The organism is Streptacidiphilus rugosus AM-16 (genome assembly GCF_000744655.1).
In the GTDB taxonomy this organism is placed as follows: domain Bacteria; phylum Actinomycetota; class Actinomycetes; order Streptomycetales; family Streptomycetaceae; genus Streptacidiphilus; species Streptacidiphilus rugosus.
The window spans coordinates 2884034-2941704 of sequence record NZ_JQMJ01000004.1; the positions used below are offsets into that span (position 1 = coordinate 2884034).

General features: G+C 71.0%; 40 protein-coding genes, 1 tRNA gene and 3 pseudogenes (2 of these 44 running past the window's edge). 18 read left to right on the forward strand and 26 right to left on the reverse strand.

The genetic code is table 11. The annotated features are described in order from the left end of the window. Positions 1 to 898, reverse strand: partial view of a hypothetical protein gene (locus tag BS83_RS42020; RefSeq protein ID WP_051943581.1) — the 5' portion only. It extends 227 nt beyond the left edge of the window; only the first 898 of its 1125 coding nucleotides appear in the window; it begins with the start codon at positions 896 to 898; its stop codon lies off the left edge, out of view. A 134-nt stretch (positions 899 to 1032) separates the two neighbouring features. Between BS83_RS42020 and BS83_RS22065 the strand changes: the two genes are divergently transcribed. Together BS83_RS22065 and BS83_RS22070 are read left to right on the forward strand one after the other, a co-directional pair. Beyond that, positions 1033 to 2433, forward strand: coding sequence for a VWA domain-containing protein (locus tag BS83_RS22065; protein WP_037605322.1), 1401 nt, complete (start codon positions 1033 to 1035; stop codon positions 2431 to 2433). Next, positions 2430 to 3284, forward strand: coding sequence for a hypothetical protein (locus tag BS83_RS22070; RefSeq protein ID WP_051943583.1), 855 nt, complete (start codon positions 2430 to 2432; stop codon positions 3282 to 3284). Before BS83_RS22065 ends, BS83_RS22070 begins: the two co-directional genes overlap by 4 nt. Before the next feature lie 82 nt (positions 3285 to 3366). Here the strand turns inward: BS83_RS22070 and BS83_RS46585 are convergent, their stop codons facing one another. Beyond that, entirely contained in the window at positions 3367 to 3525 is a 159-nt protein-coding gene (locus BS83_RS46585; RefSeq protein WP_198035280.1) for a hypothetical protein, read from the reverse strand. A 72-nt stretch (positions 3526 to 3597) separates the two neighbouring features. After that, entirely contained in the window at positions 3598 to 4743 is a 1146-nt protein-coding gene (locus BS83_RS22075) for a glycosyltransferase family 2 protein (protein ID WP_408641028.1), read from the reverse strand. 304 nt (positions 4744 to 5047) lie between these two features. On the opposite strand from BS83_RS22075, the gene BS83_RS42025 reads away from it, so the two are divergent. From BS83_RS42025 to BS83_RS22090, 3 genes are all read left to right on the forward strand, one after another. Beyond that, positions 5048 to 6646 carry a GDSL-type esterase/lipase family protein gene (locus BS83_RS42025; protein ID WP_051943585.1) on the forward strand — a complete coding sequence of 533 codons (1599 nt, stop codon included), beginning with the start codon at positions 5048 to 5050 and terminating at the stop codon, positions 6644 to 6646. A gap of 325 nt (positions 6647 to 6971) precedes the next feature. Next, positions 6972 to 10082, forward strand: coding sequence for a putative bifunctional diguanylate cyclase/phosphodiesterase (locus BS83_RS22085; protein ID WP_037605323.1), 3111 nt, complete (start codon positions 6972 to 6974; stop codon positions 10080 to 10082). Positions 10083 to 10103: 21 nt separating this feature from the next. Beyond that, positions 10104 to 14360: an amino acid adenylation domain-containing protein gene (locus tag BS83_RS22090; RefSeq protein WP_051943588.1), complete on the forward strand. Its 4257-nt coding sequence runs from the start codon at positions 10104 to 10106 to the stop codon at positions 14358 to 14360. 56 nt (positions 14361 to 14416) lie between these two features. On the opposite strand, the gene BS83_RS22095 is transcribed toward BS83_RS22090, so the two are convergent. Together BS83_RS22095 and BS83_RS42030 are read right to left on the reverse strand one after the other, a co-directional pair. Further along, on the reverse strand, positions 14417 to 15106 hold the full coding sequence (locus BS83_RS22095) for a response regulator (RefSeq protein ID WP_037605324.1): 690 nt from the start codon (positions 15104 to 15106) through the stop codon (positions 14417 to 14419). Next, positions 15103 to 16212 carry a sensor histidine kinase gene (locus BS83_RS42030; protein ID WP_051943590.1) on the reverse strand — a complete coding sequence of 370 codons (1110 nt, stop codon included), beginning with the start codon at positions 16210 to 16212 and terminating at the stop codon, positions 15103 to 15105. The genes BS83_RS22095 and BS83_RS42030 overlap by 4 nt, the downstream gene beginning before the upstream one ends. 481 nt (positions 16213 to 16693) lie before the next feature. Here BS83_RS42030 and BS83_RS22105 point away from each other — a divergent pair, with 481 nt between their 5' ends. After that, positions 16694 to 17299 (forward strand): DUF2306 domain-containing protein, encoded by a 606-nt coding sequence (locus BS83_RS22105; protein WP_051943592.1) that lies wholly within the window; start codon positions 16694 to 16696, stop codon positions 17297 to 17299. Positions 17300 to 17813: 514 nt separating this feature from the next. Here BS83_RS22105 and BS83_RS22110 read toward each other — a convergent pair. Beyond that, positions 17814 to 19502 (reverse strand): SWIM zinc finger family protein, encoded by a 1689-nt coding sequence (locus tag BS83_RS22110; protein ID WP_037609629.1) that lies wholly within the window; start codon positions 19500 to 19502, stop codon positions 17814 to 17816. Positions 19503 to 19719: 217 nt separating this feature from the next. On the opposite strand from BS83_RS22110, the gene BS83_RS22115 reads away from it, so the two are divergent. Both BS83_RS22115 and BS83_RS22120 read left to right on the forward strand, forming a co-directional pair. Beyond that, positions 19720 to 19959 carry a ribbon-helix-helix protein, CopG family gene (locus tag BS83_RS22115; protein ID WP_037605325.1) on the forward strand — a complete coding sequence of 80 codons (240 nt, stop codon included), beginning with the start codon at positions 19720 to 19722 and terminating at the stop codon, positions 19957 to 19959. Continuing rightward, positions 19956 to 20390 (forward strand): PIN domain-containing protein, encoded by a 435-nt coding sequence (locus BS83_RS22120; protein WP_037605326.1) that lies wholly within the window; start codon positions 19956 to 19958, stop codon positions 20388 to 20390. Before BS83_RS22115 ends, BS83_RS22120 begins: the two co-directional genes overlap by 4 nt. Here the strand turns inward: BS83_RS22120 and BS83_RS47700 are convergent. The 7 genes and pseudogenes from BS83_RS47700 to BS83_RS48965 all read right to left on the reverse strand — a co-directional run. Then, positions 20386 to 20502, reverse strand: a pseudogene (locus BS83_RS47700) (ADP-ribosylglycohydrolase family protein); the annotation flags it as partial. The gene BS83_RS22120 and the pseudogene BS83_RS47700 sit on opposite strands and share 5 nt — an antisense overlap. A gap of 310 nt (positions 20503 to 20812) precedes the next feature. Beyond that, entirely contained in the window at positions 20813 to 22858 is a 2046-nt protein-coding gene (locus tag BS83_RS22125; protein WP_037605327.1) for a hypothetical protein, read from the reverse strand. After that, entirely contained in the window at positions 22855 to 24030 is a 1176-nt protein-coding gene (locus BS83_RS22130; RefSeq protein WP_051943595.1) for a VWA domain-containing protein, read from the reverse strand. The genes BS83_RS22125 and BS83_RS22130 overlap by 4 nt, the downstream gene beginning before the upstream one ends. After that, a complete protein-coding gene (locus BS83_RS22135) occupies positions 24030 to 26459 on the reverse strand; it encodes a DUF5682 family protein (RefSeq protein ID WP_037605328.1) in 2430 nt (809 codons plus the stop codon). The genes BS83_RS22130 and BS83_RS22135 overlap by 1 nt, the downstream gene beginning before the upstream one ends. Continuing rightward, positions 26459 to 27580, reverse strand: coding sequence for an ATP-binding protein (locus BS83_RS22140; RefSeq protein ID WP_232248451.1), 1122 nt, complete (start codon positions 27578 to 27580; stop codon positions 26459 to 26461). Before BS83_RS22140 ends, BS83_RS22135 begins: the two co-directional genes overlap by 1 nt. Further along, the gene (locus BS83_RS22145) at positions 27577 to 30993 is read right to left on the reverse strand and encodes a DUF4132 domain-containing protein (protein WP_051945506.1); all 3417 of its coding nucleotides are present in this window, start codon (positions 30991 to 30993) and stop codon (positions 27577 to 27579) included. Before BS83_RS22145 ends, BS83_RS22140 begins: the two co-directional genes overlap by 4 nt. Positions 30994 to 31047: 54 nt before the next feature. Beyond that, positions 31048 to 31314, reverse strand: a pseudogene (locus BS83_RS48965) (WGR domain-containing protein); the annotation flags it as partial. A gap of 203 nt (positions 31315 to 31517) precedes the next feature. Between BS83_RS48965 and BS83_RS42890 the strand changes: the two are divergent. Continuing rightward, positions 31518 to 32831: an ADP-ribosylglycohydrolase family protein gene (locus BS83_RS42890; protein WP_063774213.1), complete on the forward strand. Its 1314-nt coding sequence runs from the start codon at positions 31518 to 31520 to the stop codon at positions 32829 to 32831. Positions 32832 to 32867: 36 nt separating this feature from the next. Here the strand turns inward: BS83_RS42890 and BS83_RS22155 are convergent, their stop codons facing one another. The 3 genes from BS83_RS22155 to BS83_RS22165 form a co-directional block, all read right to left on the reverse strand. Then, complete coding sequence (locus BS83_RS22155) at positions 32868 to 33503, reverse strand: hypothetical protein (RefSeq protein ID WP_037605330.1); 636 nt, start codon at positions 33501 to 33503, stop codon at positions 32868 to 32870. A 33-nt stretch (positions 33504 to 33536) separates the two neighbouring features. Beyond that, the gene (locus tag BS83_RS46590; protein ID WP_408641099.1) at positions 33537 to 34274 is read right to left on the reverse strand and encodes a DUF6928 family protein; all 738 of its coding nucleotides are present in this window, start codon (positions 34272 to 34274) and stop codon (positions 33537 to 33539) included. Between the two features lie 117 nt (positions 34275 to 34391). Next, positions 34392 to 35423: a hypothetical protein gene (locus BS83_RS22165; RefSeq protein WP_037605332.1), complete on the reverse strand. Its 1032-nt coding sequence runs from the start codon at positions 35421 to 35423 to the stop codon at positions 34392 to 34394. A 166-nt stretch (positions 35424 to 35589) separates the two neighbouring features. On the opposite strand from BS83_RS22165, the gene BS83_RS45635 reads away from it, so the two are divergent. Further along, on the forward strand, positions 35590 to 36531 hold the full coding sequence (locus tag BS83_RS45635; RefSeq protein ID WP_157597274.1) for a hypothetical protein: 942 nt from the start codon (positions 35590 to 35592) through the stop codon (positions 36529 to 36531). Positions 36532 to 36660: 129 nt separating this feature from the next. Here the strand turns inward: BS83_RS45635 and BS83_RS22175 are convergent, their stop codons facing one another. Further along, positions 36661 to 37914, reverse strand: a complete 1254-nt coding sequence (locus BS83_RS22175; protein WP_084713841.1) for an IS256 family transposase — start codon at positions 37912 to 37914, stop codon at positions 36661 to 36663. A 184-nt stretch (positions 37915 to 38098) separates the two neighbouring features. Here BS83_RS22175 and BS83_RS22180 point away from each other — a divergent pair, with 184 nt between their 5' ends. Together BS83_RS22180 and BS83_RS45640 are read left to right on the forward strand one after the other, a co-directional pair. Then, positions 38099 to 39337: a CBS domain-containing protein gene (locus tag BS83_RS22180; protein WP_037605334.1), complete on the forward strand. Its 1239-nt coding sequence runs from the start codon at positions 38099 to 38101 to the stop codon at positions 39335 to 39337. Positions 39338 to 39356: 19 nt separating this feature from the next. After that, positions 39357 to 39578 (forward strand): hypothetical protein, encoded by a 222-nt coding sequence (locus BS83_RS45640; protein ID WP_157597275.1) that lies wholly within the window; start codon positions 39357 to 39359, stop codon positions 39576 to 39578. Here BS83_RS45640 and BS83_RS22185 read toward each other — a convergent pair. From BS83_RS22185 to BS83_RS42040, 4 genes are all read right to left on the reverse strand, one after another. Next, the gene (locus BS83_RS22185; protein ID WP_037605053.1) at positions 39575 to 40813 is read right to left on the reverse strand and encodes an IS256 family transposase; all 1239 of its coding nucleotides are present in this window, start codon (positions 40811 to 40813) and stop codon (positions 39575 to 39577) included. The two genes, BS83_RS45640 and BS83_RS22185, sit on opposite strands and share 4 nt — an antisense overlap. 667 nt (positions 40814 to 41480) lie before the next feature. Next, complete coding sequence (locus BS83_RS44165) at positions 41481 to 44555, reverse strand: AAA domain-containing protein (protein WP_157597276.1); 3075 nt, start codon at positions 44553 to 44555, stop codon at positions 41481 to 41483. 439 nt (positions 44556 to 44994) lie between these two features. Next, positions 44995 to 45071: transfer RNA gene (locus tag BS83_RS22195), tRNA-Lys, on the reverse strand. 94 nt (positions 45072 to 45165) lie between these two features. Further along, positions 45166 to 45828, reverse strand: coding sequence for a GOLPH3/VPS74 family protein (locus BS83_RS42040; protein WP_051943599.1), 663 nt, complete (start codon positions 45826 to 45828; stop codon positions 45166 to 45168). Positions 45829 to 45987: 159 nt separating this feature from the next. Between BS83_RS42040 and BS83_RS22205 the strand changes: the two genes are divergently transcribed. The 3 genes from BS83_RS22205 to BS83_RS22215 all read left to right on the forward strand — a co-directional run bounded on the left by BS83_RS22205 (position 45988) and on the right by BS83_RS22215 (position 49368). Beyond that, complete coding sequence (locus tag BS83_RS22205) at positions 45988 to 47082, forward strand: LLM class flavin-dependent oxidoreductase (RefSeq protein WP_051943601.1); 1095 nt, start codon at positions 45988 to 45990, stop codon at positions 47080 to 47082. Beyond that, on the forward strand, positions 47079 to 47951 hold the full coding sequence (locus BS83_RS22210; protein WP_037605335.1) for a 1-aminocyclopropane-1-carboxylate deaminase/D-cysteine desulfhydrase: 873 nt from the start codon (positions 47079 to 47081) through the stop codon (positions 47949 to 47951). Before BS83_RS22205 ends, BS83_RS22210 begins: the two co-directional genes overlap by 4 nt. A gap of 226 nt (positions 47952 to 48177) precedes the next feature. Next, positions 48178 to 49368 carry a carbohydrate-binding protein gene (locus BS83_RS22215; RefSeq protein WP_051945507.1) on the forward strand — a complete coding sequence of 397 codons (1191 nt, stop codon included), beginning with the start codon at positions 48178 to 48180 and terminating at the stop codon, positions 49366 to 49368. Positions 49369 to 49487: 119 nt separating this feature from the next. Here the strand turns inward: BS83_RS22215 and BS83_RS22220 are convergent, their stop codons facing one another. Continuing rightward, positions 49488 to 50279, reverse strand: a complete 792-nt coding sequence (locus BS83_RS22220; RefSeq protein ID WP_037605336.1) for an SDR family NAD(P)-dependent oxidoreductase — start codon at positions 50277 to 50279, stop codon at positions 49488 to 49490. Positions 50280 to 50419: 140 nt separating this feature from the next. Here BS83_RS22220 and BS83_RS22225 point away from each other — a divergent pair. After that, positions 50420 to 51042: pseudogene (locus BS83_RS22225) on the forward strand (TetR family transcriptional regulator). Positions 51043 to 51358: 316 nt separating this feature from the next. On the opposite strand, the gene BS83_RS22230 reads toward BS83_RS22225, so the two are convergent. Both BS83_RS22230 and BS83_RS22235 read right to left on the reverse strand, forming a co-directional pair. Further along, positions 51359 to 51574 (reverse strand): acyl-CoA carboxylase subunit epsilon, encoded by a 216-nt coding sequence (locus tag BS83_RS22230; RefSeq protein ID WP_037605337.1) that lies wholly within the window; start codon positions 51572 to 51574, stop codon positions 51359 to 51361. A 10-nt stretch (positions 51575 to 51584) separates the two neighbouring features. Then, entirely contained in the window at positions 51585 to 53168 is a 1584-nt protein-coding gene (locus BS83_RS22235) for an acyl-CoA carboxylase subunit beta (protein ID WP_037609638.1), read from the reverse strand. Positions 53169 to 53422: 254 nt separating this feature from the next. Between BS83_RS22235 and BS83_RS22240 the strand changes: the two genes are divergently transcribed. Next, positions 53423 to 54067 (forward strand): hypothetical protein, encoded by a 645-nt coding sequence (locus tag BS83_RS22240; RefSeq protein WP_051943603.1) that lies wholly within the window; start codon positions 53423 to 53425, stop codon positions 54065 to 54067. Between the two features lie 125 nt (positions 54068 to 54192). Here BS83_RS22240 and BS83_RS22245 read toward each other — a convergent pair whose 3' ends face one another. Further along, the gene (locus BS83_RS22245; protein ID WP_037605338.1) at positions 54193 to 55839 is read right to left on the reverse strand and encodes an ABC-F family ATP-binding cassette domain-containing protein; all 1647 of its coding nucleotides are present in this window, start codon (positions 55837 to 55839) and stop codon (positions 54193 to 54195) included. Positions 55840 to 56698: 859 nt separating this feature from the next. Between BS83_RS22245 and BS83_RS22250 the strand changes: the two genes are divergently transcribed. Beyond that, positions 56699 to 57373 (forward strand): thiol:disulfide interchange protein DsbA/DsbL, encoded by a 675-nt coding sequence (locus BS83_RS22250; RefSeq protein ID WP_037605339.1) that lies wholly within the window; start codon positions 56699 to 56701, stop codon positions 57371 to 57373. Positions 57374 to 57394: 21 nt separating this feature from the next. Here BS83_RS22250 and BS83_RS22255 read toward each other — a convergent pair whose 3' ends face one another. Further along, a protein-coding gene (locus BS83_RS22255) for a hypothetical protein (RefSeq protein ID WP_157597277.1) crosses the window boundary here: on the reverse strand, positions 57395 to 57671 show its final stretch. It continues 1127 nt past the right edge of the window; the window shows 277 of its 1404 coding nt (coding positions 1128-1404); the start codon falls outside the window, past its right edge; it ends in the stop codon at positions 57395 to 57397.

The window sequence follows — 57671 nt, forward strand, 5'->3', positions numbered from 1 at the left end:
CGGGGAGGGGGAAGAAGCCCAGATGCGGCAGCCAGCCGCCGAGCTTCCAGCCGGGCACGCCCGCGTGGTCGGAGTAGTCCTGCCGATCGAACTCGGCCCGGGGCTCCCCGTCGGCGGTCCATGCCGCGCAGGCACGCTCCAGCGCGGGCGGGAGGATCCCGAGCATGGCGCTCTCGAAGTCGTCGCCCCCGGGTTCGCTGAGGGTGATCGGCGGATGCTCCTCGACCGACTCGGGGTGCAGGACGCAGGGCCGTGGGGTGAAGTCGACGTCCTCGTCGCGGGTGAAGAGGTTCAGGTCCGGATCGGCGTCCCGCACGGAACCGAGCTCCGCTTCGGTGCGCCAGTACAGGCGCACGCGCGGTTCGTAGGTGTCCTCGTGCGGATTGGGGCACCACACCACCTGCAGCACGTCGGTGCCGCCAGGGAACATCCACTCCGGCAACGGCAGTGGCCCTGCGGGCAGGTCGCGTCGGTACAGCTGCAGCACGGAGGCCATCACCACCGGCTCCGCCGGGATCACCCGCGGCGGGTCGGACGCCGGCGGAGCGACCGGCAGCGTGTCGAGCCCGTGCAGGACACAGGTCAGCCCCGCCGCGACGCCGGGGTCCAGCCTGCCCACATCGGTCCCGCCCTCGAGCGCCTGACCGCGCAGGATCCGACGCATGTCCGCCAGGGCGGCTTCCTGGGACACGGGTTCGCCCCCGTCCAGCTCGTGGTCGTCCGCGCAGGTGGGCCACGGCTCGTCGACGGGCCACAGCAGCGGGCCGCCGACGGAGCTGTCGCCCACGCCGGGCGCGCCGCGCCGCGGGTGCAGGCGCAGGGCCGGGCGCGCGTAGTCGGCCAGCCCGGGATGCCGTGCCGGCAGGTCGGCGCGGCCGCGCGGCGTCGTGTCCACCATGGTTCCCACTCCCTGTCCCCCGCATGACGTCACGTCAGCCTGATCGTTCGCGGTCCGCACGGCCACTCGCGGAACCGGCGGCGCCGCCTCCACTCGTGATCAGGACGCCCCACGAAGATCAGTACGATCACCCGGTGATCATCCTCAGAAGGGCGGCAGCCGGGACCGCAGCCTGGCTCGCCGCACTGGCCCTGCTCGGCGGTCTCCCCACGACCGCCCACGCAGACAGCACCGACACCTCCGCCCAACCGCCCCCCAAGGTCGAGCTGATCCTCGACGCCAGCGGCTCGATGCGCACCGCCGACATCGGCGGCATGAGCCGCATCTCGGCCGCGCAGCACGCCCTCGACGAGGTCGTCGACGCCCTGCCCGACCAGGCCCAGGTGGGCCTGCGCACCATCGGGGCCACGTACCCCGGCAACGACAAGGCCGTCGGCTGCAAGGACTCCCAGCTGGCCGTGCCCATCGGCCCGTTGAACCGGGTCGAGATGAAGACCGACGTCGCGACGCTGCGCCCGGTCGGCTGGACGCCGATCGGCCTGGCGCTCCGCGCGGCCGCCAAGGACCTGGGCGTCGACAGCTCCAGCCGCCACATCGTGCTGGTCACCGACGGCCAGGACGACTGCGCTCCGCCGGACCCCTGCGACGTGGCGCGCGCCCTCGCCGCCGACGGCACGCACCTCACCGTCGACACCCTCGGCCTCACCGAGGACGACAAGGTCCGTCGGCAACTGACCTGCATCGCCCAGGCCACCGGCGGCACCTACACCGAGGTCCAGACCGAGGGCGAACTCAGCACGCGGCTCACCCAGCTCGTCGCCTCCGGCGCGACCCAGACCGCCGCTCCCCCGGCCCCGACGACCGGCGCGTCCTCGTGCGCCACCGCACCGCTGCTGACGCCCGGAGTCTGGACCGACCGGCAGAGCCCGCAGCAGGAGCACTGGTACCGCGTGGCCGTGCCCGCCGGTCAGGAGCTGCGCGCCTCCGCGTCGATAGCCATCGACCGCGCGGTGCAGCCGCACTACGACATCACCATGCGCGCCACCACCGCCGACGGCCGGGAACTGGCCCGCGGCGCGGGCGCGGAGAGCGGGCGCAACGACGTCGTCTCCACCGGTCTGCGTGCCCAGGCTCCCCCCACGGACCCGAACGCGGCGTCCGCGACGGCCGACGGCACGACTTCTGACGCGGCGCCACCGACTCCGGCCGACGCGGGCGCACCCACGCCCTCGGACACCTCCGCGACCACCACGACCACCACGACCGACGGCGCGGCAGCCACCATGACGGACGGCACGATCTGCCTGTCCGTCGCCAACGCCTTCAGCGTGCCGACGGCCGGCACGGGCCACCAGCCCGGCTTCCCCGTCGAGCTCACCATCGACGTCGTCCCCGGCGCGTCCGCGACGGGCGGCGCCCCGTGGCTCGGCTCCGGCTGGGCGCTGGTCGGGCTGCTCGCGCTCATCGGTCTCGTCAGCGGTCTGATCTTCGGCTGGCTCGCCCGCTGGCGTGTGGCCGTGTGGAGGGTACAGTGACCAAGCTCCGAATTCTGCGCACGGCCGGGACGTTGAGCCTGCTCGCGCTCCCGTTCCTCGGGGGCGTCGCGCACGCGGACACCGCCGCGCCGTCGGGGTCGGACTCACCGTCCCCCGCGGCGTCGACGAGCGCCGCTTCCGCGCCGGCCGGAACCTCGTTCCGCACCGCCGGCGCACTGACCCCCGGCCAGACCGCCCAGGCGTCGGGGGCGGTGGGCGACTACTTCTACTGGTCCTTCCAGGCGAAGGCGGGTCAGCGCCCGAACGTGACAGCCACGGTCCAACTGCCGCCCGCCGCCAAGCGCCAGGGCGCGGAGACCTGGCGTCTCGACCTCTACGACGGCCTCCGCCGCGCCCAACCCTGCGTCGACGGCTCTCCGCAGGCGCAGGCCGGCGGCGGCTCCGACTCGGTGCAGCTCAGCTGCACGCTGCCGACCGTCCGCAGCTCGGCCGAGACCTGGTCCGACGACCCGCTGCCGGGCACGTACTACGTCCGGCTGACCGTCGGCGACCTCGCGGAGCAGGATCTGGGACTGCCGGTCGGCGCACAGCTGAGCCTGGCCGCACCGTCGGACTCCGACGCCGCCGCCGGCGGTTCGCTCTCCACGCCGCTGTCCCTGCCGACCGCGGGCCCGAGCGCCACGCCGGCGGCGACGGACGGAAGCCCGGCGCAGAGCGCGTCCGCCTCGGCCGCACCGGCCGCCACCGGCTCGTCGTCGGGCTTCTTCTCCGGTCTGTTCTCCGGTGGGAACGCCCGCTGGTGGTGGACCGGAGGAGGCGCGGTCGCGGCCGCCCTCGCAGGCGTCCTCGGCTTCACGCTCACCCGCCACCCGCGCCGCTGGTTCTCCTGACAGCGGCACCGCCGCCTGCCCGCGCGTCGCGGGCAGGCGGCGGTCACCTCGAAGGAGAGCGGCAGCCAGGGCCGACCGGCCGTCAGCGTCGGCGCGGAGCCAGCTTGTAGAGGGCCAGTCCGGCGGCGATGAGGGTGGTGGCGGCGACGAACATGGCCAGTGAGTGGTAGCCGAAGCCGGTCGCGGCCAGGGTCGCGCCTCCGGCGCCGGCGGTGCCGATGCCAACGGGACGGGTGTACATGGGTTCTCCTCGGATCGAGCTGGCAGGGGGACGGGGACAGCGGGAGAGAAGGTCGTTCACCGGAGCGTGTGGTCAGGTGGCCACCCAGCGCTCCTCCTTGCGGCGGATCAGCCCCCACAGCGAGGAGAAGAACACCGCGTGCTGGAACAGGTCGTAGAACATCTCCGGCACCAGCACCACCGCCACGAGCATCTGCAGCGGACCGCCGCGCCGCACCGAGACGACCTTCTCCAGGACGAAGACGATGCCGATCGCGGTCCAGAACGGGGACAGCCCGGGCAGCCCGTAGACGGTCAACTGCAGGGCGATCAGGACCAGGTAGGCCATGAAGCTCAGGGCGCCGAAGCCCAGCATGAACTGCTGCACGAAGTACGGGGCGGTGACCCGGGTCCAGCCGTAGTCGCGCAGGTTCTCCAGGGCGCCGCGCTGCCAGCGCAGGCGCTGGTGCCAGAGCTTGGAGAGGGACGGCATCACCTCGGTGACCACGGCACAGGCCGCCGGGGACATCGCCCGGTAGCCGAGCGTCTTCACCGCCTTGGTGATCTCGTCGTCCTCGGTCAGCGAGGCCAGGCTGTAGAACTCGGTGCCGCCGCCGATCCTGCCGCTGCGGCGCGCGGCCCTGACCTCGCGCAGCACCCGGGCGCGGAACACCGTGCCGGTCCCGGTGAGCACCTGGGCCCGGTTGCCCCGTCGGGCGACCTCCCAGGAGTACCGCTCGAACTCCATCCGCTGGAGCAGCCCGAGGAACCCGCCGCCCGACTCACCGTAGAAGACGCCGCCCACGGCGCCGACCTTGCGGTTGAACGCGCCGAGCGCGGTCTCCAGGAACTCGGGCGCGAGCACGGTGTCGGCGTCCTGCACCAGCACCAGGTCCCGGTCGTCGAGGGCGGGCAGCGCCCAGGCCAACGCCTGGTTGAGGGCACCGGCCTTCTTGTCGCGGTTACCCATGGTGGCGAAGACCTGCGCGCCGTGGGCCGTCGCCACGGCGGCGGTCTCGTCGGTGCAGTTGTCCGTCACGACGACGATGGCGTCGGGAGCGCGGTGCTGCTGCCACAGGCCGTCGATGGCGGCGGCGATGCGGTCCTGCTCGTTGTGCGCGGGTATCAGCGCGATCAGCCGGGCGGGAGTCTCCTCCTCCCCCGGTGCGGCGTGGGCGGGACGCCGGGCATGCCGCCCACCGGGCACGGACGTGTCGTGCGGTGGCGCGAGGAGAGACAAAGGAACTCCGAGCGAGTGGTGCGTGCCGCTGCCCGGATCCCCCCGGTGCGAGCTTGCCGAACTTCACAAATCCTCCACGAGATCCCGGAGAACGGAGGAGCTCGTGTCACTTTCGTGCACCAGCCGTGATCAATCGACTACAGAACACATAGCCCACTGACAGCTTCGCCCGCCCCGGATGGACTGAACGGGCCAGGGCCGGTTCAGTCCCGTGGATACGCCTTCCACCGGTCCCGGGTCGCGACGAGTCTGGAAACACCGGCCGGCCACGGAATCTCACCTCTCCTCACTCCTGGGACCACCCATGAAGCGACTCGTCACCCTCACCGCCCTGGCCGTCGCCGGCCTGCTGGCACTGCCGCTCGCGCCCGCCGACGCCTCCGCCCCGGTCGCGTCCGCCCCGGTCGCGCCCGCGGCGACGCCGACCTCCGCAACCCCACCGCAGTTGAAGATCCTGCCGCTCGGCGACTCGATCACGGCCGGCTACCAGAGCTCCACCTGGAACGGCTACCGCGGCCCGCTCATGCAGCTGGTCGGGCAACAGACCCGGTACACCGTGAACTTCGTCGGCACCCAGTTCAGCGGCACCATGGCCGACAACGCGAACGAGGGTCACAGCGGCTACGAGATCCAGGGCATCCTCGACAACGTCGACGGCTACCTGGCGGCCAATCACCCCGACGCGGTGCTGCTGCACATCGGCGTCAACGACCTCAACAACAGTGACGACGACCACGCGACCGCGGCCACCCGGGCCGAGACCCTGATCGACCGGATCTTCACCGACCAGCCGGGCGTCACGGTCATCATGCAGGGCCTGATCCCCACGACCGCGGGCGTCCCGGCCAACCCGGCCCTGCCGGGCCTGATCAACACCTACAACGACCAACTCCGCGCCTGGGCCCCCGGCGAGGTGCAGGCGGGCAGGCACTTCACCTTCGTCGACGCCCCCGCCCTGACCCCGTCCCAGTTCGCCGACGGCCTGCACCCGGACGACGCGGGCTACAGCCGGATGGCCCAGGCCTTCTACACCCCGCTCGACCAGGCCTTCACCAAGGGCTGGGTGGTCGGCGGCCCGCCCACCCCGTACGAGACGCCGACGCCCGCCCGGCCCGCCCGGGTGGCGGCCGGTGACTTCAACGGTGACGGCAAGCTGGACGTGGTCGGCATCGACGCGAACAACAACATGCAGTTCTACCCGGGCAACGGCGCCGGTGCCGTCAGCGGTCCCGGCACCGCGATGCTGGGAACCACCGGTCTGTGGGCCAACTTCAAGGCCATCGCCGCCGGTGACTTCAACGGTGACGGCAGGACGGACGTCGCCGGGATCGACGCCAACAACAACATGATGCTCTACACGGGCGACGGCGACGGCCACCTGACCGGCGGCACGAACATGATGCCGGGCACCAACGGGCTCTGGGTCAACTTCAAGGCCGTCACCGCCGGAGACTTCACCGGCACCGGTCACCTCGGCATCGCGGGCATCGACGCCAACAACAACATGATGTTCTATCCCGGTGACGGCACCGGCCACCTCGGCAGCGGCACCGCCATGCTCGGCACCACCGGCCTGTGGACGGGCTTCAAGGCCGTCACCGCCGGAGACTTCACCGGCACCGGCCACCTCGGCATCGCGGGCATCGACGCCGACAACAACCTCAAGTTCTACCCGGGCGACGGCACCGGCCACCTCGGCAGCGGCACCGCCATGCTCGGCACCACCGGCCTGTGGACGGGCTTCCACGCCGTGATGGCGGGCGACTTCACCGCCGCGGGAAAACTCGGAGTCGCCGGAATCGACGCCGACGACAACCTCAAGTTCTACCCCGGCGACGGCACCGGCCACCTCAGTGGCGGCACCCAGATGCTCCCCGGCAACGGCCTCTGGGTCGGCTTCTGACCCGCGGGGGCGGGAACGGCGGGACCGCGCCCGGTGCGGCCGTAGGCAGCGGTGGCGGGGCGGGTGCAGGACGGGCGGGCCGTCCCTGCACCCGTCCCCACGTGCGGAAAGAGAACCCCCGGGTTAACGTGGTGGGACAAGTGGGGCCAAACTGCTCAGGGCGTTGAGGAGGACCGCGAGGGGCCACGGAAGTCGCCCACTCGCGTACGGCCGGCCGACACAGGCGCTTGCCACGACGCGGATGCGTCCGTCATTCCTCAGTCCCGCCGATCAGGCGCGTGAGGTGGCAGTGGTGGAAACTCCGCGACGAACGCGAAATCTTCTGTTGGCCGGTTTCACCGTGTGGGTCGCCATCCTCACGGGTGTGTACTACGCGGTGTCCAGTCAGCGACTGATATTCGTCGCCATCGGGCTCAGCGGCGTGGCCGCGATCGGCATCGGCGTCATGGTCAACCGCCCCGCGGGGCGCATGCCCTGGGTCCTGCTCGCGGCAGCGAACCTCAGCTTCGCCGCCGGCCAGGTCACCCAGATCGTGCTCATCCAGTTCCTGCACGAGGACCCGTTCCCCTCGCTCGCCGACGCGTTCTATCTGGCCACCTACGGGCTGTACGCCGCCGGGCTGTTGGGGTTCATCCGCTGGCGCACCTCCCGTCGGGACCAGGCCGGGCTCATCGACGCGCTGACCCTCACCGCCGGCCTCGCCCTGCTGATCTGGATCTACGTGATCGTCCCCTACGCCCAGACACCGGGCCTGTCCTGGATCCAGAAGGCGATCTCGATCGCCTATCCGCTCGGCGACATCCTCGTGCTGGCCATGCTGCTGCGCCTGCTCGCGCTCCGTGGCGGCCGGAGCGTGTCGCTGCTGCTGCTCACCGGCGGCACCGTGGGCCTGCTCGCGTCCGACGTCGCCTACGCGCTCATCCAACTCAACGGCACCTGGCACACCGGCACCGTCGTCGACCTGGGCTGGGCGGTCTTCTACGGGGCCTGGGGCGCGGCGGCGCTGCACCCCTCGATGACCACGCTCACGGCGCCGGTCGCGCCGTCGCCGCCGGAGACCGCACGCGGACGCCTCGGCCTGCTGACCCTGGCCTCCCTGATCGCGCCGTGCATGCTGCTGTTGGCGGCGGCCCGGGGCGACACCCGCAACGCCGGCGTCATCGGCGCGTTCTCCGCCGTCCTGTTCCTGCTCGTGCTGTACCGCCTCTCCGGCGTGGCGGCCACGCACCGTCAGGCCGTCACCCGGGAGCAGGCGCTCCGTGTCGCCGTCGGCGCCCTCGGCCAGACCACCTCCGGCCACGACGTGGCGGTCGCGGTCGATTCGGCCACGGCCGCGCTGCTCGCCAACCACCCCGGCCAACAGGCCCTGTTCGCCCTCAAGGACGACGGCGGGGTCTGGCTCACCTCCGCCGCGGACGGACGGATCGAAACCGGACAGCCGCTGATCGGCGAGAGCGTGCGCGCCCTCGCGCCCGACGGACGGGCCCACCAACTCCCGCTGGCCAACCTGCCGCCGGAGCTGCGCGAGCGACTGGGCGGCCTGCACAGCGCGTTGATCTGTCCGCTCAACCTCACCGAGCCCGGCCTGCCGGACCTGCTCGTCGGCGGCCTCGTCGTCGCCGGGGACGAGCGGGACCTGGTCATGCTGCACGACAGTCTGGTCACCCTGATGACCCAGGCGGCGCAGGCGCTGCAGCGGATCCTCCTCAGCCGCGAGGTCAGCAAACGCAACAGCGAGGCCTACTTCAGGACCCTGGTGCAGAACGCGTCCGACCTGATCCTCATCCTCGACGGGGACCAGATCCGGTATGCCAGCCCCTCCGCGGGCCAACTGCTCGGCATGCCCGAACTGGTCGGCTGCCGGCTCACCGACCTGGTGCCGGGACAGGAGACCCACACCGTGCTGCGGACCCTGCAGCAGATGCGGAACAACGACTACCGCGGCCGCCGTGAGCACTGGCGGATGCTGCGCGCGGACCAGGCCGTCATCGAGGTGGAGGCGCGCTGCAGCGACCTGCGGGACGACCCCACCGTCGGCGGCCTCGTGCTGACCCTGCGTGACGTCACCGAACAGCGCAAGCTGGAGCGGGAACTGACGCACCGGGCCTTCCACGACCCGCTCACCGGGCTGGCCAACCGGGTCCTGTTCCAGGAGCGGGTCTCCCACGCGCTGACCCAGAGCGGCCGCGAGGGGACCGTCGTGGGCGTGCTCCTGGTCGACGTCGACGACTTCAAGGTCATCAACGACGTGATGGGCCACCCGGTGGGCGACGAGCTCCTGGTCGCCCTGTCGCTGCGGCTGTCGACCGCGATGCGCGCGTCCGACACCGCGGCGCGCATCGGCGGCGACGAGTTCGCCCTGCTGATCGAGAACCCCATGACCCCCGAGGACGTGGAAGCCTTCGCGGACCACGTCCTTGAGGTGTTCGCGGAGCCCTTCCGGCTCAGCGTCGGGCCCGTCAGCGTCTACGCGAGCATCGGGATCGCCACCACCGAGGACAGCTTCGACCCCACGGAACTGCTCGGCCACGCGGACCTCGCGCTCTACGAGGCGAAGACCGCGGGCAAGCGGCAGTGGCACCGCTACCACCCCTCGCTGCAGACGGGCATGGTCGAACGCCATGCGCTGCAGGAGAGCCTCGACCGGGCCGAGGTCGAGTCCTTCCAGGTCTACTACCAGCCCATCGTGGAGCTGAGGTCGGGACGGATGACCGGCTTCGAGGCGCTGCTGCGCTGGCCCCACGCCACCCGCGGCATGGTGATGCCGGAGGAGTTCATCAACCTCGCCGAGGAGAGCGGGCAGATCGTCCCGCTCGGCAGCTGGGTGCTGGTCCAGGCGGCCAAGGAGGCCGTCAACTGGCATGCGCTCGCCGCCGAGGGCGCCCATCCGGGACAGCCGGTCGCACCGCCGTACGTCAGCGTCAACGTCTCCCCGCGCCAGTTCCGCGACCGCAGCTTCCTGGACGTGATGCAGTGGGTCCTGGACCGCTCCGGCGTCGATCCGCGGTTCCTGGTGCTGGAGCTGACCGAGACGCTGCTGATCCGCCGCGACGAACGGATCACCGCCGACATGCACGCCCTGACCGACATGGGCATCCGCATCGCCATCGACGACTTCGGCACCGGCTACTCCTCACTCAGCTACCTGCGGGAGTTCCCGATCTCCATTCTCAAGATCGACAAGTCCTTCACCGACGAACTCGGGCGCTCGCCACAGCAGTTCGCACTCGTCGAAGGCATCACCCACCTCGCGGACACCCTCGGCATGGAGGTCATCGCCGAAGGCGTCGAGAACTCCGTCCAGCAGGAACTGCTCATCTCGATGGGCTGCCCGCTCGGGCAGGGTTACCTGTTCGCACGCCCGATGGACGCCGAATCCGCGCAGTCGCTCGTGCTCGACGAGGCTGCCGGCATCGCCCCCAAGCAGGTCAGCTAGCAACCAGCGCGGAGCCCTCACGTGACGACCGAACACGCCGGCCCAGAGGAGGTCCAGGAGCCGCACCACGTGCTGTGCGACAACGGTCGGCACCGCGCCGTGTGGCCCGCGCACCTCCCTGTCCCCGACGGCTGGCGGGTCGTCGACCCGGTTCCGCGCACCGCCGCCGAATGCGCCGCGGCGCTCGCGGCCGGGGACCACCCGCCCGGGGTGCTTGCGGCGGACGCCGCGCCCGCGGCGGATGCCGAGGGGCCGGCACCGACGCAGGACCGGCCGCAGGCGGCACCCGCCGCGACCGCCGGCACAGCTGTGACCGCTGCGACCAGTGCGACCACTGCGACCACTGCGACCGGGGCGACATCTACGGCCTCCACGACCTCTCCGGCAGTGGGCACCGCCTCCGGCGTCGCCACCGTCTCGGCCCGTGTCCGCGCGCGGGCGTTCGCCGCGCCGCACGCCTCCGCACTGCGCTGGGACGGGGGCGAACTCGACTACCGCACGCTCGACCACGACGCCGACCGGCTGGCCGCCCGGCTGCAGGACGAGGCGGGAATCGGCCGCGGGGACGTCGTCGCGCTGTGCCTCGACCGGACCGCGGGACTGGTCGTCGCGATGCTCGCGGTGCAGCGGGCCGGGGCCGCCTTCCTCCCCCTCGACCCCGGCGCGCCCAGCCGGCGGCTGGTGCAACTGACCGCCGACGCGGGCGCAGCACTCATCCTGACTGATCGTCACCATGCGGCCGGACTGTCCGGGGCACGCTCCGGCCAGGTCCGCACCGTCGAGGATCTCGTCGCGCTGCCCGACCGTCCGGACCGCCCGCCCCCGGAGGACCCGGACCCGGACGACCTCGCCTACGTGATCTACACCTCCGGCTCCAGCGGTCCGCCGAAGGGGGTCGCCGTCACCCACCGGTCCCTGTCCGGCTCGCTGGCCGCCAGCGCCGACTACTACGGCCTCGGGCCGGGAGACCGGGTGCTCCATCTGGCCGCCGTCGGCTTCGACACCTCACTGGAACAGATCTTCGCGCCGCTCACCAGCGGGGCCACGGTCGTGCTCACCGAATCCCGTCCGTGGGCCCCCACCGACCTGCTCCGCGGCGTCCCCGAACACGGCATCACCGTCCTCGACATGACCCCCGCCTACTGGCGGCGCCTGCTCGACATCCTCGGCCCCGGCCAGGAGCACCTCGCGAGCGTGCGGCTGGTCATCCTCGGCGGGGAGATCATCCACACCGGCGACTGCCACGCGTTCCTGCGCCACTTCCCCGGCATCAGGCTGGTCAACGCCTACGGGCTGACCGAGACCACGATCACCTCCACCACCTGCGACCTCACCTACGAGCTGCTCGCCACCCCCACCGGCGCGCCCGCCCCGGTCGGGCGCGCCCTGCCCGGAGGCGACGTGCACGTTCTCGACCACCAGTTCCGGCCCGTCGCGCCCGGCGAACGCGGCGAGGTCTACATCGGCGGCAGCCATCTGGCGGAAGGCGTGTGGCGGCGGCCCGACCTCACCGCCCTGCAGTTCCTGCCCGACCCCTTCGCGCACACCCCCGGCGCCCGCATGTACCGGACCGGCGACACCGGCCGCTGGCGGCCCGACGGCAACCTGGAGATCCTCGGGCGCATCGACGAGCAGGTCAAGATCCGCGGGTACCGGATCGACCCGGGTGAGATCGAGTCCGTGCTGCGCGCCCAGCCGGGCGTGCGCCACGCGGTGGTGACGGTCCGCCAGGATCGCGGCGACCCCGAACTCGCCGCCTACTACACGCTCACCGACACCCCGGGCAGCCACGCCCGGGCCGACGGGGACCGGCTGCGCGGCGCCCTGGCCGAGGCACTGCCCGGCTACATGGTCCCGACCTCGTTCGTCGCGCTGCCGCAGATGCCGCTGACGCCCAACGGCAAGGTCGACCGCAAGGCCCTGCCGCGGAGCGGCCCGCTGCTGCCCACCCCTTCGGCCGGCGCCAGGCCCGTCGACACGCCGACCGCGACGCTCCACCACAGCCTGGCCCACCTGTGGGCCCTGATCCTCGGCCTTCCGCACGTGGACGCCGGCGACGACTTCTTCGAACTCGGCGGCAACTCGCTGCTCGCCATGGAGATGCTCGCCCGGGCCCGGGTCATGTTCGGGATCGACGTCGACCAGATCCGCGAGCTCACCAGCTCACTGCTGCGCCACTCCACCCTCGCCGCCTTCAGCGAACGGCTGCGCCAGGCCCGCGCCGGAACTCTCAACGACGCCGAGCGCACCGAGGTGGACTTCGCCGCCGAATCGCAGCTGTGCCTCGCGCTGCACCCGGGCACGGGCCGCCCGCCGGTGTGGCAGCAGCCGGGCGACGTCCTGCTCACCGGAGCCACCGGTCTGTGCGGCATCCACATGCTGCACGACCTGGTCCGGCACACCGACGCCCGGATCCACTGCCTGGTCCGCGCGGCCGACGCCGACCAGGCCTGGGAGCGGATCCGCGCCTGCCACCAGCGCTACCACCTCGACGACCTGCCCGCCGAGCTGCGCGGCGAGCGGATCCTGCCCGTCGTGGGCGACCTCGGCCGCCCCCGGTTCGGGCTCCCGGCCGACCGCTTCGCGGAGCTCGGGGACACCGTCGACCTGATCTACCACTTCGGCGGCCAGGTCAACTTCATCTTCCCCTACCAGAACCTCCGGGCCGTCAACGTGGAGTCCGTGCGCGAGATGGTCCGCCTCGCCGCTCCGCGGCGGATCCCGCTCCACTTCACGTCCACCATGGCCGTGCTCGCCGGCTTCGGACCGGTCGGCCGGCGCGAGGTGACCGAGGAGACCCCGCTGGACTACGCCGACTACCTGACGGTGGGATACGTCGAGACCAAGTGGGTCGCCGAGGCGATGCTCAACGAAGCCGCCCAGGCGGGAGTCCCCATGGCGCTCTACCGGCTCCACGACGTCACGGGGCCGGTCGGCACGGGCGCGGTCAACACCACCACGGAGATCTGCGCGCTGATCCGGTTCATCGCGGACACCGGCATGAGCCCCGACCAGGAGTTTCCCCTGGACCTCCTGCCCGCCGACTGCTTCGCGGGCGCGGTCCGACACATCTCCACGACCCGGCCCGCCAGGGGGCAGGTGTACCACCTCACCAACCCCGAGCCGGCGCTGATGAGTTCACTGGGCGAGTGCCTGCGCGGACAGGGCTACAAGGTCGAGACCGTGCCGTACCGCACCTGGGTGACCGCCCTCGTCGAGTTCGCGGCCGCGCATCCGGCCCACCCGGTGACGCCCTTCGTCCCGCTCTTCGTGGACCGCTGCGCCAGGGCCGACCTCACGGTCAGCGAGATGTACCTGTACGACGTGTTCCCCGCCTTCACCCGGACCAACACCGAGCACGCCCTGGCCGACAGCGGGCTGCGGATCCCGCCGGTGGACCTGCCGATGCTGGACCGCTACGTGGACTTCCTGCTCGCGGAGGGCTACCTGCAGCCGCCGCAGGGACGCAGCGACGGGCCCGGCCGCGTCGCCGACCCCGTCTCCTGGCCCGACCTCGACCTCTCCCATGCCCCCACGACCGGCCCGGTCGCCTTCGGCGCCGACCTCGGCCCCGAGAGCCTGCTGGCCGGCTACCGCGCCGGCGCCTACCCGATCCCCCTCCCCGACCCGTCCGCCCGCGCCGCGGTCCAGCGCGCCAACGCCCCCGAGGCGGCCGCGGGCGGCATCCCGCTGCTGGGACCCGCCGACGCCGGCGACCCCTGGTCCGTGGCCTGGTGGTCCCCCGACCCCCGCCCGGTCCTCGACCCCACCGACGTGCACCTCAGCCACGGCCTCGCCCGCCGACTGCGCCACCGCCTGCCGTGGACGACTACCGCCGACCACGCCTTCGAACGCGTCGTCCGCGCCTGCCGGGCGCGGCGCGAGCCGCTGTGGCTGACCGACGAACTCATCAAGAGCCTGGTCCTGCTGCACGATTCGGGCGCGGCGCACAGCGTCGAGGTGTGGGACGAGGAGGGCGACCTCGTCGGCGGCGTGTTCGGCGTCCGGATCGGACCGGTGTTCAGCATGGACTCGATGTTCAGCTCACTGCCGGGCGCGGGCCAGGTCGCCGTGGCCGACCTCGCGCAGCGGTTCCGTCAGGCGGGCGGGACCCTCCTCGACGCCCAGTGGGACAGCCCCCACGTCCGCGCCCTGGGCGCGGCCCTGCTCCCACGCGAGCGGTATCTCGCCCTGCTCCACGTGCCGGGCCCGGGCGACGCGCCGATCCCGACCGAGGTCGAACCGGTCCGGCGGCTGGCGCCGCGCCGGATCGCCTGAGCCGCGCATCGCAGCTCCGGGAGCGGAGCTGACGAGCCGATCGACGACTCGAGCGCTCAGTCCCCTGCCCCGAAGGCGTCGCCCTCGGACGCCATCAGGCCGCTCTGATAGGCGATCGCGACCGCCTGGGCGCGGTCGCGCGCGTCGATCTTCGCGAGGATCCGCTTCACGTGGGTCTTCACGGTGGACTCGGCGAGCAGGAACTGCCCGGCGATCTGCGCGTTCGAGTGGCCCTCGGCCACCTGCCGGAGCACCTCCCGCTCCCGCGCCGTCAGCCGGGCCAGGCGCGGATCGGTCGGCCCCGGCCGGTCCCGCCCCGGGCCGGCGGCCACGATCTGGCCCACCAGGTCACGGGTCACCGCGGGGTCCAACACCGACTCCCCGGCGGCGAGGGTCTGCACGGCGTCGATGAGACGCTCCGGGGAGGCCCGCTTGAGCAGGAAGCCGGCGGCCCCTGCCCGCAGGGCGCCCCACACGTAGTCGTCGTGGTGGAACGTGGTCAGGACCAGCACTCGGGTGGCCCGCCGCTCCGCCACGATCCGGCGGGTCGCCTCGACCCCGTCGATGCCGGGCATCCGTACGTCCATCAGGACCACGTCCGGCGTCGTCGCCCGGCACAGCTCCACGGCCTGCAGCCCGTCGGCGGCCTCGCCGACCACCTCGATGCCGTCCTCACTGCCCAGGACCAGAGCCACCCCGGCGCGCAGCAGGGCGTCGTCATCGGCGACCACGACTCGGACGGTCACGGGGCCACCGCCGCCGGACTGCCGAGGATCGGGCTGCCCGGGACGCGGATCGGGAGAACGGCGTGCAACCGGAAACCGCCCCACTCGCCGGCGCCGTGTTCCACGCTGCCGCCGAGCTCGCGGACCCGCTCCGCAATGCCGCGCAGGCCACGTCCAGGGACGTAGCCACCGCCCACGCCGACCCCGTCGTCCTGGACCTCCACGTGGACCGCCGCTCCGTCGCACCGGACCGAGACCTCGGCTCGGGAGGCGCGTCCGTGTTTGACCGTGTTGGTCAGGGCCTCCTGGACGATCCGATAGGCCGACAGGTCGAGCGGGCGGGGTGCCTGGTGCACGTCGGGGTCGACCCGTGCGGTCACCCGGATCCCCGCCAGCTCCATCCGCTCGGTCAGCGATGCCAGGTGCGCCAACCCCGGCAGCGTTCCCGGCTCCTCCTGACGCAACAGACCGAGCACCCGGTCCAGCTCCTCCAGGGCCTGACGACCGGTGTGCTCCATCGTGCTCAGCAGGCCCCGGGTCTGCTCCGGGTCCCGGTCGAGCAGCCGGCGGGCGGCACCCGCCTGCACGAGCAGCACGTTGAGGGTGTGCCCGACCAGGTCGTGCAGCTCCCTGGCGATGCGCACCCGCTCCTCGGCGACCACCTGGTCGCGCAGTGCTCGGCGCGCCGCCGCCTGTTCCTCCTGCTTGCGGGCCGAGCCGTATCCGAGCGCCCAGACGAGCAACCAGACGAACAGGACCGCGGCCGGCATCAACTGGTAGGTGCGCGCGACTCCGGAGAAGTACGCGACCATACCGAGCAGCGCGATGACCGGTCCCAGCCTGGCCCAGGCCCGCGTGCCGCGCAGGCCGAGCGAGTACAGGCCGAGCAGGTTCGCGTACGGCGAGACCGGGCTCGGCAGGACGAACAACGCCTCGGCGGACAGAGCCGCAGTCCCGACCAGGTACGCGGCGAGCGGAAACGTCCGGCGGACGGCGAGCGCGGCGGCGATCAACCCGCTCAGCGCGAGTGCCTCGGGCATCCGGTCACCGATCCGGGTCGCCGCACCGAGCCGCTCGGCCACCATCGCGGCCAGGAACGCGGCGGCCGGCGCAACGTCGAGCACCACGGGACCGAGGCGCGCTCGACCTCGGATGACCAGTTGGGCCGACGGTGGCCGAAGTCGCCCGAGGGCAAGGCCGCTGGCCGGGTTCGGCCGACTCATCACAGCTCCATGGGTGGGGCGTCATCGCTGCGCGGCGACTTGATCGAGCCGAGCCTAGCGACCGACGGCCCACTCCACCTTGCCCTGAGAGGGTAGGCAAGTCGTACCCCTGGTGGGGTATTTGAGCGCCCGTCCGTCGGGTTCCCGGCTGCCCGCCTGCTCGGCTCCGCCGCGACAGCCGGCTCCCACCGATACCCCGACCGAGGTACCGGGGCCGCCCCCGACAGGTGGACGCGGTGCGCCAGGACCGGACCGTAACTTTCCCGCCATGACCGCTCCCGTACCCACCAGCAGCCCATCCGCTCACGCCAAAGCCGACCGGGACGGCGGAACCACACGGAAGAAGACCCCACGCCGGTTCCGGATCAGGAGCGGCTGGATCAGCATGACGGTTCTGGCCACGCTGACTGCGGCCTTCTCCGCGCGCTACTTCACCCTCGACCCCAGGCTGTTCCTCGCACAGCAGCGCGCCGTCTACGTCGCGAACCTCGTCCCGCTGCTCCTCCATGTGGGCGGCGGCATCCTGGCCCTCGCACTCGGCCCCTGGCAGTTCGTACCCCGGATCAGAGCGCGGCATCCGATGGCGCACCGGGCGATCGGGCGGATCTATCTGCTCAGCGCCCTGGCAGCCGGGCTCGGAGCCCTCCTGCTGGTCCCGAAGGGGCTCTACTGGCCGGTCGCCCCCCTCGGGTTCGCCGGGCTCGCCACGGCGTTGCTGCTCGCGTCCGGCATGGCCTACGCCACGATCCGGCGCCGGTCGATCACGGAGCATCAGATCTGGATGATCCGGTCCTACTCCCTCATCTTCGCCGCTGTCACTTTCCGCGTCTGGCTGACGCTCTTCTCCAGCGCCGGCCTTTCCTTCCCCACGGCGTACATGAGCGGGGCATGGCTCTCCTGGCTGATCAACCTGCTGGTGGCCCAGCGGTTGATCGTTCGGGTCCGGTCCCATCGGAGCGCCCGGGTATCCGTGCCGGACGCCGGCTCGTGACCTCCGCTGCCCTTGCCGCGGTCGACCAGACCTCGCGAGCGGCCTGTGCCGCGCCACCCGCCGGACGCAGCCGACGTTAGGCCGTCGCATCAACAGGGAGCCCCATCCTCTGGTGATTCGCGCCTGATCAGCGCCCGCGCTCCCGTCGAACGCACAAAAGACCTGCGGCTCCATGATCACTCATGGAGCCGCAGGCCGGATGTGCGCCGCCAGGGACTCGAACCCCGGACCCGCTGATTAAGAGCCGCTCTAGATCATTTCCCGGTAGTACCAACACACTACGGAGTGCACTAATCTAGGCCGATCTGTCCGACTTCGAGGTGCCCGCAAGTCCCGACGCTGCCAACGGGTATCAATCGTGATCGGCGCCGCCGCTCCCACCACGCTCCCACCACCCGGACGCGCGGTCACGGCTACCGGAGCCTGGCATCACAAGCCCCAAGACACTTCAGCCCGAGCCGAGACAGTCCTGGCCCTCGCTCGCCACTGCCGGCACGGGAGGCCATCCAACGGGTCACAGGCCGTGCTGATCGAGCAGCCGCATCAAGTTCCGCTTGCGCTTCTGCCCGGCACGCAGCGCGGCCACGTATACGTCGAACTCCCCCAGTGTGCCGAGGGCTTCATGACAGGCGCGGGCGCTGACCAGCAAACGAAGAATCTGCCGGTACGCCGCCTCGCCCGTTACGGCCGTCAGCGGCTCGACCGCGCGCAGATAGACCTTGAGTGCCTCACCCGGGCGCTGGGCCGACACCAGGTCGGCCAAGGTGAGCCACTGTTGATCCGTGGCCACCCCGGTCGCAGCAACCCAGGCTTCCTCGAGATCCCCGTCGTCCACCAGCGCGTCGATCCACGCGGCGGGCGACCGCCACGGCCTCTCCGCCTGCTTGAGCGCCTCGGCACGCAGCACCTCCAGCGCCGGGCCACGCTCGGCCGGCCAGCAACCATCGGCCTGCGCCGCCCGGCGCAAGCGCTGGTAGGCGGCCAGACTCAGCTCCGCACGCAACCGGTCACGGCGGATTTCCACCGCGAGCTCTGCCCTGCCTGCGGCCTGGTAGCGGTCACACAGGTAGTCGACCAGGCCCGAGTCCACCCTCCCGGCGGGTGCGGCGGAGGAGGCGACCTCGAGGCCTCGGGTCGCCCACTCCAGCGCCTCCCCGGATCGGCCGGCAGCGTCGAGTTCCCGCGCGACCTGCAGATGGGTGGCACCCGTGGGGGCCAGATCGGCCGCGTACACGGCCACGACCGCGTCGACGTCGTCTTCCAAGCGCGCCAGCTGCTGCTTGAGGTGCTTGAGCGTCCAGTCGGACGGGTGACGGTGCCACGCCTCCGTCACCAGGGCGTCCAGTCGCGCCTTGCCCGCCGCACCGAGCACGTCGAAGTAGTCGGTGACGTCAATGTCGAGCAGGTCACCGCCGGGACCGGTCAGGTGCGCGAAAAGCCACTCCGCGGTCTCCTCCGGAGCGGCCTGCGCCGCCCGGCAGGCGTCGAGATGAACCTGGCCCAACTCCTCGACCACGCTGCCCAGCTGCCCCGAGGAGTCGTCCACGCTCTCGTAGGTGGAGGCGAGGCTTCGGAGCGCTTCGCGGGCCACCTCCACCGCCTGCTCGACGTAGTCGGTTTCCAGCAATGAGCCGATCGCCCGGACCGCTTCCGCGACCTGCTCGGCGTAGGCGTCCGCATCCGCGTACTCCACGAAGCCGTACTGGCTGAACGGAGAGGCGTCCAACAGCGCACGAATGCGCACACGCATCGCGTCTACGTCGGCGCTGTCCGCAGCCGCACGCAACTCCAGCCGACGGCGTAGCGCCCGGTCCTGGGCAACCTGTTCCCGGACCAGTGCCAGCAGTTCTCCTTGGCTGCGGGCCTCCAGCCACTCGTCCAGATCTCGACGGCCGCGCTCCGCCTCAGCCCGCTGCCCCGGAACGGCGGCGGCCCGACTCAGCAGCACCAGCCCCACCGCGACACAGTGCTTGCAGAAATGGCCCTCGCGACCGTACGGGCAACTGCACTCACCCCTCAATCCGCCGCCCCGACCGGTACCCAGTTCGACCCGGTAGGCACTGCCGCCGTGGACGGTAGCCGTGGCCCCGGCCTCCAGCACCTCCAACCCTGAGACGGCACCCGTGTACTCCAGGCCCCGCTCGAAGGACCGGACCCCCGCTGCATCCCGCAGCTGCGCCTCCGAGAAGCCCACCCCACTCATGGACATCAGCCTCACGCTCCACAGCAACCATCAGCGGATTCGCCCTCCCGGCACCGCCGACGACCAGTATCCCAACGACTGCGTCCGACGCCGTCCGTTCGACGTGACGTGTGGGCCGAGGGGGCGGTGGGGCGCGGCGGCGAGCCGTCTGGCCGCGTCGAAGCCGGGCAACGCATGAGAGCCAGCCGCACGCATATGGTGGAGGTACCATAACCCTATGGCACTGAAGAAGACCACCGTCATGGTGGACGAACAGGATCTGGCGCTGATCAAAGCGGCAGCAGAGCGTGAGGGCCGCCCCGAATCGGAGTACTTCCGCGAGGCCTTCCACCTCGCCGCACTCCGCACCCAGCGCTGGGACGAGGACTGGGACATCCCCCGTCTCGACTTCGGCCACCCCGTAAGCGCAGAGGAAATCCACGAGACCGTGTCCGACGCAGTGTCGGACCACAAGTGATCGTCATCGGCGACACCTCCGGCCTGGTCGCAGCGCTGAACGTCGCCGACCCCGAACACGAGGCTGCTCGGACCGCTCTGCGCGAAGCCGCCCTCACCGTGGTCTCCCCACTCGTTCTCCTGGAGATCGAGCACATCACCACGCGCAACGTCAGCCGCCAGGCCGCCCTCTCGGTCAACAACTGGCTGCTCAGCCAGGCACAGACGGGCCGGGTGGCCGTTCCCGGCCTGTCCGCCGACGCCCTGCGCAAGGCCCACAAAGTGCAGGACCGCTACGCAGGCCTGCGGCTGGACCTGACCGACGCCGTCAACGTCGTCCTCGCCGAACAATTCGACACCGAGTCCATCCTCACCCTGGACCGCCGAGACTTCCGCGCCCTCATGCCGCTGACCGGGAAATACGGCTTCCGTCTACTCCCCGACGATCGGTGACGTGAGTGACGGCGCCCGTGTCGCCTCCGAGATCAAGAGCCACACGAACCGCTTGCTCGAAGGAGTCAGCGGTACGCAGCGCCCAGACCGCGGAGCCAAGACAGGGCCAAAGACCGGCAGCCAAACACAACAACCTGATCAGCGCAGGGGCGGGTCGGCGGGGGCTACGGTGAGGTGCCTCGATGCACCGCCCGGCAGTTCCCAGCTCCCCAGCCGCGGGTTCGCGCCAGCCAGCCATTGCACCCACGTCCGGACCGGGAAACCACGCGTCGGCGAGCAGGTCAGCAGGTTTCCGGTCAGCGACACCGAGGTCACCGAGACGGCGGACCACGGGGATCGGTGCGCATCGCGTTCTCGCGTGGCGCCCAAGACCGGCGCGGCCGCTCCCACCGCCCGGCCGGCACGTCCTCGCGTCGCGCTCCTCAGGATGCGCGAGCTTCTTCGTGCAGTTCGAGACTCACGAGCAGGTGGATTGCCGCGTTTGCCCAGGCTACCCCCGTAGCCTCAACACCTTTCGCGTCCATCGTCGTGGAGATCGAATCGAGGAGCGCTGCCCCTGCGTGAAGTCCGGTTCGCCGGAGCTCCCTGGCTGCGGTGGCGAGCCCGTCGCGGGTGGCTTCTCCGAAGCCGCGAAGACCAGCGTGCGCGATGTCGGCGAGCATATCGAGCGCGGACTTGATGGCTTGGGTGATCGGGTCACTACTTCGGGGTGTGCCGATCCCGAGCGCGACCTTGCCATCGCCGGCAGCCAAGTCGGGGATGGTGAGGCCCTCGTCGCTCAACAGAGCCAGGGGGTCGAGCAGAGGGAGACCACCATCACGGCGCAGCAAGCCGCTGACGAACCGGACCCGCGATCGGCTCAAGGCGTCCGACAGCGCGTCGAGGCCGCCAGGGCAGGCCGGGTTGTAGTCGGCGCGAATCACCGCCTCGTTACCTGACGGATCGCGGACGACCGCCTCCAAGCGCTGCTGGGCAGGGTCGTACCCGACCGGCCCGACATCGGCGACGGCGAGCACCCGGGCCGTGTCCGCCTCCACCCTCGGCCTGATCAACCGCGGTGGCCGACCGTCCCAGGCGCGCATCTGGGTCGACAGGTCGCGGATCAGCAGCGGTTCCGGGAGGTCGGCCCATGCCGAGCCGACGGGGATGATGCTTGTGGCCGCGATGCGACCGCGTCCGATGGTCACGGACCGGCTGGGGCTGCGGGAGATGCTCTCGCTGACGACGTTGGATCCGGCCAGGTCCCGCAGTGCGGATCCGAGCAGGCGACGGGACGCGAGCTCGTGGCCGGTGAGCGCCCGGTCGTCCGGGATTTCCCAGTGCTTGCGGAGGACGAGGGCGATTCCCGCGTCGGGGTGGGCGAAGTAGACCTCTGCGGAACGCCGGTTGGGTGTCCGGCCGGTGATCCGGCAGCCTAGGGCGACAAGCCGGACCCGGCGCAGTGGGGTCTCGGACGGTTCCTGGGTGCCGAGCACGCTCACCCGGTCGGATCTGCCGGCGCGGCGGCGGGCGTGCAGTTCGGCCAAGAGGCGCGCGGCCTGGATGGGTTCGTAGGACGCGTCGCGGGCAGCGTAGGCCTGGATCTGCCTGCGCAGGTCCGCGAGGGTTGAAGCGGGCCAGTGGAGGGAAGCGCGGGTCAGCGCCGCGCCCATGCGCTCCAGTTGGGCGGCGAACACTGGGCTCGTGTGGGCGACTCCATCCAGCAGCAACTCGTCTGCCAGGGCCACGGCTTCGTCGAGCCGCTCCAGGCCGCTGTCCCTGCCCACGGCGTCTGCCGGCGTGGGTGGGCGTCCTCCGACAGAGACCATGGTCTCCGCGCTGACCGGCGGGGTGTCCCGGGTCAGCGCGGTGTTGTCATTCGGTGCCTCGTCGGCTGCCCGGAACGCCCAGACCGCCAGGGCGATCACCTCACCGCGCTGGAGTGCTGCGGCGTCGGTCAGGGCGTAGCCGAGCTCGTGCGGAACGGGGAAGCGCACCGTGCAGGTCGGCAGCTCGACCCACGGTGCGGGCTGCGCCTCCTCGGCTCGGTGCACGGTCGCGGAGTAGCCGCGCTCGACGGCGCGGCGGGCGGCCGCGACTGCCGGCCGACCGAGGACCGCTTCGAGCGTCTCGTCGTCGAACTCGGCGGGCGACCATACGGTCACGGGCGGGTCCTGCGGCTGCTTCGCCTTGTCGAGGGCCTGGAGACGCTGGTAGGCAAGCACCAGACCGATCCGGTGCCGGCAGACGCCGCTCGCTGGGCAGTCGCATTGGGCACCATCCAGGCCGACGCCGACTGGCAGGCGGGTACGAGTGCCGTCGGGATGGACGCCGACGACGGTCCCGTCCTGTTCGCTGCTGACCTGCGGCCCGGCGTCGGCGTCCAGGTCCTTGGCCGCTCGCTTGACCAGCCCCCGGTTGGCGAGCGAGGCGAGGGTCTCTGCGGTCAGGGCGAGGAGGTCTTCACGCAGTGGCGTGCTCGTGGTCATCGGCCCACCTTCTCTGCAACGAACTCGGCCAGCTGTCCCGGCGTCATCGCGCCCACGTGGGCTCCCGCTTCGGCCAGGCGTCCTGCCAGGTCTCGGTCGTAGACCGGGTCGGCCTCCTCGTCCAGCGCGGCGAGACCCAGCACGGTGGCGCCTTGTTCGACGAGTGCACGGACAGTGCGGACCAGTCGGTAGGGATCGCCGCCTTCGTAGAAGTCGGAGACGATCGCGACGATGCTGCGACGCGGGTTGTCCACCAGACCGGCGGCGTAATCCGCGGCTCGGGCGATGTTCGTGCCACCCCCGAGCTGGACCCCCATCAGAAGCTCGACCGGGTCGGTGACGTCCGAGGTGAGGTCGACGACCTCGGTGTCGAAGGCGACGAGGTGGGTACGCAGGCCCGGGAGGCTCCACAGGCAGGCGGCGGTGACGGCAGAGTGGATCACCGAGTTCACCATCGACCCGGACTGGTCGACCAGCAGGATCAGCTGCCACTGCTCCAGGTGCTTTCGGGTCCGGGAGTGGAAGCGGGGCCGCTCGATAAGAACGCGGCGCTGCTCCGGCTGGTAATGCGCCAGGTTGGCACGGATCGTGCCCTGGAAGTCGAAGTCGCGGGCCAGCGGGAGTCGGCTCGGGCGCCGTGAGCGGGAACCGGTGAAGGCCCGGCGCACCTCCGGCCGCAGCCGTTCCAGCAGATCGCGGACCACGGCCTCGACGATGCGCCGTGCCATGCCCAGAACTTGCGGGTTCATCAGGTGTTTCGTGCGCAGGACAGCTCGGAGCAGGGTGGGGTTGGGTTCGACTCGTGCGAGCACGTCGGGGTCGGTGACGATCTCGTGGATCTCGTACTGCTCGACGGCGTCGCGTTCGAGCCGTTCGATGGTCTCCTTGGGGAAGAGCCGGTAGATGTCGTCGAGCCAGTCCACTGCGGTGATCTGAGACGGGCCGTCGCCGCCGGTGCGACCAGCCGGCGTGGCGCGTCGCTCGCCGCGCTGCTCCAGGTCCGTGTCGCGGCCGTAGAGCCACTCGAGTGCCGCGTCGCGGGCGGCGGCCTGCGGGCCGAGCGGTCCGGTGCAGCGCTCGGCGGCTTGGCCGAGGATGAGCCGCCAGCGCTCCAGGCCTTCGTCGGTGGGGGCGGGCGCTCCGGCTCCGGCGCCGGCGTGGGGCGTGCTCATCAGTCAGCCCCCTGAACGGGCAGCTCGTGTCGGTCGAGCAGGCCATGCCGGTCGAGCAGCCGCTGCACGTTCTCCTCCAGGGTTCGGGCGCGTGCGAGGACCAGCGGGTCTGCGGAGGTCCGTAGCAGGGAGCGCGCCGAGCCGATCCGGCCGCGTCGCGCCAGCAGCCGCTCGGCGATGCGTTCGCGTTCGCGGGGTGGGAAGAAGGCGAAGGCCTGGCGCAGGGCGGGCAGGCCGATGAGGAAGTCGTCGCCGGTGAGGGCGGTCACGATCTCGTCGAGTGCGTCGAGCAGGGACGGGCGGTCACCGGATTCCGACGCCGTCCCTCGGCCGGTCACCTCGTCACGGGCCAGGGCGAACAGGCCGGCCAGCCAGTCGCCGAGCGTCTCGGGGGCGGCTGCGGCGAGCGAGCGGGCTTGCTGTGCAGCCTCGGCGTGCGAGCGGCCTTCGTGGCCCGACGGCACATCGCTGTCGGAGAGCCCGAGGGACCAGAGCAGTCCCAAGGCGGCGCCGCGCAGGTCCGCAGGTGCGGCGGTGTCGGCGGCGATCCGCGTGGCCGTGGCCATCGCCGTCGCGCGAGTGAGGGTCAGCAGATGCTCGGCGTGGCGCAGTGCGTCCCGGGCGGCGGCAAGGGCGCGAAGCCGGGGGAAGTCGACCCCTCCGGTTCCGTGGAGACCTTCGGCCAGCCAGAACACCCGCCCGACAGCCTCGTCGACGACGCGGCCGAACAGCGGATCGCCCGCGGTGCCGTACACGCGGTCGTGCCGCCACAGGTGCAGCGCTGTGGCCAGCACCTCACCGGCGGGACCGAGTTCGGCGACCGCGCCGACCCGCGTCGCCAGGGAGTCCAGCAACTCGGCGGAGAGGGTGTCCGCTCCACACAGCACCGCGTCGAAGAGCACGACCGACAGTGCGGCGACCGCCGCATCCGAAGCCGTTGCCGCGCTCACACCGGCCCGAGCGCGCTCGGCCAGCGCCACCGAGGCCGCCTGCGCCAGGCTGGCACCGTAGGCGCCCGCCTCGATCAGCGCCGCCTCACGACCCTGCGCCGGACTTGGATCCCACCGCTCGGTGAAGACCGGGTCCGCTCCGCCGGTCGGCCCAGCCGTGCGGGTATGGCCCGGAATCCCCAGGACGCGCAGCTGGTGCAGCAGCTGGCTTCGCCGCAATCCGGTCGGCTCGGTCAGGTCGTTGCTCACCGGCTCGCCGAGGACGACCCCGCACGCCTGCATCTGGGTCGCCACGTCGTGCACCAGCGGCGGGGCGGGCGTGTCCGGGTGCAACCGGCCGGTCCGCTCGCCGGTGCTCGCGGCGACCATGGCGACCACGGCCGGGTCGGTGCCGGGCATCAGGACACCGTGCCCTGTCCACGGGAGCGGCTGTTCCAGCGCCTCGTTGAGCAGGGCGCCTGCCAGCCCGTCGAGGACGTCCGTCCGTGCCGATGCCTGGTGGCCGCGCATCGCCGCGAGACCGGAGGCGAGAGTGCGGGCCGCGATGAGGTCGGCCGTCGAGACCGGCAGGCGCTCCTTCCGAAGCCGTGTGACGACCTGCTCCGTCAACCGGTCGGCCGCGGCGGCCGGGCCGTGGTCCCACAGGAGTTGGTAGTAGCCGGGGGACGGCATGCCGGACTGGTAGCCGGCGAAGGCGTCGAGCTGGCGAAAGGAGTACGGCACGAGGAAGCTGCCGCCCAGCGCCCCGGCCGCAGGTTCCGGGACCTCGGGCCAAGCGCTGTCCCTCTCGCCTGACGGCGAGCGCCCCTTTTCGGCTGCAGTCGCAGTCAGTGCCCGAAGCGCCGGTGTGTGGAACCCGCCGGTCACCACGAGCACGGGCCGCTCCCCCGCGTGCGCGACGGCAGCCCGGATCCAGGAGGCCATGTACTCCTCACGTGCCCGGTCGCCCGGCTCTGCCTGCGCGTCGCCGCGGACCAGCTCGAAGTAGGCATCGAGAAGCTGTTGCAGCCCGTCCGTGTCCTCCGGGCCAGCGAGTTCGAACAGCCGGTCCCAGAGCGCGTCGACAGAGTCCACGCTGAACCGTTCGCACAGCCGCCGCGTCGCCTCGGCGTAGCGCGCCTCGGCATCGGCGAAGCGGTTGGCCAGCGGCTCGGCCCGCTCGACGAACGCCGGATGCCAGGCCGGCAGATCAATGAAGCGCACCTGCGCCCCGGCATCGAGACCGGCGTGCAGGGCAACCCACTCGGGCGAGTAGTCGCACAGCGGCGTCCAGGACGTCGCCGTCCGCTCCTCGTCGCGGTAGTGGCTGAACACGGCAACCGGCAGCTCGTGGCCGAGTATCAGCTCGGCCAGCCGCGCGTTCATGTCGACCGGCCCCTCCACGAGCACGTACGCGGGTTGCAGCGCCGCGATGGTGCGGGCGACCAGCCGGGCGCAGGCCGGCGAGTGGTGGCGGACGCCGATGAAGTGGACGGACATCACTCGGCCAGCAGGTGTCGTGCCTCGTGAAGGGCCTGCCACTGGGGCCCGCGCCGGCGTGAAGCCTGCTGCTCCAGGAAGCGGCGCAGCCGGGCGAGGTCCTCCGGGCTGTCCTTGGCCGCCGTACCAGCCAGGCAGGTGACCACGTCGGCCGCGTTGCCGGCCTCACCCCGCAGAAACCAGCCACGCACGCCCACCGCATGGGCAACCGACACCGCCTCCGCAGTGCTCATCACGGCCGAGAGCCGCTCCCCGGAGGCCTGGTGGCCGCGCAGCTCGCGAAACGTTCCGACCAGCACCTCCAGCACGTCACGGTTCGGCGCAGCCTCGACCCCGGAGCGGCGCAACAGAGCGCCCGCCTCGGCCTCGACGAGCGCGAGCTCGGTCGCGAAGTCCGCGATGGGGAAGACCGTCTCGAAGTTGAAGCGCCGCTTGAGCGCGGCACTCATCTCGTTGACGCCGCGGTCGCGGGTGTTGGCGGTGGCGATGACGTTGAAGCCGGCCCGGGCGAAGACCATCGCATCCGGCCCCTCCAGCTCCGGCACCGCCAGCACCCGCTCGGACAGCAGCGAGAGCAGGCAGTCCTGCACCTCCAGCGGGCAGCGCGTGATCTCCTCGAACCGGACGATCCGTCCCTCCGCCATACCGCGGAGCATCGGCGCCGGAACGAGCGAGCGCGGTGACGGGCCCTCAGAGACCAGCAATGCGTAGTTCCAGGAGTACTTGATCTGGTCCTCGGTGGTGGCCGCGCCTCCCTGGACGGTCAGCGTCGAGGTGCCGCTGACCGCGGCCGCGATCAGCTCCGAGAGCAGCGACTTGGCCGTGCCCGGCTCGCCGACCAGCATCAGCCCCCGGCTCGTCGCCAACGTCACCAACGCCCGCTCGACCAGAGAGGCGTTACCGACGAACTTGCGGCTGATCCCCTCCTCCTCGTCCCCGACGATGAACCGGCGCGCGGCACGCAGGCTGAGCTGCCAGCCCGGCGGACGCGGGTCGCGATCGCCGTCGCGCAGAGCCGCCAGCTCCTCGGCGTAGCGGACCTCGGCCGGCGGGCGCTGCAGGCCCGCCTGCTCGTCCGGACCTGGAGCATTCTGGGCGACATCGATCTCGACGGCGGTCACGGGGCCACCTCCTCCAGGTCGGCCAGGAGCTCGGACGCGGCGACGGGGTCGAGGTCGCCGAACACGTGGGTGTAGTTCCACATGGGCCGGTAGTCGCCCGGTGCGCCCGCCAGCCAGACGGTGTCGAAGGTCTGGTCGGGGAACATGTCGACCACACCGACGGCTATGCCCATGTTCAGTTCGATGACCAGGTGGCAACCCTCGGTGATCTTCTTGGAGAACCAGCGCTCGACGCCCGCGTCCTGCGGCTCTCCGCGCTCCCACCCGCGCTTGGTCAGACCGAGCAGCCGCCCCACCGGGACAGTGCATCCCTCGAACCGGTGCAGGCGGTTGGCCGCCGCCTCCTCCGGCGTCAGACTCCGCACCGCCCGGCCCAGCTGGTTGAAGGGCTGCAGGATCTCGTAGTCGGCGAACAGCTCGGACCAGGCCGCAAGGGTGTCGCCCAGGTGAAGCGGGTGGGCCAGCCGGACGGTGGCGTCCTCGGCGAGAGTGAACTCGTCGTCGTTCACGTCGGCGAAGCTGCGGTCTTCAGCGATCCTGAACGCGGTGACCTCCGCGCCCTCGCCAGCGCCGGTGCCAGTGCCGGAATCGACTCCGGCGAGCCAGACCAGACGGCGCACCAGGTGCCAGACCAGCGGGTGCTGCACGAACAGCTCGCGGAATTCCCCGGCCGTCCAGCTCCGCTGCGCGACCATCGCTGCTTCCAGACGGCGGATCTGGTCGGACGCGATGGTACGGACGTCCTTCTTCAAGCCCATGAAGCGCTTGCGCTCAGCCGGAGCGAGCTCCTGGTCATCTTTGACACCCGGGACAGGCAGGTCCTTGCGACGCTTGCCGTCGGCGTCCAGCACGAATGGGCGCAACTGCTCGTCGAAGCCCACGGTGAAGCGGCGCGACCCGTAGTCGATGACCGTCGTACCGTCCGGCTCCAGGCCCAGATCAGGAACCAGACGGTCCGACAACTGGTCACCTGTGAGCCCGAGACCCTCGGCCACCTCGGTGATCTTCTCCTGCGCGCGCGCCTTGAGCGCCTTGAACTTCACCCGCTGCGCGATGCCGTGCAGGTGCAGCAGGGCCACGTCGCTGCCGATCTCGGCCAGCACGTTCAGCCCCTCGACCGCCCGGTGGTGCGCTCCCTGGCCAGGCCAGTCACGCAGGATCGGCGTCAGTCGGCGCACCGTCTCATCGTCGCCGAGCACCCCGAGGCTGTGCAGGATCCAGCTCTCCTTGGCCGGCATGGCCGCCTGGCGCCACTCCTCGAACAGGGCCCAGGCGAACGCCGACAGCGAGTCGGCGCGGCAGTTGTCGGTGACGACGGCCAGGCCGGCGTACGGATCGCCCGGCTTGGACAGCGCGAGCATCGTCAGCACATGGCGGACCGCGTCCTCCGGCAGCGCCTCGCCGGACGTCAGCAGGATCTGCGGCAGGACCGCGGGCTGCACCCAGGCGGGCAGCACCGGCATCCGCGCCGGAAGCGTGTTCTCCAACGGATCCGTGGCCAGACCCTCAGCGACGATCTCCGCCGCCTCGGCGCCGTAGCGCTCGGTTACAGCCGCCAGCACAGCGTCCGTGCCGTCGTCGGCTGCCACCAGACGCAGGGCCTGCTCGGCGGCCCGGCGTGCGGCACCCGTCTGACCGACCGCGTCCGGAACGAGCAGCAGGCCGGCGGCGATGCCGTGCCGGGCGAACCAGGAACGTGCGGTGATCTGAACGGACTTGAGTCGCACCATGCCGTCGGCCAGCACCCGCGCCGCACCGAGGTCGAGAACCGGCAACAGCAGGCGGGCGAGAGCGGCGGGCTGGCGCTCAGCGGCCCACACCGCCATCGGCACGGCGGCCACGTCGTACTTGGCAAGCACGGCGGGCAGCCAGTCGCTGCCACCCCAGAGCTCCTCGGGCCGCCACTTCTCCACCCAGGGCAGCAGCACGTCAGCCGGCCCCTGGAGCAGCAGACGGTGCGCGTACCAGAGGTTGCTACGAGAGCCTAGGTGCTTGGCGGCCTCCTGACCCCAGTTCGTCCCCTCCGGGTACTCCCACCCGAGATAGTCCACGTGCGACCAGCGTTCACGCTCACCCTCGCGCCACACCAGGGCCGAGGTGCTGTCCGGCTCCAGGCCGAGGAGGACGCGCGCCTTCCGCTGGGTCCGCGCGCGCGTCCACGGCGGGGACACCAGGAGGTCGGGCAGCGACTCCGGAGCGGCCTCGGCCACGCGCTCACGAGCACCGTCTAGCGAGCGCACCAGCTCGGCCGTCGTCGCGTCGAGCTGCGGCAGAATCGCCGGGAGCAGACCGCTGTTCAGCACCACATGCGTGTTGAGGAGCTGGCGCGCCGCCGGGGCGTTCTTGCCGTTCGTCAACGATGCCGAGGCGAGCAAGCGAACGGCCCGCACCGGGTACCGCTGCATCGCCTCCTGGAGCGCGGGCCGGACCTGCTTGTCGTCGAGCCGCGCGATCAGCAGCCGGAACGCGTCGTCGTGGGGGAACTGAGCCACCGCTGACGCGGTGGTGCGCAGCTGGTCGGAGCCGTAGGCCCGGTCCAGCGCCTCGTTCAGGAACGGCACGCACGCGGTGCCCAGACCGTCGGCGAGAGTCGCGATGAGCGCCACCGACCAGCCGTTCCAGGTCAGCTTGGGCGCCGGGCCGATGCGCTCGACCTGCGCGGAATCTCCCAGCGCGCAGAGCAGCAGCCCGCGCAGGTCGAAGGCCTCGTTCCCGTATTCCGGCTCCTCGTCGAGGCACTCCTCGACCCACCCGGGCACATCGGGTGCGAGATAGGACGTGAGAGCCCGCCGACGCGCGGTGGTCCGGCACTTCTCCAGTGCCGCGACCACCTGGGCGTAGGCCTCCTCGTTCGCGCAGGCGACCAGCGCACGCACCCGGTCCAGCTGCGGACGGACCATGTAGGGGGCGGTGTGCCGGGAACCGGTTCCCTGGAACCGCAGAGCAGGATCCGTGCGGACGGACCCGCGCTGCTGCCAGCCCGTCTCGACCTCAAACGTCTCGACCGCCGCCACGGCCGCGAACACGAGCCCGTGCCGCTCGATCCACGCGTCGACGAACGGGGATTCCTCCCAGCCTCCCCGCGACGTCCACGCCGGCGGCAGCATGCTCGCCACCGCGGCGGCCCCGAGCGGGTCAGCCTCCCCCTCCATATAGGCACGGGCTGCGCGCACGAGCACGGGGTGGGAGTGCGGGGCGGTCAGCGTCTGCTCGATCCACTCCTGCTCGGAGCTGATCCGCTCCACCGCCCGGGCGACGACTTCCGCACGCACCCCCGCGACATTGCGCACCACGCCGCCACGCCGCGGGTGCAGCAGCCGCCGCCAGGCGCTCGGCATCTGGAAGGTGTCCTCATCGGGCAGCGCGGCCTCCGGTGCCTCCGAGCTCTCCGCCCGTGGCAGAGGTCCGCTCATCGGGTCGATCACGGTCCCGCCAGGCCGAACAGCCGACGGGACGACCTCGAGGTATCCCTTCTTCACCTTCTCCGCGACCAGCTTGTCGAACTGGGCTCCAGCCGCTTCAGCCGACGCCAACGCCTTGATCTGCGTCCGCCCTTCGGTGCCGATCCGTCCGTAACACACCGTCACAGAGGCGCCGTCGACCGCCGCCTCCCAGAACTTCGACGACCCGCCCCCGACAAGCTCCCAGCGCCGCACAGCTCCTCCTCCACGCCGTGGCAAAACACCGGGTGCAGGACTCAACCGGTGATCAGTGGGCGCCACCCTAGCCGCCACCCCTGACAGACGTTTCGCGGGCCAACCTGTGACGTTCCGCTTCTAGGCACCCCGTCGCAGATTCGGTGCAAGGAGGCGGCCCGAATTGCCGTGATCTGATTCCGTTTAGGGTGTCGGGCTGCGGAGGCTGAGCCAGCGGACATGACCAACGAGCAGACAAACCCGTTGGTCGATGTGGGCCAAGGTTGGCAGGATGCGCGGCGATGGCCTTCCACTCGTACTCCTTCGACAGTCTTCCGACCGATCCCACCGCCACCGCGCGCGACGCTTTGAACGGCCTGGCCGTCGGCGACGCCTTCGGCGCCCAGTTCTTCGTCCCCGACAACCTCCCCGCCCTGCGCGACCAGCGGCTACCCGAGGCGCCATGGCCGTGGACCGACGACACCGAGATGGCCTGCTCCATCCACCAACTCGTCATGCACCGAGGCATGGTGGACCAGGACGAACTCGCGAACTCGTTCGCCGAACGCCACGACTTCGACCGCGGCTACGGCCCCGCGATGAACCGCCTGCTGCGCCTGGTCCGCCAGGGCAGCGACTGGCGCGAACTCGCAACCGGCCTGTTCGACGGGCAGGGCTCCTGGGGCAACGGCGCCGCGATGCGCGTCGCCCCTCTCGGCGCCCGCTACCCAGACGACGCGGAACGAGCAGCCCGGCAAGCCACCCTGTCCGCCGAGGTGACCCACACCCACCCCGAGGCCATCGCCGGGGCCGTCGCGGTCGCCGTCGCCGCCAGCCGCGCCGCGCAGGGCCGAGCCGAACCCGTGACGGGTGCCGACCTGCTCACCACTGTTCTGGACCTGACCCCGCCCAGCCGCGTCCGAGAGGGCATCGCGGAGGCGCGCACGCTCCTGGACCAGCCCCACGTGGAGCTCGCCGCCCACCGGCTCGGCAACGGACGCCAGGTCAGCGCGGTGGACACCGTCCCCTTCACGCTCTGGTGCGCCGCACAGCACTTGACCAGCTACGAAGCCGCTCTGTGGGCCACCGCCTCGGCCGGCGGCGACGTCGACACCACGTGCGCGATCGTCGGCGGCATCGTCGCCTCCCGTGTCGGCACCGAGGGCATCCCCGCCGTCTGGCGCGAACGCACCGAGACCCTGCCCGCCTGGCTGCACGGCCACGGCACCTGGGACACCGCCCACACCACCACGATTGCCGACCGCCACCCCTGCCCTTGCTGCGGACACCTCGTCCACGACGAACCGCGCGGCTCGTACGGCATCTGCCCGGTGTGCTTCTGGGAGGACGACCTGTCCCAACTGCGCTGGCCGACCACGACCGGGGCCAACCGCGTCTCCTTGATCGAGGCGCAGGGCAACGTGCAGCGCTTCGGGGCCTGCGATCGGCGCGGCCTGCGCTTCACCCGCCGTCCCCTCCCGGACGAGCCGCTCGACCCGCTCTGGCGGCCGATCGACCCTCAGCAGGACTCCTTCGAGGACGCCGACGATCCAGCGCCCTGGCCCGACTACCAGCCAGATCTCTACTGGTGGCGACCGTCGTTCTGGCGGCGATAATCCGAATGATCGGCAAGCAGGTCCGGCCTGGTCAGGTCAGTACCAGAGCGTCATTCCGGCAGCGCCGAGACCGTGCCGGGCGGCGTGACGCAGCACCCTCAGGGGGCCGCCAACCAGATCGTCCAGGTCGTGGTCGCTTCCGTCGGCCATCCCGGCAAGCCAGTCCCGGATGCGCTCCTCGACGGCGCTGCGGCGTCCCGGTGCGAGGTCGAGGGCGGCCTCCACTGCCGGAAGGGCTGCACGGACACCGGCCGCATCGAGCAGGAAGTCGCCGTGCCAGCCGGGGAGCTGGGACACCGCTGCGGGGCCGAGGCCGTAATGGAGTGCAGCAACGGGGTCTCCCTTGCGCGTCGACACGCAGAACAGGTCGACGCCCTCGCGCTGGGGGACGAGTTGCAGAAGTTCCTCCTTGACCGCCTCATGCCGCTTGTCCACGGAGCCCAGTGCGGCGAGGGCGTCCTGCAGCCGCAATGCCAGCTCCGTGGGCACAGGCCCGTACGGTCCGGAATCGAAGAACGACGCCGGGTCGCTCTCCTCGCTCCACCACTCCAGGTCGCCGTTGCGCTCAGGATCACGGAGCCCGTAGGAATCAGCGCCGGGAAGCTCCGCCTGGAGGCGGGCAATGCCGCCGTCCGGCACGACTCCGACCACCCAGAATCCGGTGACGCTCACGGCCTTCTCCTCTCCACTCTCCGCCTCACGCGATCACGCACCGTCCTGGCCGCGGTTCGCGCCGAACTGGATGGTCGTGTGGCTGCGTAGGCGCATGGCGGCGACGCGCTGTTCGAGCTCCGCCCAGACCTGGGCGGGGTCGGGGCCGTTCGGGTCGGTCACGCGGAAGCCGTGCAGCGGAACAGCGTCGGCGTCCACGTCATCCGGGTGCAGACGGCCCTCCAGCACGAATCCGGCGAACGCCCGCAACGCCTCCTCGCCCAGTTCGAGGGGATGGAACGCGAGCGGGTACGGCGGCTGGTCTTCGCCCCACCACGGATCGGGCTTGACCGGCCGTGCACCCGCCCAGAACGGCGCCTCGAACTCGTACGGGGCACCGATGTTCTCGACGATCCCGCTGTCCGGGGACAGGCTGAGCGAGCGCACCAGCACACCGCCCTCCCAGACCGCGAAGGTGAGAGCGTCCGAGACGCTGTGCATCACATGGAAGAACACGCGGTCCCTGCGCGCGGCCGCGAGGAGGTGCGGAGGCATCCGGCTCGGCCTGTGCTCCATGAGCCGCCGATCGCAGACGATCTCCACGCCTTCGAAGCTCGCCGCATAACAGGCTCCGTCCGGCGGATAGGTGCCATCCCAAAGCGACTCCCCGGGCGCTGGCTCCACCGTGGACCCCGGGTGGACCCGCGCGACCAACGCGGCAGCGGCCGCCTCGTCCGATTCACGCGCCACGCGAAGGGGGTCAGCGGCACGCCCCTCGGAGAAGACCAACATCGCCGACTTGGCACCCACGGACGCTTCCTCCTCGTCCCGCCTGCAGAGCCTCGCGGAGAATATCCGGCCGGACCGACAACCCAGCGGCAGAGCAAGCAGCCGCCCCGGGCTGACGAGCTACTGGATACTCCACCGGTGCGGATGGTCGGGGTCGGTGGGGCAGGCGAAGACGTTGAGCTCGCCGAATCTGCCCACGGTGACTTCGGTGGGAGTGGCGGACCGATGGGTGGGAAGGTCTCGGTCCTCCAGCGGCTTCCACCTACCGCTGCCACCGTCCCACTCCGAGCTGTCGATGGTCAGCAGGAGGTCCATCGGCGTCCTGCAGGTCTCGCAGTCCATGGGGTACGGGTCAGTGGCGTGCCAAGACGCGAAACCGCCGACACGCCAGCCGGGCGGGACGGACAGGTCGTACTGGTAGCCGGCCGGATCTGCCGCGTTCTCATCCGCCGACTGGTCGGCCTCCTGTTCCTGGGCTTCGTCCCAGGCGTCGAGCTGGGCACACAGCTCCTCGGGCAGGAGACCCGCGAACGGGTACGTGACCACCTGCTCCGGGTGCAGCACACACGGCTCGGGTACGAACCCGGCGGATCCGACGACCAGCGGCTGTGGTGGCACGGCCAGCACCTCGCCGACCTCCCACGACCGCCGCCAGCGCAGGTGCAACTCGAGGGCGTACCGGCTGGGGCCGTGCGCGTCGAAGGGGCACCAGAACACCTGGAGCAGATCACAGTCGCCCGGCCCGGCCGGCAGATCGGGAACGTCCCGCCGGTACAGCTGCGCGAGGCCGATCAGCGGCAGGGGGTCTGTTTCCGATACTTCTGGAAGCCGGTGCTCCAGGCGTAGCGCCCCCAGGAGCTTTCGTTCCTCAGCCGTGGGGCCCGGATTCTGCTCCCGGGCCCATGCGACAGAAAGGACCTGCCGCCACCGGTGGATGTCAACCGGGCGCAGACCGCGCCGGTGGCCGTGTGCCTCGCTGCACACTGGCCACGGTTCGTCCGCAGGCCACAGCATCGGGCCGCCTACCGAGCTGGCCGACACTTCGGGGCTCCCCGGCCGCGGATGGAGGCGCGTCGTCGTGCCCCGATAGGCGGCCAGTTCCGGGAAGAACTGCTCGACATCGAACGGGCGCGGGGGCGTGGTCCTCGTCATGGACGCGACCTTAGACACCCCGCAAACCCGGCCATCGAGCGCCCCGGTGTGGGCGCACCAGTGCCGCTGTGGAAGCCAGCGGACCGCACCGGTTGCCACAGGACCCCCACCCGCCGTTCTCTCTGCTGACAACATGCTGCACGAGAGGGCTCAGTACGGTAGCCCCGTGCATATCCTCGACGATCCGGATCGCTCTGCTCGTGTCCGAGCGCTGCTCTCCCGAGCCCGTCGCTACCCGATGATGGACTCCGCGTTGATCAAGGAGCAGGCTGGCGCGGTCAATGCCCAGGGGAGGGCAGAACCGGCATCGGCGCTGGCGCTGGAAGCCATGCCCCGGTTCGAGGAGCGGTACGGCGGACTGTGGTACCCAGTCATCGGATCCAACGGGATGGAGCACGGACTCCAGGGCGAACCCATCGTCGAAGCCGGGACACACGGCTGGACCATCCGTAGCGGCATCATCGACGGCGACCACACCTGGCCGCTGGACGTCCTGCTGGACGGCCGCACGGTGATGACCCTGGCGGAAAAGCCTCGGATCATCAACAGCAGCGTTGCTCAGCGACTCGAAGCCCACGCCCAGCTCGTGCTCGTCCGGTCCTGGCCACACGTCACCCTCCGCACCACCACAGAGCGCCATGCGGATCCGGAGGTCGCCAGCCTCGACATCGCCACCCCCGATACAGAAGCGACCGGACCAGCCGACCGGTGGTGGACGGCGGACGGCATCGCCATCCACCTCGAACTCGACACCTGGTGGAACGCTCGCGACACCTGGCACGTGCGCTGCTTCGCGCAGCGCGAGAGCGATCTGCCCACCGTCGTCAGAACTGCGCAGCGAATGATCAGCGGCACAATCGCCCGAGCAATCGTCAATACCTGTGGATCGGTGGCTTCTCAGCGTCGAGAGGATCGGAGCAGGGTGAGCCCGTCCACTGCTGCAAGCTCCGAGTCCAGGGGCTGGGCTTCGGCTGGCGCAGTGACGATGAGGAGAACAGACACGTCGGGGTGGTCGTCCTCAAGAAGGTCGTCTTCGCCATCGTCTCCAGGGACAGCGTTCGGCTGGACCTTGATGCGGGACGCGTCTGCGAGGGTGGCGAGGAAGTAGACGCCGAAGTAGTCGCTCTCGCGCTCGACGAAGGTCGCCGGCAGTCGCTCGGCGAGAAGGCCGGCCAGCTGCTGGGCCGTGTAGGTGCTGGTGCCGTAAGTGTCGGTGACAGTCATCGTGGCATTCCCCTCAGGCCGCGTGGTTCTCGGTGCGCTCGACCAGATGGCCGCTCTCGAAACGGGCGCCCGCGCGGACGAGAGGGACCAGGTGGGCTCCCGTGATCGCCCGCCAGCGAGACTGGGCTGACTCGAGGAGCTTGAAGACCATCGCGAGGGCCGCAGCCGGGCTGCCAGCGCCGCGGGTGACCTTCGTGCGGAGCTTGACCGTCGAGAACGTCGACTCGATCGGATTCGTGGTCCGCAGGTGAACCCAGTGCTCGGCCGGGAAATCGTAGAACGCGAGTAGTTCGTCCCGGTCCTCGGTGATCTTCGCGACGGCCTTCGGCCACTTCGTGCCGTAGGCGCGGGCGAATTCCTCGATCGCCTTCTCGGCGTGGGCCCGGTCCTCGGCGTTGTAGATCTCCTGCATGGCCTTCGTCGCACCCGGTTGCGCGGACTTCGGCAGGCAGTTCGCGACGTTGCGAGCCTTGTGGACCCAGCAGCGCTGGTGCCGGGCGGCGGGGAAGACCTCGGCGAGCGCCCGCCAAAGGCCCATCGCGCCGTCGCCGATGACCAGCTCGGGGTCGCGCATGCCGCGTCGGCGACAGTCACGCAGCAGATCGGCCCACGACTCGGTCGACTCGCGCAGACCCTCGGCCAGGGCGATAAGTTCCTTCGTGCCGTCCAACCGGACGCCGAGCAGGACCAGGACGCACGAGTGCGCCTGGCCGAGCCGCACCTTCGGGTGCACGCCGTCCGCCCAAACGTAGACGAAGTCCCGGTCAGACAGGTCGCGGGCCTGGAAGGCAGCGTGGTCGTCGCCCCACTGCTTCGTCAGCCGGGTGATGGTGGCCGGCGACAGGCCGGCCGTCCCGCCGAGGAACTGCTCCAGCGCGGGCACGAAGTCCCCGGAGGACAGTCCGTGCAGGTAGAGCAGCGGCAGGACCTCGGCGACCTTCGGGGACTTGCGGCACCACGGAGGAAGGATCTTGGAGGAGAACCGCTTCCGCTCGCCGGTCTCCTCGTCGATGCGCCGGTCGTTCACCCGAGGTGCGCTGACCTCGACCGGCCCGGCCGCGGTGACCACGGTCCTCGCGTTGTGGCGACCGTTGCGGACCACCAGGCGTCGCCCCTGCTCGTCGGTCTCGGACGCCAATTCGGCTATGTACTGGTTGACTTCGGCTTCCAGCGCGGCGGCAAGCATCCGGCGGGCGCCCTCGCGGACGATTTCGTCGATCAGGGAGCCGGACTGTGTGGAGCCGTCGTCGGTGACTACGCTGAGCACGGGCGTGCCTTCCCGACCCGCGCTGCAACGCGGGCCTACTCGGAGACCTTACGGATCATTCGGGAAGGTACGCCTTCCGCGTCCCGCCCGGGGCTGATCCACAAGTCCTGAGCATTGCTCCTACCTCGACGGCCCGTATCGGTACCGGGAAGAGCAGGAGCCCGAGTTTCGGCACGTCCGCAGTGTGAAGTGGACTTACAAGGACCTCGACCGCCACGTTGTCCAGCCAGACCTGCGCGACAGCCTGGGCTCGCTGCTCACGGTCTTCGAGCTTCGCCGGCACGAAGCCGCCCGGCGCATGGGCCATCTCGCCGGCACCGGCACGGACCCGGGTCCCTCCCACGCCTCGCCCGCTCTCGCGAGCCTCGGTTCCTCCCCTGAGCGCCTCCGGGAGTACGTCAGAAACGCCACCGCTGAGGACGAACCGGTGAGCATGACCATCCGGGAGTTCATCGGGATATGGGGACACGTCCACCGTTGGCCCTCGGTCGTGGAGGAGATCGAGGCGGATCTGGAGGCATTCGGCCTGACCACCCAGCCGTCATTCGCCGACTACGCGCTGAACCTCAACAGGCGCGTGACTGTGATTCCGGTGGGCGCCGAACCGGAGCCAGGCACTCATGTGCCCACTGCTGCTGAACTGCCGGTCGCTGCGCGGTTCGACGACAGGCCCGTCACCGTGCGCATCGGACAGGTCGCGTCATCGGACCTCGGCGACGCGCTGACGTCTCTGACGCCCGACGACGATTTGAGCACCGCCATGCTGTACATGGCCACGCGCAACTTCTCGCAACTTCCCGTGTTGGACGCCGACCGGCGTCTTGTCGGGGTCGTGAGCTGGGAGAGCATCGGTCGAGCCGGCCTGCGGGGCGCTACGAGCCTCACCCTCGCTGACACCATCGACAGGCGCGCCCGGGAGGTCTCCGGCGACGAAGAGCTGCTCAACTGGATCCCCGAGATCTACGACAGGGGCTACGTATTCGTTCGCAACGAGGACCGCGCGATCACCGGCATGGTCACCGCTGCGGATCTCACGCGCCAGCTCGGCAGCCAGCTGAAACCGTTCCTCCTCGTGGCCGAGATCGAGCGCCGGCTGCGGCGGATCGTCGACGCGGCTCTGTCGGACCACGTGGTGACGATAGAACAGATCCGGTGCATCCTCGGCCCCCGGGCCTCCAGCGTCATGGCGGCCAAGGACCTGACGATGGGGCAGTATCGGTTGATCTTCCAGGACTCCTCGGTCTGGATGGCTCTGGGCTGGCGCATCGATGGCTCGCTCTTCGCGCAGGGACTCAAGGCTGCTTCCACATTTCGCAATAATCTCATGCACCTAAACCCCGACCTCGACGCTGAGGACGAAACGGAGCTCGCTCCCCTCGAAGGGCTGCTGACGGTGCTGCGCTCCTTGGATCGGACGGATTGACCTTCACAAGGGGGACGGTGTGACGCGCTACGGACCGCCTGATTTCCGAATAATCTCTTACGCGGGCAACGCCGAGGATGTCGTGCTCATGCGAGCCTTCGCGAAGACCCAAACCGGCTTCTTCGTGGATGTCGGCGCTGCCGATGCCGAGATCGAGCGGCAACATCAGCGCGAACTTGAAGCGGTCACGTCCGCTGGCGTGGTGTATCGACGGCCAGTCGGTGATCTCTTTGCAGATTAGGCGGTGAGGGCGGTCGGGTTGGTGTCGTCGGTGGGTTCTCCCTCGATCGGGTGGAGGCGGCAGCGGCCGAGGATCTCGGACCCGATGTAGCGCCGTTGCTCGGCCCATTCGTCGCTCTGCTCGGCCAGGACAGCGCCGACCAGCCTGATGACGGAGGCTCGGTCGGGGAAGATCCCGACGACGTCGGTGCGGCGGCGGATCTCCTTGTTCAGCCGTTCCTGCGGGTTGTTGCTCCAGATGCTCTTCCAGACCGTGCGTGGGAAGGCGGCGAACGCCAGCAGGTCCTCGCGGGCGTTCTCCAGGTGCTCGGCCGCGGCGGGGAACTTCTCGTGCAGCGAGCCGATCACCTGACCCATCTGCTGATGGACCGCGTCGGCGTCGGGCTGCTCGAACACGGTCCGCAGCAGTGTGGCGACCCACGGCTGGGCCGATTTGGGGACCTGAGTCAGGAGGTTGCGGGCGTAGTGGGTGCGGCAGCGCTGCCAGCTCGCGCCGGGCAGGACCCCGGCGACGGCGTCGACCAGGCCTGTGTGGGCGTCGGAGACAACCAGCTTCACCCCGGCCAGGCCGCGGGCGACCAGGGACCGCAGGAATGCGGTCCAGCCGGCTCCGTCCTCGACGGTGGCGACGTCCAGGCCCAGGACTTCGCGCTGGCCCTCGTTGTTGACGCCGACGGCGACCAGGCATGCGATGTTGACCACGCGGCCGCCCTCGCGGACCTTCTGGGTCAGCGCGTCGAGCCAGACGAAGGTGTAGGGCCCCTGGTCCAGGGGGCGGTTGCGGAACTCCGCGACCCGCCCGTCCAGGTGCTTGGCCATCTCGCTGACCTGGGACTTCGACAGCTGGGTGACGCCCAGGGTCTCGGCGAGCTTCTCGACACGGCGGGTGGAGACGCCGAGCAGGTAGGCGGTGGCGACGACCGAGATCAGGGCCTGCTCGGCCCGGCGTCGGCGTTCCAGCAGCCAGGTGGGGAAGTAGGAGCCCGACCGCAGTTTGGGGATGGCCAGCTCGACGGTGCCGGCGCGGGTGTCCCACTCGCGCGGGCGGTAGCCGTTGCGGTGGTTGACGCGTTCGTCGCTGACCTGCCCGTATTCGGCGTTGCAGAGAGCGTCGGCCTCCGCGGACATGAGCGCGTCGGCGAACGTCTTGACCATCGCGCGCAGCAGATCGGGACTCGCCGAGGCCAAGTTCGCCTCAATCGTGGCGTGCAGGGGCAGACTGTCAGGTGCGGTCATCGTGCTGGTCTCCTTCGGGCTTAGACACCTCGAAGATCAGCCGATGGCCGTTCAACTATGCGGGCACCCAACCGATTCAGGAGCAAACCCCCGGATCAGGTGGAAACCCGTACACCATTTCCCAGGACGCAACCCTTGAAGCACAGCGGACCCAGCAGGCTTGGCAAGCCGCCATGGAGCGAGCCCACCGGAAAGCCCGCGACGCCCATCGAGCGAAAGCCATCCGAGAACAAACGGAGTCCTGGCGGCTCGCGGCCGGCATCCGGGACTACTGCAATGCCCTTGAGCAACGCGTTCGGGCAAAGCCAACTGACTCACCTGCCACCGCGATCAGTGAGTGGATCGAATGGGCCCGAGAACACGCAGACAGCATCGACCCTCTCCAGCACCTGTCAGACCTCGTCGAGGAGCCAGCGATCACTTCCGACGACCTGCGCCCGTATCTCGGAAGTTGGAGTCCACACGGGCCGCATCGAAAGTGACCCGGAACGGGTGCCCAAGGCCGGGCATCTCGTGAGCCGACCACCTTTGCAAGGTCGCACGGCTTCCCCAGCGACGATGCAGCCACCGCATGCCGAGTTGCCCGCAATGTCCCTGGCATGTTGAAAGCGGAGTGACGGGCCTCGGCACAGGTGGAGCACGCTGTGCGAGGTCGTCACCGCCGCTACTACTGGCAGGGAAGCCAGCGTTGGGCGGCGGCGCGCTTGTCCGGGGTCACCCACCAGAGCTTGGCAGTGGGGTCCCATCGGGCACCGAGACCGTTCTTGGCTTGATCCTTGTCAGCGAAGGGAACGTTGAGGTACAGCCGTCCGCCTACCTCAACTCCGGGCGCCGGGCCGTCGCCTGCCGGCGGGACGCTGTTGCTGCCTGAGCCGCCGGTCGGTGCGTTGGCGGCAGTCGGCTGATCGGCAGCTCCACGATGGTCCTCGCGTCCAGAGGCGTTGGTTCGACGTTCGGGGCGGGCGCGGTCGATGATGCGGCGGACGCGCTGGCAGGCGGCCCCTTCAGTGATGCGCATCATGAGGTCGGTCGGTCCGGTACCGCACAAGAGGTTCAGCGAGCCGTGCCAGAGAACGGTCTCGTCGACGATGAGTACCTTCTCGTGCATCCTTTCGCGCTGCTCGACGCGACAGCCGGCCGCGCGCAGTTCCTCGACCAGTGCCGCCTTCTGGGGCTTTGCGGAGTGGTCGCGAGTGAACACGGTGACCTGCACGCCGCGGGAGACGAGGTCGCGGAATGCCCTGCTCCAGTACCGCACTGGTTGCGGGTCCAGGAAGGCGCAGTAGACCTCGATGGACTTGCGTGCCTGGCGCAGGTCCCAGGCGACCGCGCGCTGGACCTCGTCGGAGGGGAAGAAGGCGGGGCGCGCCAACTCGTCTTCCGAAAGCCCGCCCAGGTCGGAAGCCGCGCGGATGGGCACGAGGTCGTCCACGGACAGCCGGGTGGCGTGCTGTTCGAGGTGCTCGAGCATGCGCAGGACTTCGCTGTGCGGAGCCAGGTGTTGGCGCAGGTGCTCGGTGTCGGCGACCACGACCAGGTGGTCCTGGGCCCGGCTGAGCGCGACGTTGAGCAGGCGGCAGGTCTGCGACGAGAGGCCGGTACCGGAGTAGAAGTACCCAGGTGACTGGCCGGCTCCCGCGACGGTGTCGATGACGATCAGTGGACGCTGGCTGCCCTGGAAGCGGTGGACGGTGTCGACCAGGCCCTCGTACTGCTCGCCAAAGCGCTGGGCGAGGCTGCTGTTGAGCGCCTTGACCTGATCCTTGTAGGGGGCGATGACCGCCATCCGATCGGCCGCCCGCTCTCCAGGCGGCACATCAGCCCAGTTGCGCCCCGGCAGCACGCCGTCGTACTGGAGCCCCCGCACCAACTGGTGAATCACAGCTTCGTGCACGACGTTGGACTTGTGGTCACGGCCCGGGATACGTCGCCCGGACGTATCCACCAACACCAGTGGGCCCTCCAAGAGCGGCGAGGGGGGCAGTCGCGAGCCGTCGGGCCGTCCGGTACGCAAGGGCGAGTCGGGGTAGGCAACAGCGTTGACGAGACCGCAGATCGCTGAGTGCATGCGGTACTGAGTGTTGAGCGCCACCATCCGGGGGTCACCGATGCGCGCGGAACCGCTGGCCGTGACGAGTCCAGCGGCATGGAACGCGTCGCGTTCGGCCCACTGGCGCGAATGCTCGCGCTCGGGTTCGGTGGCCTTGCGGTCCTGGCCGCCCTTGGTGATCGCGGGGAGCTGGCGGAAGTCACCCGCCAGGATCACACGCTTGTCGGCCAGCCCTGCGACGTACCACGCCGAGGGGAGATCGACCATCCCGGCCTCGTCCAAGATGACGACGTCGACGCGCTCCAACAGCTTCCGGGACTGCACGGCCTTCGCGACCGTGGTGCCCATGACGCGGCAGCGCGACCGTACCGCCTCAGCCAGGCCGCGCCTCTGCCGGTCCAGCTCCTCCAGCTCCCGCTGCAGCACCTCAGCTCGTTCAACGAGGCGGGGACGCGCCGACAGTCCCGCCAAGCTCGGCTGCAACGCGGCCAAGCGCGGGCCAAGGTCGGCGATCAAGGCGCTGGTGGTGCTCTCCTCCTGCTCGGCCCAGTTCCGCTGGTGCCAGTTGTCGGACAGCGCCTGGTCGATGGCGCGCAATCGCCCATGGAGTTCCTGGAGACGTGCCGCTTTCCGACTGGCCATCAGGCCCGACGGCACTCCGATCTCGGAGATCTTCAGACGGAGGGCAGCACCCTCGGCATCAAGCCTCAGCGCTGCTTGGGTTGCCTGCTCCAATGTGGCGATGGCGGCGGAGTTGCGCTTCGACGCCACTGAGAGCGACCCGGTAAGTTCGATGGCCTGGTCATGCGTCTCGAGCTCCGCGCGGACCGTGGTCAGCTGGGACTGCGCCACCGCGAGCGCCGCATCGATCTGCGTCCCCACCCTGCCCGCGATGCGCACCGGGTCGACGAACTCGCCGTAGCTCTGTTCCAAGCTTGCGACCGAGATCTCTCCCGCGCGCTGCACCAGCCCGTCCTCGAAACCGGCCTCTCGTTGAAGCAGATCACACATCCGCTCCAGGGCCTGGTCCACAGCCACGTTGGTCGGTGCCAGGAAGAGCAGGTTCAGCCCTTGCCGGTAACAGCCCTCCGCGATGTGGGAGACCACATCGGTCTTACCTGTGCCAGGCGGACCCCAAAGGAACAGGACGCTGCTGCCGAGAGCTTGCTCCACCGCGGCTCGCTGCGCCGGGTTCAGTTGCAGCGTGGGCCAGTTACCCACCAAGCGGGACGGATCCGGCACCCGGGAAAGCGTCGGCGTGTTCAGACCCAGCACCTGCCCGCTCTTCGCCGGGTCCACCGGGCTGCCCGTCTGGCCTGCCGCCTCCAAACGCTCGGCCAGCACCATCCAGTTCGAGGCATCGTCCTCGCGCAGCAGCACCGAACCCGGGTTCGGCCCGAGATCGGCCGACGTCGTGACCCGGATGCTGCCGTCCGGGAGCCGTGTGGCGTCAGCAGTCACCCATGGCTGCTGGCTTCGCTCCAGGCGCACCAGAACCGGCCTCCCATTGAGGGAGTCCCGCCAGGAACGACAACTGAACAGGTACTCGGAGCGCTCGCCGCCACTCACGCGGCGACCCCCCTGAAGCACCACCTTTTCGGCACCGTCACCCGAGTCCCGGCGACTCGCGGCGATCTCGGAGTGAACGGCTGCAATCAGATCCCGCAGCGGCTCAGGAAGTTTCTGTCCCACCGTCGCCCCCCATGGCGTCAACTTCCGCTACCACAAAGGATCTTAACCGGAGCGCACGCGAACAACGCCTCACGGGCCAGAGCATTTCTCGGCCCGTCCGGTGCAGCCCTGCAGTGAGCGCGCGCCGGGAGCGCGCGCCTACATCTGACCGTGTGCGCGGTCGCGCGCCAGCGTCGGGCGCGCCCGCGGGCATCCCCCACCCCCGCGACCCGAGCAAGCAAACAAGCAGGCAGAGAGTTGCAACCGTCGAACGCATGCCCACGGCCTTTGCTTGGCCTGAGCAGCGTGTTCCCACCACCAAGCTCGAAAAATAGAGGCTCATCAGCAGCGTTTCGCGACGGCCTCGCGCCCGGTGCTCCCACCCCGCTCCCACCACGGGCACAAAAAGACCTGCGGCTCCATGATCAATCATGAAGCCGCAGGTCAGATACCACCTTGGTGGTGCGCCGCCAGGGACTCGAACCCCGGACCCGCTGATTAAGAGTCAGCTGCTCTAACCAACTGAGCTAGCGGCGCCGGTGTGCTCCGTTCGCGGTTTCCCGCGCCTCGGCACGACAGAAATACTACCTGACCTGCGAGGGTGCTCGTGACCACCCCGGCCCGCCGGCCGTCAGGAGGACGAGCTCTGCGCCGCGGAGATCGCCGAGGCGACGGCGGAGGAGAGGGGGTCGGCGCGGGTGAGGTCGGTGAGGAGGCGGCGGGTGGGGCGGTCGGGGCGGGTGGGGCGGAGGTGGTTGGTCAGGCCGGCCGTGGCGGCGAGGGTGGTGAGGTAGCGGTCACGGGGCGAGGCGGCGGACGGGGAGGCGAGGACGGAGTCGATGCGGGCGACGCGGGAGGCGCGGGCCGAGGGGTCGGTGAGCGTGTGGCGGGTGCGGGGGAAGATCCCAAGGACGCGGACCTGGTCGGCGCGGAGGAGGCCGTAGGCCGTGAGGGAGTCGAGGTAGGGCCCGGCGACGCGGTGCCGGAGGGCGGACACGCAGCTGGAGAGCGAGGCACCGCGCGGCTTCGGCGCGGCCGGCGGCAGCGAGGCGAGGGCGGCCGTGAGGGCCGGGTGGCGGAAGGCCATGCCGGGCTGGACCAGGTGGGCGCGCTTGCCGTCGATCCCGACCGCTCCGGCGAGCACCAGCTCCGCCAGGACCGCGCCGCCGAGCGCGTAGGCGAGGTAGGTCGGTGTCCGGATGCGCCCCTCGTGTTCCGGGGAGGCACAGAGGAGGAGCAGGTCCTCGGGGAGGAAGGTCGTGACGTCCGCGACGTGCTTGAAGTCGTCGAACACTTCGGGGTTCCTTCCGAATTCCGAAAAGGGGAAGTACGGGCCGTGTGAGGGGTGTCACGTTCGGGGTGGGCCGGTGGTTCCCGAAGGGGCGGGAACAGGCCGGGTGGGGTCGCGGTTGCCCTTGGGGTAGACATCGCCCGTACCCCGTGGAGCCGCACGATGAGCCCGACCGTCCCCGAAGCGCCGTTGTCGATCCTGGACCTGGCGACCGTCGGCGACGGTTATACGCCGACCCAGGCGCTCGCCGCCACGACCGTGCTCGCGCAGCGCGCGGAGGAGTGGGGCTATCACCGCTTCTGGGTCGCCGAGCACCACGGGATGCCGGGCGTCGCCAGCTCCTCCCCCGCCGTGCTGATGGCGCACCTCGGGGCGAACACGACACGCATCCGGCTCGGCTCCGGCGGCGTGATGCTGCCGAACCACGCGCCGCTCGTCGTCGCCGAGCAGTTCGGGTTGCTCCACGCGCTGCATCCGGGCCGGATCGACCTCGGGCTGGGCCGCGCGCCGGGGACGGACCAGGCGACCGCGCGGGCGCTGCGCCGCGGAGCGGGGCTGGACGCGGCGGACGAGTTTCCGCAGCAGCTGAGCGAGCTGCTGCACTTTCTCGACGCGGACTTCCCTGCCGGTCACCCGTACGAGCGGCTGCGGGCCGTGCCGGGGCAGGCGAGTGCGCCGGGGAGCGGGCGGCCGCCGGTGTGGCTGCTCGGGTCGTCGGGGTTCAGCGCGGAGCTGGCCGGGCGGCTGGGGCTGCCGTTCGCGTTCGCGCACCACTTCAGCGCGCAGAACACCGTGCCCGCGCTGGACCTGTACCGGGAGTCGTTCCGTCCCTCCGAGGCGCTCGCCGAGCCGTACGCGCTGATAGGGGTGGGCGTGGTCGCCGCGGACGAGGAGCGGCAGGCGCGGCGCCTGGCCGGGTCCGGGGCGCTGGCGATGCTGCGCCTGCGCACGGGGCGGCCCGGGCTGGTGCCGACGCCGGAGGAGGCCGAGGCGTACCCCTACTCCCCGCTGGAGCGCGAGTTCCTCGACTCGTGGCTGGCCAATGTCGTCGTCGGCACGCCGGACCAGGTCCGCGAGGATCTGGAGGCGCTGCGCAAGCGCACCGGCGCGGACGAGCTGATGGTGACCAGCAACATCCACGGCCACGAGGCGCGCCGCCGTTCGTACGAGCTGGTGGCGCAGGCCTGGGGACTCCCGGGGTCCGAGGAGTCGGGATCCAAGGCGCCGGAGTCCGACGGGCCGGGGTCCGAGGAGTGACCGGCGCGTCTCCCCTGTGGCCGCTGCGGGACGAGCGGGCGGAGCGCGCGGGGGTGCGGATCCTGCTGAAGCGTGACGACCTGCTGCATCCGCCGGTCTCCGGCACCAAGTGGCGGAAGCTGCGTCCGAATCTGGAGCGGGCTCGCGCGCTGGGCCACGACACGCTGCTGACCTTCGGCGGCGCCTACTCCAACCACCTTCGCGCGGCGGCGGCCGCCGGGCGGGAGGCGGGTCTGCGGACGGTCGGTGTGGTGCGCGGGGACGAGCTGCGCGGCCGGGAGTTGAATCCGGTGCTGCGTCAGGCGGTGGCGGACGGCATGGAGTTGGACTTCGTCAGCCGTGCCGCCTGGCGGACGCGGATGGAGCCGGCGTCGCTGGACGCGCTGCTGGAACGCCATGGTCCGGCGTGGGTGGTGCCTGAGGGCGGCAGCAACGCGGAGGGGGTGCGCGGCTGTGTCGGCCTGGGCGAGGAGCTGGCCGGGTCGGGCATGGACGTGGACCTGGACGTGGTCTGCTGCTCGGTGGGGACGGGCGGGATGCTGGCCGGGCTGGCCGCCGGCGCCCCCGACACAAGGGTGATCGGCTTCGCGGCGCTCGACCACGCCGATCTGGAGGCGGAGACCCTGGCCCTGCAACGGCAGGCCTTCGGGGGTCGGCGCGGCGACTGGCGGATCGACGTCTCGCACGTGTTCGGCGGCTACGGCAGGCGCACGCCGGAGCTGGACGCGTTCCGGGCCGACTTCGAGGCGCGCCACGGTCTCGCCCTGGACCCGAGCTATGAGGCGAAGGCGCTGTTTGCGCTGTTCGCGGGGCTGGGCGGGCCGGAGTTCGGTCCGGGGACGACGGTGGCGGTGGTCGTCGCCGGGTGACGGAAGGGACAGCAGTGACGCCAATGGTCTAGCCCTAGGTCTAGTCCATTCCCTTGACGCGCCATCAACACGTCGACCACTCTGGAGCGGAGCACACCCCCACACGTGCTCGTCATGTCCTCGTCCTCCTCCCCACAAGGAGTTCCAGGTGTTCCGCTTCACCCCCAACCGCGTGGTCGCGACGGTCGGCGCGGCCGCCCTCGCGGCCGGCGGCCTGATCGCGTCCATGGGCGCCAGCGCCCAGGCCAGTACCACGGCCGCCCTCGGCAACAACTGGTATGCCGCCGCGCCGTATCTGATGCCGCTGGACAACAACCCGCCGAACCCGACCGACGTCATGGCGGCCACCGGCCTGAAGGCCTTCCAACTCGCCTTCATCCTGGCTCCCAACGGCGGCGGCTGCACCCCCACCTGGGGCGGCACCGCGGCGGTCTCCAGCGACACGTCCGTCGCCTCCACCATCGCCTCGATCCGCGCCGCGGGCGGTGACGTCTCGGTCTCCATCGGCGGCTACGGCGGCACCAAGCTCGGCCAGACCTGCTCGACGCCGGCCGCGACCGCCGCCGCGTACCAGCAGGTGATCGACAAGTACGGCCTGCACGCGATGGACTTCGACCTCGAAGAGCCCGAGTACGAGAACACCCAGGCCGTCGCGAACGAGATCGGCGCCGCGCAGATCCTGCAGCAGAACAACCCGGGTCTCTACATCTCGGTGACGACCCCCGGCACCACGTCCGGCACGGGCTGGTTCGGCCAGCAGATGCTCAACCAGGCGAAGTCGGACGGCTTCACGCCGAACAACTTCTCCATCATGCCGTTCGACGGCGGCTTCAACGGCGCGTCGAGCCAGATCTCGGCACTGCAGTCGTTCAACACGCTCCTGATGAACACCTTCGGCTGGAGCAGTGCGACCGCGTACGCGCACGAGGGCATCTCGATGATGAACGGCCGCAGCGACAGCGGCGAGTACTTCTACCAGTCCGACTTCCAGACGGTGCTGAACTTCGCCGAGTCCAACCACATGGCGCGGTACACCTTCTGGTCGATCAACCGCGACCGGCAGTGCACCCCGGCCGACAACAACGGCCAGACGTCGGGCGTCTGCAGCAGCGTGCCGCAGGGCTCCTGGGACTTCACCAAGTACGACGTCCAGTTCGCGGGCGCGACGCCGCCCACCGGCACGCCGAGCGCGTCCGCCTCGCCCTCGCAGTCGGCTTCGGCGTCCGCTTCGCCGTCGCCCTCGTCGAGCAGCGGTGGCGGCGGCAGCTGCTCCGTCGCCGCGTGGAGCGCGACGACCGCCTACAACGGCGGCGCGGTGGTGAGCTACGGCGGCCACAAGTGGACCGCAAAGTGGTGGACCTACGGCGACACCCCCGGTGGCGCGGCGGGTGTCTGGACGGACAACGGGGCCTGCTAGTCCCGTAGTTCGGACAGGATGAGGGGAGGGGGCGGCCCGTTGGGCCGCCCCCTCCTCGTGTTCTCGCGGGGCGGACCCTGGAGGCGGGGCTCAGAGAGGCGGGCCCCGAGAGGCGGGGCTCAGAAGTGCGTGCCGCCGTCGATGCGGATCTCGGTGCCGGTGATGAAGGAGCCGTCCACCGAGCCGAGCATCGCCACGACGCCGGCGACCGCCTCGGGCCCGGCGAAGCCCTGGCCGAGCGCGGGGGCGAGCTTCATGAAGAGGGAGAGGTCCGCGTCGTCCGGCAGGCCGGGGCCGACGTTCTCCCTGCTGGAGCCGCTGCCGTCGGTCATGCCGCTGGAGATCGAGCCGGGCGCGACGGCGACGAAGCGCAGGCCCTGCTTGGCGTACTCGGCCGCGAGCGCGTGCGTCATGGACTGGATGCCGCCCTTGCTCGCCGCGTAGGCCGCCATGTAGGGGTGGGCGAAGCTGGCGGAGGTGGAGCTGAAGTTCACCACGACGGGCGCGTCACCCTGGAGCAGCGCCGGGATGCTCTCGCGGATCATCAGGAAGGTGCCGGTCAGGTTGACGGCGATGACCTTGTTGAAGAGATCCAGGCCGGTCCGGTGGGTGTGCGAGGAGCGCAGGATGCCGGCGGCGTTGACCAGCACGTCCAGCCCGCCGAGGGCGGCGAGCGCGGTGGCGACGGCCTCGCGGACGGACGCCTCGTCGGCGATGTCCACCAGCGCGGTGTGCAGCCGCGACGCGGTGCCCGCGGCGGTGGCGAGCTCGACGGTGGCGGCGAGTCCGGCCCCGTCGACGTCGGCGGCGACCACGTGACCGCCTTCCGCCAGCACGCGCAGGACGGTGGCCTGTCCGATACCGGAGCCACCGCCGGTGATCAGTACTCGACGACCTTCGTAGCGGTTCATGTGCAGCTCCCGTGCCTTGGTGTCTCGACGTCGAACTTCTCGGCGTCAACAGTCACGGTACGCCTTGATGGCACGTTTTGCCATCAAGACAGAGTATGCAGGCGCGTCACTGGTCGCAGTCGACGGCATAGGGTGGTCCCGTGAGCAGCAGTGCCCAGCAACAGCAGCCGTCCCTGACCGAGCGCCGCAAGGCCGCGACCCAGCTCGACATCGCCCGCGCGGCGGCCGAGCTGTTCGCCGAGCGGGGCCGGACGGCACCACGGCGGAGGAGATCGCACAGCGGGCGGGGATCGCGCTGCGCACGTTCTACCGCTACTTCCGAAACAAGGAGGACGCGGTCTCGCCCCTGCTGAGCGCCGGCGGCGCGGACTGGCGCGCGAGGTTGGCGGCGGAGCCGCCGGGCACGGACCTGCGGGACGCGCTGGCGCACGCGGCGCGGCTGTCGCTGACGCCGACGGACGCGGCGGGCGCGGACGCGCTGGAGGGCACGCGGGGTCTGCTGCGGGCGGCGGCGCGGGACGCGGGGCTGCGGGCGGTCTGGTACCGGGTGAACCAGGAGTCCGAGGAACAGCTCACCCCCGTGCTCGCGGGATTCGCGGATCGGGGTGCGCTGGAACTGAGGATGATCGCGGCGGGGGCGACGGACGCGATCCGCCTGGCACTGGAAGCGTGGGCCGAGACCACCGCCCCGGCGCTCGGGCCTGACGGCCCGGCAGCCCTGGCGGAGACGTGCATGCGCCGGCTCCTGCGGTGGCTGGACTGACGGCGGGCGCGTTGACGGACTCATGGCGCGCGAGCGTGCAGTTGCACTGCCTCAGGGGCGCGGGGAACTGCGCGAGCGACCACCCTGCGCGGATGGCCCTGCGCGTTGAGGACCATCAGCATGCCAGTGGCTTGTCGCGCAGTTCCCCGCGCCCCTGATAGTGCAGCCAGCCCTCAGTTGGGAGGTCCCGCGCACGCGCGCCAGAGGCGCGCGGTTCCTCGCGCCCCTGATAGTGCAGCCAGCCCTCAGTTGGGAGGTCCCGCGCCCGCGCGCCGGAGGCGCGCGGTTTCTCGCGCCCCCGGGGACGGGCTTTCCGTCAGCGCCAGCTGACGGGGTTGCGGTAGTTGGTGACGCGCTCGAGGCGGCGCCAGCGGGCCTGGGGGTGGCGGTTGCCGTGGGCGAAGCGCGGCTCGGGGAGACGGGCCGCGGCCGCCGCGCGGGCCATGAGGACGGCGGTGAGCGCGGCGAGCTCGTCGTCGGCCAGTTCGCCCTTGACGATCTGGACCATCGGAGAGGTGCTGACGGAGGTCATCGTTGCCTTCCTACTGCGGGGGGTTGCCGTGCTTGCGGGCAGGGAGATCGGCGTGCTTGGTGCGGAGCATCTGCAGGGAGCGGATGAGCACCTCGCGGGTGGCGGCCGGGTCGATCACGTCGTCGACCAGACCGCGCTCGGCGGCGTAGTAGGGGTGCATCAGTTCGTCCTTGTACTGCTGCACCATCTCGACCCGCTTCGCCTCCGGGTCGTCCGCGGCGGCGATGTCGCGGCGGAAGATGACGTTCGCTGCGCCTTCGGCGCCCATCACCGCGATCTCGTTCGTCGGCCACGCGAACGCCAGGTCCGCGCCGACCGACCGCGAGTCCATCACGATGTACGCGCCGCCGTACGCCTTGCGCAGCACCAGCGAGATCCGCGGCACCGTCGCGTTGCAGTACGCGTACAGCAGCTTCGCGCCGTGGCGGATGATGCCGCCGTGCTCCTGGTCGACGCCCGGAAGGAAGCCGGGCACGTCCAGCAGGGTCACCAGCGGGATGTTGAACGCGTCGCACATCTGCACGAAGCGCGCGGCCTTCTCGCTCGCGTGGATGTCCAGCACCCCCGCCAGCGACTGCGGCTGGTTCGCCACGATGCCGACGACCTGGCCGTCGAGCCGGGTCAGCGCGCAGATCACGTTGGTGGCCCAGCGCTCGTGGACCTCCATGAACTGGCCCTCGTCGGCGATCTCGGCGATGACCTTGCGCATGTCGTACGGGCGGTTGCCGTCGGCCGGGACCAGGTCCAGCAGCGCCTCGCAACGCCGGTCGAACGGGTCCTCGGTCGGCTCGACCGGCGGGGTCTCCCGGTTGTTCTGCGGCAGCAGCGACAGCAGGAAGCGGACCTCCTCCAGGCAGGTGCGCTCGTCGTCGTAGGCGAAGTGCGAGACCCCGGATACCTCCGAGTGCACGTCCGCACCGCCGAGCCCGTTCTGGGAGATCTTCTCGCCGGTCACCGCCTGGACCACGTCCGGGCCGGTGATGAACATCTGCGAGGTCTCGCGGACCATGAACACGAAGTCGGTCAGCGCCGGCGAGTACGCCGCGCCGCCCGCGCACGGGCCCAGCATCACGCTGATCTGCGGGATCACGCCCGAGGCCCGCGTGTTGCGCTGGAAGATGCCGCCGTAGCCGGCGAGCGCGGTGACGCCCTCCTGGATACGCGCGCCCGCGCCGTCGTTCAGCGAGACCAGCGGGGCGCCGGCCGCGATGGCCATGTCCATGATCTTGTGGATCTTCTGCGCGTGGGCCTCGCCCAGCGCGCCGCCGAAGATCCGGAAGTCGTGCGCGTAGACGAACACGGTGCGGCCGTGGACGGTGCCCCATCCGGTGATCACACCGTCGGTGTAGGGCTTCTTCGCCTCCAGGCCGAACCCGACGGCCCGGTGCCGGCGCAGCGGCTCGACCTCGCTGAACGAACCCTCGTCGAGCAGCAGGGCGATCCGCTCGCGCGCGGTCAGCTTGCCCTTCGCGTGCTGCGCCTCGGTCGCCGCCTGGCTCGGGCCCGCGAGCACCTGCTCACGGATCGCGGCCAGCTCGACGACGCGACCCTTCGAGTCACTCGCGGCCACGGGGGCCTCACGCAGGACGGTCATCCAGAACACTCCAAGGTCATTGCGGAACGGTCCACCGCTGCGAAGGCGAACCAGCTCTCCTCTACGACCCTACGAGGGGGAGCGAGCGATACAGGGGTGCGACTCTGTACAAGACCTGAGCCCTGTTCCTGGTGGGGGTGCACAGGAGTGCTCCCCGGTCACCTGCGGAGCGGCAAGGTCTCCGTTGGGCCGCAATCCCATGAAGGGGTCAAGAATTCATCCGTTCCTCACAAAGAACCCCTAAGGTTCCGCGCATGACGACTCCTGGTCCCACCACCCCGAACAGTCCCAGTGGCATCGCCGGCATCGGCGGGGTCTCTTCCGTCGAGCCCACGGACGAGCCCACTGTGACCGCCGGCACCGAGACGGTCTCGCTCGCCGTCGGTCAGAAGAAGGCCTGGTCACCGCGGCCCAACGAGGTGCTCAGCCCCGAGCAGAAGGAGCTGGACGAGCTCACCGACGATGAGCTCGAGGCCCTGACCGAGCAGAGCGTCTCCACCGGCGTCCTCGGCGGCGCGGCCGCGGTGGTCTCCGCGGCGCTCGGCCTGGTCTCGATCAGCGGCACCTTCCTGAGCACGGTCATCCAGCAGCGCCAGGGCGTCATAGGCCAGCTCGCCGGAAAGACGACGGCCGACGTCTTGAAGGCCTCCTACAACACGGCCTGGCACCGGATGGCCGAGTGGAACGGGCTTTTCGCGCTCGTCGCGGTCCTCGTCGGCGCGGTCACCGTCTTCGGCGCCACCTTCCTCTCCTCCAAGCAGGTCCCCGGCTGGGTCCGCGCGGTGGCCTGGGCGGGCATCGTGCTCGGCCTGGTCGGCCTGTTCATCTCCGGCGCGATCTACTTCGACTGGTTCATGCCGCAGCTGAAGGCCCCGGCCGCCACCGGCACCACGGGCTGACCCCGGGACCGCTCCCGTACTCCTCCACCGGCTCGACCCTGCCCCGAGCCGACGCGACCGGCCTGCTCCCCGACCGACGACGGTCGGGGAGCAGGCCGATGCGTTTGCGTGCCCCGCCTCTCGGATCAGCCCGCGGGCTCGGCGGTGCGCTCCAGCCGGAGGGTCCGGTCGATGCCGAGCTCGTCCAGGAAACGCGGGTCGTGGCTGACCACGATCAGCGCGCCCCGGTAGCCCGCCAGCGCCGTGGCGAGCTGCCGCACTCCGGCCAGGTCGAGGTTGTTGGTCGGCTCGTCCAGCAGCAGGAGCTGCGGAGCGGGCTCGGCCAGCAGCAGCGCCGCCAGCGTGGCGCGGAAGCGTTCGCCCCCGGAGAGGGTGCCCACCTGCTGGTCCGCGCGCCCGGCCCGAAAGAGGAACCGGGCCAGTCGGGCGCGCAACGCGTTCTCGGTCGCCTGCGGAGCGAACCGGGCCGCGTTCTCGAAGACGCTCAGCTCGTCGTCGAGCAGGTCCAGCCGCTGGGGCAGGTAGCGCAGCGGGACCGGGGCGTGCACCTCCCCGGTGAGCGGTGCGAGCTCGCCCACGATGGTGCGCAGCAGCGTGGTCTTGCCGCTGCCGTTGGGGCCGAGCAGCGCGAGCCGCTCGGGTCCACGCAGCTCCAGGTCGATCCGCGGTCCTCCCTCCTCCCCCGCTGCCGGAGAGGCGTGGGCGAGGCGCAGGCCGGTCAGGGCGAGCACCGTGCGACCGGCCGGGACCTCGGTCGCGGGCAGGTCGACGCGGATCTCGTCGTCGTCCCGCACCGCGAGCTCGGCGGCGGACAGCCGCTCCCGGGCGGCCTCGACCTTCTCCTCGTGTTCGTTGCGCAGGCGTCCGGCCGCGACCTGGGCGGTGCGCCGACGGTCGTTCATGATGATCTTCGGCTCGCGCTTCGTCTCGTACATCTTCTGGCCGAAGCGCTTGCGGCGCGCCAACTTGACCTGGGTGTCCTCCAGTTCACGACGCTGACGGCGCAGGTCGCCCTCGGCGGCGCGGACCGTGCGCTCGGCCGCCTCCTGAGTGACGGCGAGGGCCTCCTCGTAGGCGGTGAAGTTCCCGCCGAACCAGGTGACCTCGCCCTCGCGCAGTTCGGCGACCCGGTCCACCAGGTCCAGCAGCGTGCGGTCGTGGCTGACGACGACCAGCGTGCCGCGGAAGCCGGTGACCGCCGCGTAAAGCCGCTCGCGCGCCCGCGAGTCGAGGTTGTTGCTGGGCTCGTCGAGCAGCAACACCTTCGGGCGCCGCAGCAGTTGCCCCGCGAGCCCGAGCAGCACCGCCTCGCCGCCGGACAGCTCGCCGAGCCGCCGGTCCAGCCCGAGGTGGCCGAGGCCGAGCCGGTCGAGCTCGGCGTGGGCGCGCTCCTCGACGTCCCAGTCCTCGCCCACGGCTTCGTAGTTGGCCTCCGTCGCCTCCCCGCGCTCGATGGCCCGCAGCGCGCCGCGGGTCTCGGCGATGCCGAGCGCGACGTCGACGGGCAGCGTCGCGTCGAGCGGCAGGTGCTGCGGCAGATAGCCGAGCGTGCCCTGGACGCGGACGCGGCCGGAGTCCGGCTGCAGGTCCCCGGCGATCAGCCGGATCAGGGTGGACTTGCCGCTGCCGTTCCGGCCGACCAGGCCGGTACGGCCGGAGCCGACGGCGAGGTCGAGACCGCTGAGCAGGGGGACGCCGTCGGGCCAGGAGTACTCCAGGCCGGTGCAGACGATCGAGGCGGTGGGGGTGGAGAGTTGGTCGGTGTGATGCATACGGGCAGCTCCCGGTGTCGGTGGGTGGTCCAGCGGCACGGTGGGAGACACGGGAATCCGACCAGGCGCGACGCGCACGAGGTGCACGGCGCCGGCGCATGGGGCGGCACCCGGCCAGGAACGGCGGCGGCGCGCGGGCATGCGAAAGCCGCCCGGATGATCAGGGTTCGCGGCACGGCTGGCTGAGGTCGGGACGTGTCTCCGAGCTCAGCAAAGCAACGGCCTACTCCTGTCGGGCGGCGATGAGTACGCGTTCCACGGTAGACGGGGGCGGAGGGGGCCGCAACGGAATTAAGCAGCGGGGCCGCGGGGCGGGCCACCACGGGCGAGCGCCGGCGCGGGCGCGCCGCGGGCGCGGAGCCGGTCGGGCGCGAGCGGGGTCGCGGGCCGGACTCGGAATGAGGCACCCGGCCGCGGGGTCAGGCCACCACGGGCGATCGCCGACTCAGGCCTGGACCGGCCGCGGGCGCGGCCCGGACCCGGCGCGGGCACGGCGCGGGCGCGGCGCTGGTCGCGCGAGATCGGGGATGCTGGCTGGACTCGGAATGAGGCACCGAGCCGCGGGGCAAGCCGCCGCAGGCGGTCTCCGGCCCCGCCCGGACCCGGCGCAGCACGCAGTTGGTCGGACGAGGACGGGCGCGAGCGGAGTCTCGGGCCGGGAGTGGGCCGGGTCGGGGTCAGGTCCGGGTCGGGGCGGCCCGGGCTGCGGATCGAGCGTGGGTCCGGCTGGGAGAGGCCGTAAGCCGGGCGGTGGGGTCGTCATCCGAACGGGGCGACAGTCGGCCCCGTTCGAGCGAAAGCGGGTCGGCGTCGCCGTGTCAGCGGGGCGTGGGCGCGGCGGGCTTGCCATGGTGCGGGAATGCGCGTACTGATCCGGTTGGCCCTGGCCGCCGCCACCTGCACCTCGCTGCTCGCCGCGGCGCCCGCGCCCGCGCCCGCGCCCGCCTCGATGGGCTCCGACACGTCGACCGCCGCCGCGACCCCGGCCGAGGGCGCGCAGTACGTCCGGCTCGCCCAGCCGGTCAAGACCTCGCCGCGCGAGGTCGTCGAGGTGTTCTGGTACAACTGCCCACACTCCTACCAGCTGGAGCAGCCGCTCGACGACTGGGCGGCTCGGCAGAACCCGCCCGTCGTCGTGCGCCGGATCCCCGCCGCGTGGCCGGACAAGCCGGTGATGATGGCCTACGCCAAGCTCTACTACACGCTGGACAAGCTCGGCGTCGCGCAGCGCGAGGCGATCCCGGTCTTCCGCGCGGTCCGGGACCAGGGCATGGATCTGACCAACGAGACGGCCGTGCTGTCCTGGGCGGCCGACAACGGGCTGGACCCGAACGCGGTCAAGGACGCCTACGAGTCGCAGCAGGTCGCCGACGAGACCCGGGCCGCGCCCGCCCTGCGGGACAAGTACCAGGTGAACGAGATGCCCAGCGTCGTCGTCGGCGGGACCTACCGCACCTCGCCGTTCATGACCGCCAACGGCGTACCCGGCACGGTCCCGGTCGTCGACTACCTCTACCGACGGGCCCACGGCTAGACCGCGGTCCTGTTCGACGGCTCAGCTGTACTCGCGCAGCCGGGGTCCGACCCCGGCCAGGACCAGCAGCAGCGCACTGCCGAGCAGCACGGCCGCGACGCCGGGCCAGGCCGTGAGGTCGTCCTCGGCCGCCGCCGCGTGCGCGGAGAACGCGGCGGTGTCGCCGGCCGCCGACTGGTCCAGGTGGAGCGCGAAATCGTAGTAGGCGAAGGCGACGTCGTCGCGGGCGACGCCGGTGAGTCGGAGCGCGGCCTCGTTGACGTCCCCGCCACCGGCGACCGAGCGCAGCGTGCCGTCG

What these genes read in the sequence shown, in the direction of transcription:
- BS83_RS46585 (WP_198035280.1), bottom strand. Translation starts at nt 3,525, where the DNA reads ATGTACACCCGTCCCGTTGGCATCGGCACCGCCGGCGCCGGAGGCGCG.
- BS83_RS42025 (WP_051943585.1), top strand. Translation starts at nt 5,048, where the DNA reads ATGAAGCGACTCGTCACCCTCACCGCCCTGGCCGTCGCCGGCCTGCTG.
- BS83_RS22105 (WP_051943592.1), top strand. Translation starts at nt 16,694, where the DNA reads ATGACGGTTCTGGCCACGCTGACTGCGGCCTTCTCCGCGCGCTACTTC.
- BS83_RS22110 (WP_037609629.1), bottom strand. Translation starts at nt 19,502, where the DNA reads ATGAGTGGGGTGGGCTTCTCGGAGGCGCAGCTGCGGGATGCAGCGGGG.
- BS83_RS22115 (WP_037605325.1), top strand. Translation starts at nt 19,720, where the DNA reads ATGGCACTGAAGAAGACCACCGTCATGGTGGACGAACAGGATCTGGCG.
- BS83_RS22125 (WP_037605327.1), bottom strand. Translation starts at nt 22,858, where the DNA reads ATGACCACGAGCACGCCACTGCGTGAAGACCTCCTCGCCCTGACCGCA.
- BS83_RS22130 (WP_051943595.1), bottom strand. Translation starts at nt 24,030, where the DNA reads ATGAGCACGCCCCACGCCGGCGCCGGAGCCGGAGCGCCCGCCCCCACC.
- BS83_RS22135 (WP_037605328.1), bottom strand. Translation starts at nt 26,459, where the DNA reads ATGTCCGTCCACTTCATCGGCGTCCGCCACCACTCGCCGGCCTGCGCC.
- BS83_RS22145 (WP_051945506.1), bottom strand. Translation starts at nt 30,993, where the DNA reads ATGAGCGGACCTCTGCCACGGGCGGAGAGCTCGGAGGCACCGGAGGCC.
- BS83_RS42890 (WP_063774213.1), top strand. Translation starts at nt 31,518, where the DNA reads ATGGCCTTCCACTCGTACTCCTTCGACAGTCTTCCGACCGATCCCACC.
- BS83_RS46590 (WP_408641099.1), bottom strand. Translation starts at nt 34,274, where the DNA reads ATGTTGGTCTTCTCCGAGGGGCGTGCCGCTGACCCCCTTCGCGTGGCG.
- BS83_RS22165 (WP_037605332.1), bottom strand. Translation starts at nt 35,423, where the DNA reads ATGACGAGGACCACGCCCCCGCGCCCGTTCGATGTCGAGCAGTTCTTC.
- BS83_RS22185 (WP_037605053.1), bottom strand. Translation starts at nt 40,813, where the DNA reads ATGACCGCACCTGACAGTCTGCCCCTGCACGCCACGATTGAGGCGAAC.
- BS83_RS22205 (WP_051943601.1), top strand. Translation starts at nt 45,988, where the DNA reads ATGAGCCCGACCGTCCCCGAAGCGCCGTTGTCGATCCTGGACCTGGCG.
- BS83_RS22215 (WP_051945507.1), top strand. Translation starts at nt 48,178, where the DNA reads ATGGGCGCCAGCGCCCAGGCCAGTACCACGGCCGCCCTCGGCAACAAC.
- BS83_RS22220 (WP_037605336.1), bottom strand. Translation starts at nt 50,279, where the DNA reads ATGAACCGCTACGAAGGTCGTCGAGTACTGATCACCGGCGGTGGCTCC.
- BS83_RS22230 (WP_037605337.1), bottom strand. Translation starts at nt 51,574, where the DNA reads ATGACCTCCGTCAGCACCTCTCCGATGGTCCAGATCGTCAAGGGCGAA.
- BS83_RS22235 (WP_037609638.1), bottom strand. Translation starts at nt 53,168, where the DNA reads ATGACCGTCCTGCGTGAGGCCCCCGTGGCCGCGAGTGACTCGAAGGGT.
- BS83_RS22240 (WP_051943603.1), top strand. Translation starts at nt 53,423, where the DNA reads ATGACGACTCCTGGTCCCACCACCCCGAACAGTCCCAGTGGCATCGCC.
- BS83_RS22245 (WP_037605338.1), bottom strand. Translation starts at nt 55,839, where the DNA reads ATGCATCACACCGACCAACTCTCCACCCCCACCGCCTCGATCGTCTGC.
- BS83_RS22250 (WP_037605339.1), top strand. Translation starts at nt 56,699, where the DNA reads ATGCGCGTACTGATCCGGTTGGCCCTGGCCGCCGCCACCTGCACCTCG.